General features: G+C 39.7%; 44 protein-coding genes, 3 pseudogenes and 1 other annotated feature (1 of these 48 running past the window's edge). Of the genes and pseudogenes, 4 read left to right on the top strand and 43 right to left on the bottom strand.

The genetic code is table 11. From position 1 onward, the window contains the following. Positions 1 to 333, bottom strand: partial view of a glucosamine-6-phosphate deaminase gene (gene nagB / locus SCRDD08_RS03955; RefSeq protein ID WP_048764476.1) — the 5' portion only. The gene continues 375 nt to the left of window position 1, outside the view; the window shows 333 of its 708 coding nt (coding positions 1–333); its start codon is at positions 331 to 333; the stop codon falls past the left edge of the window. Between the two features lie 317 nt (positions 334 to 650). Between nagB and queA the strand changes: the two genes are divergently transcribed. After that, positions 651 to 1,679, top strand: a complete 1,029-nt coding sequence (gene queA / locus SCRDD08_RS03950; RefSeq protein WP_061422530.1) for a tRNA preQ1(34) S-adenosylmethionine ribosyltransferase-isomerase QueA — start codon at positions 651 to 653, stop codon at positions 1,677 to 1,679. Positions 1,680 to 1,692: 13 nt separating this feature from the next. Beyond that, complete coding sequence (locus SCRDD08_RS03945; protein ID WP_005590761.1) at positions 1,693 to 2,163, top strand: arginine repressor; 471 nt, start codon at positions 1,693 to 1,695, stop codon at positions 2,161 to 2,163. Positions 2,164 to 2,255: 92 nt separating this feature from the next. Here the strand turns inward: SCRDD08_RS03945 and SCRDD08_RS03940 are convergent, their stop codons facing one another. From SCRDD08_RS03940 to SCRDD08_RS03875, 14 genes are all read right to left on the bottom strand, one after another. After that, positions 2,256 to 3,590 carry a dipeptidase gene (locus SCRDD08_RS03940; RefSeq protein WP_061422529.1) on the bottom strand — a complete coding sequence of 445 codons (1,335 nt, stop codon included), beginning with the start codon at positions 3,588 to 3,590 and terminating at the stop codon, positions 2,256 to 2,258. 20 nt (positions 3,591 to 3,610) lie between these two features. Further along, positions 3,611 to 5,125 (bottom strand): YfcC family protein, encoded by a 1,515-nt coding sequence (locus tag SCRDD08_RS03935; protein ID WP_045499182.1) that lies wholly within the window; start codon positions 5,123 to 5,125, stop codon positions 3,611 to 3,613. 212 nt (positions 5,126 to 5,337) lie between these two features. Further along, complete coding sequence (arcC, locus tag SCRDD08_RS03930; protein WP_061422528.1) at positions 5,338 to 6,285, bottom strand: carbamate kinase; 948 nt, start codon at positions 6,283 to 6,285, stop codon at positions 5,338 to 5,340. 158 nt (positions 6,286 to 6,443) lie between these two features. Continuing rightward, a complete protein-coding gene (gene argF, locus SCRDD08_RS03925; protein ID WP_061422527.1) occupies positions 6,444 to 7,460 on the bottom strand; it encodes an ornithine carbamoyltransferase in 1,017 nt (338 codons plus the stop codon). Positions 7,461 to 7,517: 57 nt separating this feature from the next. Continuing rightward, positions 7,518 to 8,747 carry an arginine deiminase gene (gene arcA / locus SCRDD08_RS03920; RefSeq protein ID WP_005590767.1) on the bottom strand — a complete coding sequence of 410 codons (1,230 nt, stop codon included), beginning with the start codon at positions 8,745 to 8,747 and terminating at the stop codon, positions 7,518 to 7,520. Between the two features lie 304 nt (positions 8,748 to 9,051). Continuing rightward, positions 9,052 to 9,738, bottom strand: a complete 687-nt coding sequence (locus SCRDD08_RS03915; protein ID WP_061422526.1) for a Crp/Fnr family transcriptional regulator — start codon at positions 9,736 to 9,738, stop codon at positions 9,052 to 9,054. Positions 9,739 to 10,025: 287 nt separating this feature from the next. Beyond that, entirely contained in the window at positions 10,026 to 10,805 is a 780-nt protein-coding gene (locus SCRDD08_RS03910) for a YhfC family intramembrane metalloprotease (protein ID WP_061422525.1), read from the bottom strand. Between the two features lie 196 nt (positions 10,806 to 11,001). Then, on the bottom strand, positions 11,002 to 12,054 hold the full coding sequence (locus SCRDD08_RS03905; RefSeq protein ID WP_061422524.1) for a serine hydrolase: 1,053 nt from the start codon (positions 12,052 to 12,054) through the stop codon (positions 11,002 to 11,004). 113 nt (positions 12,055 to 12,167) lie between these two features. Further along, positions 12,168 to 12,773, bottom strand: a complete 606-nt coding sequence (gene sodA, locus SCRDD08_RS03900) for a superoxide dismutase SodA (RefSeq protein ID WP_061422523.1) — start codon at positions 12,771 to 12,773, stop codon at positions 12,168 to 12,170. Between the two features lie 91 nt (positions 12,774 to 12,864). After that, on the bottom strand, positions 12,865 to 13,902 hold the full coding sequence (gene holA, locus SCRDD08_RS03895) for a DNA polymerase III subunit delta (RefSeq protein ID WP_061422522.1): 1,038 nt from the start codon (positions 13,900 to 13,902) through the stop codon (positions 12,865 to 12,867). Between the two features lie 106 nt (positions 13,903 to 14,008). Continuing rightward, the gene (locus tag SCRDD08_RS03890; protein ID WP_061422521.1) at positions 14,009 to 14,185 is read right to left on the bottom strand and encodes a hypothetical protein; all 177 of its coding nucleotides are present in this window, start codon (positions 14,183 to 14,185) and stop codon (positions 14,009 to 14,011) included. Between the two features lie 70 nt (positions 14,186 to 14,255). After that, positions 14,256 to 15,584 (bottom strand): accessory Sec system glycosylation chaperone GtfB, encoded by a 1,329-nt coding sequence (gene gtfB / locus SCRDD08_RS03885; RefSeq protein ID WP_061422520.1) that lies wholly within the window; start codon positions 15,582 to 15,584, stop codon positions 14,256 to 14,258. Positions 15,585 to 15,614: 30 nt separating this feature from the next. Beyond that, positions 15,615 to 17,144 (bottom strand): accessory Sec system glycosyltransferase GtfA, encoded by a 1,530-nt coding sequence (gtfA, locus tag SCRDD08_RS03880; RefSeq protein WP_061422519.1) that lies wholly within the window; start codon positions 17,142 to 17,144, stop codon positions 15,615 to 15,617. A 14-nt stretch (positions 17,145 to 17,158) separates the two neighbouring features. After that, positions 17,159 to 18,007 carry a hypothetical protein gene (locus SCRDD08_RS03875; protein WP_061422518.1) on the bottom strand — a complete coding sequence of 283 codons (849 nt, stop codon included), beginning with the start codon at positions 18,005 to 18,007 and terminating at the stop codon, positions 17,159 to 17,161. A 256-nt stretch (positions 18,008 to 18,263) separates the two neighbouring features. On the opposite strand from SCRDD08_RS03875, the gene SCRDD08_RS03870 reads away from it, so the two are divergent. Then, the gene (locus SCRDD08_RS03870) at positions 18,264 to 19,862 is read left to right on the top strand and encodes an IS1/IS1595 family N-terminal zinc-binding domain-containing protein (protein ID WP_061422517.1); all 1,599 of its coding nucleotides are present in this window, start codon (positions 18,264 to 18,266) and stop codon (positions 19,860 to 19,862) included. Here the strand turns inward: SCRDD08_RS03870 and SCRDD08_RS03865 are convergent. From SCRDD08_RS03865 to SCRDD08_RS03805, 13 genes and pseudogenes are all read right to left on the bottom strand, one after another. After that, entirely contained in the window at positions 19,857 to 21,284 is a 1,428-nt protein-coding gene (locus SCRDD08_RS03865; RefSeq protein WP_061422516.1) for a restriction endonuclease subunit S domain-containing protein, read from the bottom strand. The genes SCRDD08_RS03870 and SCRDD08_RS03865 overlap by 6 nt on opposite strands. Further along, positions 21,281 to 23,737, bottom strand: coding sequence for a type I restriction-modification system subunit M (locus SCRDD08_RS03860; protein WP_061422515.1), 2,457 nt, complete (start codon positions 23,735 to 23,737; stop codon positions 21,281 to 21,283). The genes SCRDD08_RS03865 and SCRDD08_RS03860 overlap by 4 nt, the downstream gene beginning before the upstream one ends. A 237-nt stretch (positions 23,738 to 23,974) precedes the next feature. Beyond that, positions 23,975 to 24,253, bottom strand: coding sequence for a helix-turn-helix domain-containing protein (locus SCRDD08_RS03855; RefSeq protein WP_061422514.1), 279 nt, complete (start codon positions 24,251 to 24,253; stop codon positions 23,975 to 23,977). Between the two features lie 397 nt (positions 24,254 to 24,650). Then, positions 24,651 to 25,826: a family 1 glycosylhydrolase gene (locus SCRDD08_RS03850; RefSeq protein WP_061422513.1), complete on the bottom strand. Its 1,176-nt coding sequence runs from the start codon at positions 25,824 to 25,826 to the stop codon at positions 24,651 to 24,653. A gap of 63 nt (positions 25,827 to 25,889) precedes the next feature. Continuing rightward, positions 25,890 to 28,790 carry a hypothetical protein gene (locus SCRDD08_RS03845; RefSeq protein ID WP_061422512.1) on the bottom strand — a complete coding sequence of 967 codons (2,901 nt, stop codon included), beginning with the start codon at positions 28,788 to 28,790 and terminating at the stop codon, positions 25,890 to 25,892. Between the two features lie 69 nt (positions 28,791 to 28,859). Next, entirely contained in the window at positions 28,860 to 31,247 is a 2,388-nt protein-coding gene (gene secA2 / locus SCRDD08_RS03840; RefSeq protein WP_061422511.1) for an accessory Sec system translocase SecA2, read from the bottom strand. Continuing rightward, positions 31,237 to 32,271: an accessory Sec system protein Asp3 gene (gene asp3, locus SCRDD08_RS03835; RefSeq protein ID WP_061422510.1), complete on the bottom strand. Its 1,035-nt coding sequence runs from the start codon at positions 32,269 to 32,271 to the stop codon at positions 31,237 to 31,239. Before asp3 ends, secA2 begins: the two co-directional genes overlap by 11 nt. Continuing rightward, complete coding sequence (asp2, locus tag SCRDD08_RS03830) at positions 32,268 to 33,827, bottom strand: accessory Sec system protein Asp2 (protein WP_061422509.1); 1,560 nt, start codon at positions 33,825 to 33,827, stop codon at positions 32,268 to 32,270. The genes asp3 and asp2 overlap by 4 nt, the downstream gene beginning before the upstream one ends. Further along, positions 33,814 to 35,415 (bottom strand): accessory Sec system protein Asp1, encoded by a 1,602-nt coding sequence (gene asp1, locus SCRDD08_RS03825; RefSeq protein ID WP_061422508.1) that lies wholly within the window; start codon positions 35,413 to 35,415, stop codon positions 33,814 to 33,816. The genes asp2 and asp1 overlap by 14 nt, the downstream gene beginning before the upstream one ends. Before the next feature lie 6 nt (positions 35,416 to 35,421). Then, a complete protein-coding gene (gene secY2, locus SCRDD08_RS03820) occupies positions 35,422 to 36,681 on the bottom strand; it encodes an accessory Sec system protein translocase subunit SecY2 (RefSeq protein ID WP_061422507.1) in 1,260 nt (419 codons plus the stop codon). A gap of 167 nt (positions 36,682 to 36,848) precedes the next feature. Continuing rightward, positions 36,849 to 38,072: a glycosyltransferase gene (locus SCRDD08_RS03815; protein ID WP_061422506.1), complete on the bottom strand. Its 1,224-nt coding sequence runs from the start codon at positions 38,070 to 38,072 to the stop codon at positions 36,849 to 36,851. Positions 38,073 to 38,429: 357 nt separating this feature from the next. Then, positions 38,430 to 39,227, bottom strand: a complete 798-nt coding sequence (gene pflA, locus SCRDD08_RS03810; RefSeq protein WP_061422505.1) for a pyruvate formate-lyase-activating protein — start codon at positions 39,225 to 39,227, stop codon at positions 38,430 to 38,432. Between the two features lie 378 nt (positions 39,228 to 39,605). Next, a pseudogene (locus SCRDD08_RS03805) lies at positions 39,606 to 40,280 on the bottom strand (alpha-amylase family glycosyl hydrolase); the annotation flags it as partial. On the opposite strand from SCRDD08_RS03805, the pseudogene treR reads away from it, so the two are divergent. After that, positions 40,275 to 40,826: pseudogene (gene treR, locus SCRDD08_RS03800) on the top strand (trehalose operon repressor); the annotation flags it as partial. The pseudogenes SCRDD08_RS03805 and treR overlap by 6 nt on opposite strands. Positions 40,827 to 41,180: 354 nt before the next feature. Here treR and SCRDD08_RS03795 read toward each other — a convergent pair. From SCRDD08_RS03795 to SCRDD08_RS03725, 15 genes and pseudogenes are all read right to left on the bottom strand, one after another. Then, on the bottom strand, positions 41,181 to 42,521 hold the full coding sequence (locus SCRDD08_RS03795; protein WP_061422504.1) for a hemolysin family protein: 1,341 nt from the start codon (positions 42,519 to 42,521) through the stop codon (positions 41,181 to 41,183). A gap of 90 nt (positions 42,522 to 42,611) precedes the next feature. Beyond that, positions 42,612 to 44,258: a phosphoenolpyruvate carboxykinase (ATP) gene (locus SCRDD08_RS03790; RefSeq protein WP_061422503.1), complete on the bottom strand. Its 1,647-nt coding sequence runs from the start codon at positions 44,256 to 44,258 to the stop codon at positions 42,612 to 42,614. A gap of 96 nt (positions 44,259 to 44,354) precedes the next feature. Then, positions 44,355 to 45,479, bottom strand: a complete 1,125-nt coding sequence (locus tag SCRDD08_RS03785) for an AI-2E family transporter (protein ID WP_061422502.1) — start codon at positions 45,477 to 45,479, stop codon at positions 44,355 to 44,357. A gap of 272 nt (positions 45,480 to 45,751) precedes the next feature. Further along, the gene (locus SCRDD08_RS03780) at positions 45,752 to 46,054 is read right to left on the bottom strand and encodes a DUF1827 family protein (RefSeq protein ID WP_061422501.1); all 303 of its coding nucleotides are present in this window, start codon (positions 46,052 to 46,054) and stop codon (positions 45,752 to 45,754) included. A gap of 98 nt (positions 46,055 to 46,152) precedes the next feature. Continuing rightward, positions 46,153 to 46,605 (bottom strand): NUDIX domain-containing protein, encoded by a 453-nt coding sequence (locus SCRDD08_RS03775; RefSeq protein ID WP_061422500.1) that lies wholly within the window; start codon positions 46,603 to 46,605, stop codon positions 46,153 to 46,155. Positions 46,606 to 46,798: 193 nt separating this feature from the next. Further along, complete coding sequence (gene ileS / locus SCRDD08_RS03770) at positions 46,799 to 49,591, bottom strand: isoleucine--tRNA ligase (protein WP_061422499.1); 2,793 nt, start codon at positions 49,589 to 49,591, stop codon at positions 46,799 to 46,801. 52 nt (positions 49,592 to 49,643) lie between these two features. Next, positions 49,644 to 49,847, bottom strand: a binding site (T-box leader). Then, positions 49,844 to 50,629 carry a DivIVA domain-containing protein gene (locus SCRDD08_RS03765; RefSeq protein WP_061422498.1) on the bottom strand — a complete coding sequence of 262 codons (786 nt, stop codon included), beginning with the start codon at positions 50,627 to 50,629 and terminating at the stop codon, positions 49,844 to 49,846. Its footprint overlaps the feature before it by 4 nt. Positions 50,630 to 50,638: 9 nt before the next feature. Beyond that, positions 50,639 to 51,424 carry a YlmH family RNA-binding protein gene (locus tag SCRDD08_RS03760; RefSeq protein ID WP_061422497.1) on the bottom strand — a complete coding sequence of 262 codons (786 nt, stop codon included), beginning with the start codon at positions 51,422 to 51,424 and terminating at the stop codon, positions 50,639 to 50,641. Next, positions 51,418 to 51,693 (bottom strand): YggT family protein, encoded by a 276-nt coding sequence (locus tag SCRDD08_RS03755; RefSeq protein WP_061422496.1) that lies wholly within the window; start codon positions 51,691 to 51,693, stop codon positions 51,418 to 51,420. The genes SCRDD08_RS03760 and SCRDD08_RS03755 overlap by 7 nt, the downstream gene beginning before the upstream one ends. A gap of 3 nt (positions 51,694 to 51,696) precedes the next feature. Further along, a pseudogene (locus SCRDD08_RS03750) lies at positions 51,697 to 52,065 on the bottom strand (cell division protein SepF); the annotation flags it as partial. A gap of 207 nt (positions 52,066 to 52,272) precedes the next feature. After that, the gene (locus SCRDD08_RS03745) at positions 52,273 to 52,944 is read right to left on the bottom strand and encodes a YggS family pyridoxal phosphate-dependent enzyme (RefSeq protein ID WP_061422494.1); all 672 of its coding nucleotides are present in this window, start codon (positions 52,942 to 52,944) and stop codon (positions 52,273 to 52,275) included. A gap of 4 nt (positions 52,945 to 52,948) precedes the next feature. After that, on the bottom strand, positions 52,949 to 54,214 hold the full coding sequence (ftsZ, locus tag SCRDD08_RS03740) for a cell division protein FtsZ (RefSeq protein ID WP_061422493.1): 1,266 nt from the start codon (positions 54,212 to 54,214) through the stop codon (positions 52,949 to 52,951). A gap of 16 nt (positions 54,215 to 54,230) precedes the next feature. After that, positions 54,231 to 55,595 carry a cell division protein FtsA gene (gene ftsA, locus SCRDD08_RS03735; protein ID WP_061422492.1) on the bottom strand — a complete coding sequence of 455 codons (1,365 nt, stop codon included), beginning with the start codon at positions 55,593 to 55,595 and terminating at the stop codon, positions 54,231 to 54,233. A 123-nt stretch (positions 55,596 to 55,718) separates the two neighbouring features. After that, a complete protein-coding gene (locus tag SCRDD08_RS03730) occupies positions 55,719 to 56,870 on the bottom strand; it encodes a cell division protein FtsQ/DivIB (protein ID WP_061422491.1) in 1,152 nt (383 codons plus the stop codon). Beyond that, a partial coding sequence (locus SCRDD08_RS03725) for a glycosyltransferase (protein ID WP_061423259.1) occupies positions 56,867 to 57,671 on the bottom strand: 805 nt, incomplete at its 5' end. The genes SCRDD08_RS03730 and SCRDD08_RS03725, both read right to left, overlap by 4 nt.

Here is a 57,671-nt window from a genome sequence, read left to right as displayed (position 1 = left end):
TTGATTGTAGCGTTTCACTTCTGCTTCCACATCTTCTGCTGCACCGTTTGGCAAAAAGCTTTCTTTGAAAGGCTTTTTATTAAATAGCTGCTCATTCATAAAGTAACGGTAAGACTGGGGATTGTCTTCTGAAAGTCCCACATACTCATCTAGGTTTACACTGGTCAGCTCTGATAAATCTAGGTCACTGGCAATGATTTGCTTGTAAAACTCAATCGGGCTACTTCCTGTTGCCAACCCCAATGTTTTGGCCCCCTGAGCCAACTTTTCTTTCAAGATTTCTAAAGCTACCTTTGCGCCTTCTACTTGATTCTCAACACGAATAACTTTCATTCTATTCTCCTATTTTTCTTGATGTATTCCTTATTTTATTATATGGTATAGACCAATTTTTGTCAAGTAGATTCTACTTAATTTTTTCAAATTTTACTGAGAGACTTAGCGTCAAATCATGGTATAATAAAAGCATGCTATTACCAATGATTATAATTTTTTTACTCGGAATTGCCCTTTTTACCACTGGGCTTTTCTTGAAAAAATATCTCGGTTGGCAACTAATTTTTTTATGCCTGGGAATTTTCTTTATCAGTATTCCCTTTTTACTTGCTGCCTACTATATTTGGATCATGAGAACTATTTAAGGAGATAGAATGAATACTGCTGATTTTGATTTTCACTTACCGGAAGAACTGATTGCTCAAACTCCTCTGGAAAAGCGAGACTCTTCTCGCCTACTCATTGTAGATCGGGAAACTGGCCAGTTTATTGACCAACATTTTGACAATATTATTGACCAACTTGAACCAGGTGATGCTTTGGTTATGAATAATACCCGCGTCCTGCCAGCTCGCCTTTATGGAACCAAGCCTGAAACCGGCGGCCATGTCGAGCTCCTGCTCTTGAAAAATACCCAAGGAGACTTCTGGGAAGTCCTAGCTAAGCCTGCCAAACGTCTAAGAGTCGGAACACGTGTTTCTTTCGGTGATGGCCGTTTGACCGCCACCGTTACAGAGGAGCTGGAACACGGTGGACGGATCGTTCGCTTTGATTATCAGGGCATTTTCTTAGAAGTCCTAGAAAGTTTGGGTGAAATGCCCCTGCCGCCTTATATCCACGAGAAGCTAGAAGACCGTGAACGCTACCAGACAGTCTATGCTAAAGAAAACGGCTCCGCCGCTGCTCCAACCGCTGGCCTCCATTTCACGGAGGAATTGCTGGATAAAATTGCGGCAAAAGGCGTTAAACTCGTCTACCTGACCCTGCATGTGGGGCTTGGAACCTTCCGTCCTGTATCAGTTGACAACTTGGAAGAGCATGAAATGCATTCCGAATTTTATAGCTTGTCTGAAGAAGCAGCTGAGACCCTGCGTCAAGTCAAGGCAAGCGGCCACCGCATCGTTGCTGTCGGCACTACTTCTATCCGGACACTGGAAACAATCGGCAGCAAATTTGAGGGTCAAATCCAAGCAGACTCCGGCTGGACCAATATCTTTATCAAACCAGGCTATCAGTGGAAGATTGTCGATGCTTTTTCAACCAACTTCCACTTGCCAAAATCAACCCTTGTCATGCTGGTATCAGCTTTTGCTGGACGCCAACTGACACTTGAAGCCTATGAGCATGCTATCGCTGAGCGCTACCGCTTCTTCAGCTTTGGCGACGCTATGTTTATCAAATAATACAGGTGAATCTATGAATAAAATCGAAAGTAGGCATCGCCTCATTCGCTCCCTCATCATGGAAAAAAGAGTCCATACCCAGCAGGAACTCCAAGAACTACTGGAAGCAAACGGCGTCATTGTCACCCAGTCTACTCTCTCTCGTGACATGAAAACTCTCAATCTAGTCAAGGTGACCGAAAACGACAAATCCTATTATGTCATTAACAGTATCGCCCCTTCTCGTTGGGAGAAAAGACTACGCTTCTATATGGAAGATGCCCTCGTCATGCTCCGCCCCGTTCAGCATCAAGTCGTCATGAAAACTTTGCCCGGACTAGCCCAATCTTTTGGTGCCATTTTAGACGCTCTGGAATTACCCCAGATTGTTGCTACAGTCTGCGGAGACGATGTCTGCCTGATCATCTGCGAAGATAATCAAGCTGCTATCGAATGCTTTGATAAACTCAAAGAATTTGCCCCCCCATTTTTCTTTAGTAAATGACAAAAAAGAGTTGGAAAATCCAACTCTTTTATCATTTTTAACAAGATATTTTGCCAAGAAAATTACTAAAACTAATATCTATCGTAGAAATTTTACTCTCCTGCCAAGCGGAAAATAGTCTCAGCATAGATATCCATCGCACGATAGAGATCTTCCAAAGACGCTCGTTCATTGGCCTGATGTTCCGTCTGCTCTACTCCTGGGAAAAGAGCGCCAAAGGCCACACAATTTGGCATAGTCCGAGCAAAAGTTGCCCCACCAGAGGACATAGCTGGACTAGTATCGCCAGTCTTTTCTTGGTAGATAGTCATCAGGGTACTGACCAGTTCGCTGTCCTTAGGTACATAAAGCGGAGCCAGATAGTCAAACTCTTCATAGTCCAACTGGTAGCTCCCAGCAATCTCTGCTAGTTTTGCCACTAGCTGATCTTTATCCGCCAAGACAGGAATCCGAATATCAATACGGATTTCAGACTTTTCTGAGTTCAGTGTCAGACCTGCAATGTTAAAGGATAGTCTGCCAGACGGTTCATCTGAAATGTCGCCAAATAAACGGCCGCCAGTCGCATCTTCTCCCACTGCTTCTGCAATAAAAGCCAGAGCAGGATGAGCTTGTAAAGGCTGTAAAACTGTCGCTAGCCGAACAATAGCATTGATACCTTCAGCTGCATCCTTGGCATGCTTAGGTAGACCGAGAACAGTGACTCGTTGGTCATTTTGCTCGTATTCAAAAGCAGCTGCCTGCAAACCTGCCACGACCGGCTCCAAAAGTTCTCCTTGATAGCTGGCCTTGCCAGGCACGACATTAAAGGCTGCTCCTGCTTCTAAATCTAGCTGATCTGAACCAGGACCATGCAGCTTGACCTGTAAGAGGCCTTTCTCAGCATAGGTCAGAGGGAAGGAAGAATCTGGTGCAAAGCCAAGCGTTGCTGTTTCTTCTAGTTCATTGTACCGCCCCATACAGCGCCAAAGTGTCTCTTCGTCCGTACCAAAGATAAACCGAACCCGCTTTTTAAATTTTACTCCGCTATCTAGCAGAGCCTTGACTGCGTAAAGAGCAGCCATTGATGGTCCCTTATCATCTTGGACACCACGTCCGAAGATCCAGCCGTCTTTGATAGTTGCCTCAAATGGCGGTGTCCGCCAATCCGCTTCATCACCTGATGGAACAACATCCAAATGACAGAGAACGGCCAGGAGCTCTGCTCCCTGACCGATTTCTGCATATCCGTAATAACCTTTAGGATCAAGATAGGTAGTGAAACCTAAACCTCGACAAATCTCTAAAGTTTTTTCTAGGACATTTTGGATTGCTTGTCCAAAAGGTGTTCCACTTTCTCCTTCATTGAGTACAGAAGGGTAGGAAATCAAAGTCTTTAATGATGTAAGAAATTCATCTTTAACTTGATTTGTTATATATGTTTTCATGGAATCACCTCACTCACTCTTTATAGGAATGGAATGAATGTTCCAAGAAGAAGGAGAGCAATGGTCACTACAATGATAGCAACTACAAGTTTGCCCATGAATTTCCACCAAGTACCGATGTTGATACGTCCAAGTGCAAGAGCTCCCATCACAATACCAGATGTTGGTGCGATCAAGTTCAAGACACCTGAAGCAGATTGGTAAGCAGTGATAATCAAGCTAGGACGCACATTGACAAATTCTCCGAGCGGAGCCATGATACCCATAGTCGCGCTGGCAAGACCAGATGAGGATGGGATCAAGAATGACATAGGCAGATAGAAGATATAAGTCAAAACGATAAAGACTTGTGAAGACAGACCGCTCAGGCCTTCTTTACCCCAGTTGAGGATAGTATCTGTAATCATACCATCGTTCATGATAACTTGGATACCACGGGCAATTGCCACGATCAAGGCTACACTGAGCAAGTCAGCAGCACCATTCATAAAGGCAGAGATAATCTTGTCTTCTTTAAGACCATAAACAACACCGATAAGGATACCCATGAAGGCGAAGAGCATTGCGCCTTCTGGGAAGTACCAAGTACCCAAAGCAGCTGTAGATGAACCAACAATCTTGCCAATAACTGGAAGACCAGTCAACCAAGTATTTAAGTCTCCAAAGAGAGTAATACCTAAGTCACTCCATGGAATGAAACTCAAGACCATCAAGACGAAGGTAAGTACAAAGAGAACAAAGACATGTTTTTGTTTCTTAGTAAGAGTTGAGTTGACATTTTCTTCGTCTTCACCAACATTGAAGAATTTCATGTCTTCATCACGTGTTGCATAAGTGAGAGACTTAGTTGGATCTTTTTGGATCTTATCAGCATACTTGTAAACGAACCAAGTGCTAAGACCAGTTAAAGCAAACCAGAAAATCAAACGAAGGATAATCCCTTCACCAAGACCTACACCTGCAGTTGATGAAGCAATACCTGTCGCAAATGGGTTCAAGGTAGATGCCAAACATCCAATCTGTGAACCGAGCAAGATAATGGCAACCCCAGTCAAGCTATCAAATCCAACAGCCATCATAACTGGCACAAGAAGAGGATAGAAGGCCATGGTTTCTTCACCCATACCATAAGTTGTACCACCAAGGGCAAACAAAGGCATGAGAACCAAAATCAACATCTTTTCGCGGCCCTTGTACTTCTTCACAATAGAAGCAATACCAGTGTCTAGCATACCAGTTTCATTGACAACACCAAGGAAACCACCAACCATGAGAATGAAGAAGGCTACATCGATCGCTGCACTTGTTTCCTTAATCAGCGAGCCTTCCTCTGGGTGAGTACCTAGCATAGCCCGAATCGGTGCCATGAGAACATCCCAAATCCCTTGCGGATTTTGAGGTTGGGCTTTGTAAACACCATCCACAAAGGCACCTGCAGGGATGATCCAAGTCAACACTGCCATAATAGCAATGATTATCAACAAGACGGTATAAGATGAGGGCATCTTAAACCCTTTTTTAGCTTTTTCACTCATTTGTTTTTCCTCCTAATGTCTAACAAAGTGCAAAAAACCAACCACTTTCTTAAATAAATATTTAAGAAAAACGCTTTCTATTTATATTTATTTTACCACATTAAGGTCTAAAAAACTAGTATTTTTTGAAAATATCGCACTTATTTTCAAGAAATATTCCTAACTTGATATAAAGACGTTAGAAATACTATATATTTTACTAGTAAAATAGCTTATTCTTTTTCAATAATTGTGCCGCTTTCAGATTCGATCAAAGCGCCAAGATTTTCAAGGGAAGTAATAACTGCTTTTCCTTCTGGACGACCGTTGACAAAAGCGATAGCTGCTTCTACTTTTGGAAGCATGCTGCCTGGGGCAAATTGGTCTTGTTTGATATATTCTTCCAGCTGAGCAACATTCACATGTTCCAACTTTTCTTGGTCTGGTTTGTTGTAGTTGACAAAGACGTAATCTACACCAGTTAAGACGATGAAGAGGTCAGCTTCGACTAATTCCGCCAAGCGTTGAGAAGCAAAGTCCTTATCAATAACAGCTTCAACACCAGACAAATGACCGTTGTCTTCCTTGATGACTGGAATTCCGCCACCACCAGCAGCAACGACCACTTGACCAGCATTCAAGAGGGTACGAATTGTTTCGATTTCCTTAATATCAACAGGTTTTGGTGAAGCAACGACCTTGCGCCAGCCACGACCAGCATCTTCTTTGAAAGTTGCTCCGCTCTTTTCAGCTTCTGCTTTTGCTTCTTCTTCTGAATAGAAAGGACCAATTGGTTTGCTCAAGTTAACAAAAGCTGGGTCATTTTTATCGACAACAACTTGTGTCACAACTGAAGCAACATCTTTTTCGATGCCTTCATCCAAAAGAGCATTTTGCAAGGCATTTTGCAGCCAGAAACCGATGCTCCCTTCTGTCATAGCAACAAGTGAATCGAGTGGGAAAGCAGGGTTCTTTTCAGAATCAGCCGCCAAGTGTTGGAGCAAAAGATTTCCAACTTGAGGACCATTACCATGAGTGATAATCAAATCATCCCCATTTTTAATCAGTTTTACAAGGTGCTTAGCTGTTTCCACCAAAGCTTCCTGTTGAGCTTTTGCTGATGGATCAGAAGAAAGAATCGCATTTCCTCCCAAAGCCACTACTATTTTACGATTTGCCATAAATTCTCCTTTATCACATTCAATTGAATGCCTTTAGATTTCTGTTTAATATTTTTTCAAATTTTTATAAGAAATAACAGATTTCCATCATATAAAAGAGGACTGGACTAAAGCTATTAGTCGCAGCCCTCATAGCTGTTGGTATTACGGTTTATAAATTATACTTTTGGAATGTAAAGGTTGCCGAGTGTAGCAGCCATAACAGCTTTGATTGTGTGCATACGGTTTTCTGCTTGGTCAAAGTGGCGAGCGTATTTGCTGCGGAAGACTTCGTCTGTTACTTCCATTTCTTCTACGCCAAATTTTTCAGCGACATCTTTACCGTAAACAGTATTTGTATCGTGGAATGCTGGCAAGCAGTGCAAGAAGATCAAGTCTTCATTGTCAGCTTTCTTCACCAATTCCATGTTAACTTGGTAAGGTTTCAAAAGTGCAACGCGTTCTGCGAATTTATCTTCTTCACCCATAGATACCCAAACGTCTGTGTAAAGTACATCTGCACCTTTAACAGCTTCGTCTGCATCTTCAGTGATGAGGATGTGTGCGCCGCTTTCTTTAGCAAAGCCTTCTGCCAATTCAACAATTTCTTTTTCTGGGAAGAGTTCTTTTGGTGAGAAGATGTGAACGTTAACGCCAAGGATAGCTCCTGTTACGAGCAAGCTATTAGCAACGTTGTTACGTCCATCACCACAATAAACCAATGTCAAGCCTTCCAAACGGCCAAAGTTTTCTTGAACTGTCAAATAGTCAGCAAGCATTTGAGTTGGATGCCATTCGTCGGTCAAACCATTCCATACTGGAACACCTGAGAATTCTGCCAATTCTTCTACCATGTGTTGGCTGAAGCCGCGGAATTCAATCCCGTCAAACATACGTCCCAATACTTTAGCAGTATCTTCTGTAGATTCTTTCTTACCAAGCTGAATATCATTAGCACCAAGGTATTCTGGATGTGCACCAAGGTCAATAGCTGCTGTAGTAAAGGCTGCACGCGTACGAGTAGATGTTTTTTCAAACAAGAGGGCGATATTCTTACCAGCAAGATAGTGGTGCTGAATATTGCGTTTCTTCAAGTCTTTCAAATGAGCTGAAAGTCCGATTAGGTATTCTAATTCTGCACGAGTAAAGTCTTTTTCTGCAAGGAAGCTACGTCCTTGGAATACTGAATGTGTCATTCTGTTATTTCCTCTTTCTAGTTATTAAATTTCTATTGATAAATTGTCGAACACGAATTAAACTTCTTCACGTTCAAATGGCATAGACATACAACGAGGTCCACCACGGCCCCGAACCAATTCACTTCCGCGAATCTTGATCAAGCGAAGCCCGTATTCTTCCAAAATCTTGTTGGTTACGGTATTGCGGTCATACACTACTACCACACCAGGAGCGATAGTCAAGGTGTTAGAACCGTCATTCCATTGTTCACGTCCAGCTGCTACGATATTGCCGCCACCGCAACGAATCAAATGAACTTTTTCTACGCCAAGGTTTTGAGCCAGAAGCTCAGCCAAGTCACCTTTTTCTTCAACAATCTTCAGTTTTTCGTTTTCATAAGTAACTGAGTAAACACGAAGGTCGCCTTCGATTTCTGGGTGAATGGTGAACTTGTCATAGTCAACCATAGTGAAGACAGTATCTAAGTGCATGAATTTACGGTTGTTAGCAAATTCAAAGGCCAATACTTTCTTGAAGCCAACATTCTTCTTGAAGATATTCACCAAAAGTTTTTCGATAGATGCTGCGTCTGTACGTTGAGAAATACCAACTGCTAATACATCTTTAGAAAGAACCAGTTCGTCCCCACCTTCGATACGAGTATCTTCTTCACGGTTGTAAACCAATTCCACTTTTCCAGCGTATTCTGGGTGATATTTGAAGATGTATTTACCGTAAAGTGTTTCACGGTTACGAGTATCTGCAAACATGTGGTTGAGCGATACAGCATTACCAATTGTAGCAAATGGATCGCGTGTGAAGTAAAGGTTTGGCATTGGATCAATCGCAAATGGATAATCTGATTCTACCAAGTCAGTCAGACCTTTCGCTTCGTCAGGGATTTCTGGCAATTCAGCTTTTTGAACCCCTGCCATTGTTTTTTCAACCAATTCTTGGTTGTCCTTGATACCATGCAGCAATTCACGAATAGCTTTCTTCGTTTCGCGTCCACGAATATTTGCTTCTTCCAAATATTCTTCGATGAATTGTTCACGAATTTCTGGAGAAATCAAGGATTCAGCAGCCAATTTTTCGAGATAAAGAACTTCAATTCCTTCATCACGAAGAGCTTGAGCAAATGCATCGTGTTCTTTTTGAGCATCTTCCAAGAAAGGAATGTCATCAAAAAGAAGACGTTCTAGGTAGTCCGGTAGCAAGTTTTCCAGCTCTTTGCCCGGACGGTGCAACATAACTTTTTTCAGTTTTCCAATTTCTGAGAAAACATGAATTGGATGTGTAGACATCTATTGTCCTCCTTTTCGTTGAGGTTTGGTTTCCCAATCCCTTTTATGCTACTATTCTATCATGGATTGGAAAGGCTTACACCTAAAATCTTACATTACAAATGCTAAATCCTTTGCGTTTTTTATAAAACATTATGATATTTATTTATTTTAAAGCGTTTTCTTTGCATATTTTGATTGTTCTATTATTTTTAGGAATATATATTTTTTTGTAAAAAATATATGTTCAATTAATATTAGAATATGATCAGAAAAAACTTTTAAATGTGTAAAAATGTTTGAAAAAAGCCAATCAAATGATTGATTAGCTTCCTTCAAAATATTTCATAAAGTAATCCTTATTCTTAAATGTCAATTTTTTATGCTCGTAGTCAATCACTTCTTCTTCTCTTAGTTTTTTCAGAACCTGATTGACTGTTTCACGTGTGGTGGCTCCTAACTTGGCCAACTCTTTCATACTCATTGGAAATGGAAGTGTATCCTGCTCTTTGCACAGATCCATGCATAAAATAGATAAAGACTGGGTCACGCGATCCGTAGCACTGGCTGAGACGACATTCCGTAAGCGTAATTCCTGAAACTCTAAAATCTGTGATAAATGCTTGGTGATAAACAACAGCTGATCGACATTCTTTTTTGAATAGTCTTCAAACAAGTCCATAGGAATGCTGAAATACTCGACATTAGTGACCGCGCTAGCTGTATAATGATAACGCTCATCGAAAAACATACCTCCATACGGAAACACACTATTCATTTTAATATAATCCATATAAGAAAAAGTATCAGTTGAATCATACTGTTCGATACGAACATAACCTCGATGCAGGAGGAAAAGCCGATCCCTACGGTCCCCTGAAAAGAAGATAATCTGTCCCTTGGGAATCTTGCGGAATTGAATCTCAATAGCAATTTTATCAAAAAATTCCACAGGAAAATGTGCAAATGCTGGATGCTGCCTAATAATCTGATAATGTTCCTTATTGATCATAATAACCCTTCTTGCTTGCTAATAGTATTATAGCACAAATCCGCTTCCAAAAACAAACATTATTAGCCTAGTTTATTTTATAATATGAAAGTAAATCAGTAGCAATTTAGCTTTACTCGCTTGCTTTGAGAATTCATTTTAAACATTCTCTCAGAACTTTTAAAATACTCCTGCTAAATACATTAAGAATCCTTTTCTAACAAAAAGAGAGGCTAGGATTCTTTTGTCCTAACCTCTCCTTACTATCCAATCTCGTTTAGGCTCTTACCTACTTTACTTGAGCTTGATTAAGCATTTTTTCCCTTAGTATCAAAAATGTTCACCAATAGAAACTTCTTAGTCAGAAATACCAGAGCAAGAAATTCTACCAAAATAATCACTTCAACCAGAATCGGCTGAGTCAGCCATCCAACTTGAACCAGAGCAGGAGCCAAATCAATCAAAGCATGAAAGCCCAGAGCCGCAAGAAAATAGAGTATTTTTTTGTCTTTGACAGCCGCCCAAACCCAGAAAGTCAGAAATACCTGAATCGCAAGTGCTAAAATCCGTTCGAAAGCCAGTAAGTAAATTTGACCCGCCTGTAGTTTTTGCACATAAGAAATCGTCGCTTGGGGTAATTGCGCTAGCAAGGTGCTGTCCCCTTGGCTGACTAGATGAGCGAGGACAAACAGACTCAAGAGACCAGAAATACCGATGAAAAGAGCTTCGAGCCCACCGTGTCCTAAACCATAGGCCAGACTATCACCAATGGTCAGTGGACGCTTCTTTTGTAAATATCGAAAAATCACATAGCGCGCCGTCTCCTCAAAGATAGCTGCCGTTGCAATGCCATACAAAACATAAAGCAAGGGAGCATTTTTCATTAGAGCAATCGTTCCATCAGCCTGAGGCTGTAGAACCAATCGATGTAGGAGATTTTCGAAAATCTGACTAGACAGATAAAATCCACCCCCTCCCAAGAGGAAAACAAGCAGGGAAATCTGCTTAGTCTTTTTAAAATAAATTACCGGAATGACTACAGCGGCTAAAATCAGCACCATAGCAATCAAAATATGCGTTTGAAGCATGAAATCGTCTCCTCAACTATTAAAAGTTTTACTAGAATTATACCTTTTTCCTCCCAGATGTCAATCCTCTAAAAAAGCTGGTCAGAAAACTCACATTCAGAATAAAATGCGAGGATCGACTCGCATTCTATAACTATTTTCTATAAAGCAGCCTCATTCAGCAGGTTCATTTCAGAGCCTAGTTGCTGGGCCGATTTTAATTCATGTTGACCCGGTGCCACTCATTGATGATATAGGCAATTTGACCGACCTGATCAATACCAACTCCGCTGATCTCCTCACTGGCTTCTGTGCTGCCACCTAGATAGGCTGTATAAAGTGCCACAATATAGGGCTTCTCCTCCATGACAATAGCATCAACATTAAGAGCCTCTCTAACATACCCAGGCTTTTGGTAGATTGTCAAATCGTATAAATAACGTTTGTAATATTCACCGGGGAAGGAAACACCGATAAAATAAAGAATGTCCTTGTATTTTTCTTGATTATTCCACAGATACTCCAGAACTTGAATATAGTAGTCCGTTGTTGTTTTGTTTTCTCTGCTGATCGTCTTGACTTTAGCTTTTGACCGGCCATACCTTCCAAACATGCTGTAGGCCTTATCCATACCTCCTAGTCGCTCTGCTAGCGCATAAGCAGGCGTATTTTCAGAGTAGACCAAGGAATACTCCTGCATATCAGGAATAGACATGGCGCCATTGAAGGCCGCTACATAGTTATCATGCTCTCCCTTGTATTCATAGCTGGTGTTGGTAATATCAAACCGCTCTTCCAGCGATAATTTTCCTGCTGCTACCTCATCAACAACCAACATATTAAGGGGAAGTTTATAGGTAGATCCTGCTGTCATAGGCTGGGTATCATTCATGGCATAAGTTTGCCCACTTGTCAGATCTTTATAAGAAAAAGCAATCTGCGAAGAGTCAATTCCCATGTCATCCATGTAAGCCTGAACAACTTGTGGCAAGGTCATATTCGCATAATCGTAAGATAAGCCCAAGGCTTCCATGGTCGGAAGGTCTTGCTCTATCACCTCTTGCTTCTCTTCCATCGTCTTGCTAGCACGCGCAGTCGCCTCAGACTTCGTTTCCTCTCCTTCTGTAGCCTGTGAAGAAGCAATTGATTGACCTGCTTCTGCTATCTTTTTATCAGCTCGCTGTGGCTCCACCAAAAGACCCAAAAAACAAATAAATAAGAAAACACCACCGAACCAGCAAGCCAGTTTCTTAATGTCATTTTTAATCAAAGTTTTTCTCCTAATATTTTAGTATTATAAAAGATTCTCATTAAAATAACAAGTAGAAAGGTCAATTTAAGGGCATTTAAAAACGAATCATTGCGATCCGTTTTATAATTCTATTATTTAGCTGCTGCGTAGAGCTCATCCACTTTATTCCAGTTGATCACTGAGAAGAAAGCCTTGATGTAGTCAGGACGCACGTTGCGATATTTCACATAGTAAGCATGTTCCCAAACGTCCAAGCCGAGGATTGGTGTCTTACCTTCTGAGATTGGTGTATCTTGGTTCGCTGTTGAAGTTACTTCAAGTTTCCCTTCTTTGTTGACAACCAACCATGCCCAACCTGAGCCGAAACGAGTTGTTGCTGCTGCAGTGAAGGCTGCTTGGAATTCTTCGAATGAACCGAATGTCGCATCGATTGCTGCTGCAAGTTCTGCTGAAGGAGCTATCTTTTCAGGAGTCATCAATTCCCAGAAAAGAGCGTGGTTCAAGTGTCCACCACCGTTGTTGATCACTGCTTGACGAATATCAGCCGGAATAGACTCAACATCTGCCAACAGTTTTTCTAAATCTTCACCAATTTCAGGGTGTTTTTCAAGCGCCGCATTTACGTTATTCACGTAAGTTTGATGGTGCTTGTCATGGTGAAGGTGCATTGTTTCCTCATCAATGTAAGGTTCCAAAGCGTCGTATGCATAAGGTAGATCTGGTAAAATAATTGCCATTTACTTGTCCTCATTTTCTTTATTATTATACAAATCATAACGTAAAAACGCACATTTTTCAACTATTTTGCTTATAAATTTTGCTAAGCTTTTAGAAGTTTCCTGTTGCGATTTTCAGTAAGGCGAGGTCGAAAAGGTAGTCCTTGTCATAAAGACCAGACTTGATTTGATAGTCCGTTTCAATCAAGCAGGTCAGGGTTCTTTTCAGAAAGTTGAGGCTAAGCCCACGCGCATCCTTGAGTGCAAACTTGACTTGGAAGGGATTCATCTTGCGGCCTAGATAGTCTGATAAGTCCGACACGATTTGGCTCTCAGATCGGCCATTATCCGCCAAAATCTTAACCTGAGTAAACATTCGAAACTGGCCTAACATGATGGCAATCAGCTTGATTTCATCTTCACCCTGCAAGGTTAGATCGCGCACCAAACTCCGTGCGGCATCAATTTGTTTCTGTAAAATCAGCTGGGTCAAATCAAAAATGTTGTCCTGCAAGGTTTTGGGAATGGCCTCAGCAATGTCTTCTAGACTAATTTGCCCCGACTCTTTATAGGACTTCAGAAAAGCCAAGTTTTTACTGATTTCGCTAAAATGAAAGCCTGATTTGATCAGCAAGTGGTCAAAAGCCTTCGGAGCAAAGTCCAGACCTTCAAGCTGGGCTTGTTTGGTAAAATACTGACGCAAGTCTGCTTCCTTAATCTCAGCTGCTTCAAAGATCTGTCCGTCGCGCTTGAGCATTTTGACTAGTCTGCGTTTGCTGTCCAGCTTACCTTCTGCAAAAATGACCAATTTGGTCGTGCTACTAGGATCTTCCAAATACTGCTCAAAGGACTTGAGCTCTTCATCCGATAAATAGCGCTTTTTTGCTGTCGTTAGATCCGCAAAATGATCTAAAATAATAATCTTTTCATCTGCAAAAAAAGGCAGACTGACTAAATCTAGCTCCACATCTGCATAAGACGTTTCTTTCATATCAAGCAACGTGACATTCAAATCCGCTGGATCGTAGTTGATCTGCTTCATAAACTCGTCTTTTAACAGCTCAAATTGCCCCAAGTCGTCTCCCGTCAAAATCGTTAAAGGTGGAAGGTTTTCGGGAGTGATTTTCCTAATTTTTTCAATTGCTAACACAGTAGCACTCCCTTCTATTTTCTTGATTCTTAGTCATGTATAAATTGTAACAAAAAACAGCAGGAAAGTCTGCTGTTTTTCATCATTCTAACTAGAATATCAAGTGCTAAAAGAATTGCCCCAACTGCATGATGATTGTGACCAAAAGGGTGATAAGAAAAAGAATACCGCCTAACACTGCAATCATACTAAACTCTTGCTTCTCTCTTTTCAACGGTCTTCTACGATTATCTAGTTGCTCGTTGATATGTTCCTGCAGAATTCCCTTTTTCTTCTCTGGCATGATTGTCCTCCCTTACTAAATCTGCATAAAGGAACTTGCCCTCATCGAAAGCAAGTTCTCATGTATCTGGTTAAAGAATGGCCTTATATTGCTCCAAACTAGCCTGATTAGCAGCCTGTTTCTGTCTAGCAAGTGCCGCTTCCATCTCTGATGAATGAGCAAGGACAGCTTGGATTTTTTCCACCATGGTTGAGACATTTTCTGGCGCATAAATGTGATCATCCGCAATAAATCGACGGCTATGACAAGTGTTTGTAAAACTGAGAATCAGCATATTATTCTCAAAGGCTGTGCGACAAGCATTAAGGATTTCATCGCTGATATTGATATCTAGATACAAGTCACATCTCTCAAAAAGCTCTGCAACCTTTGCCGGACGAATATTTGGATAAAGCGAAACATTCGGATAACGATTGAGCCCCATTAAATGGCCAGACATTTCTGTGATGGCTCCAATATGGAAATGTACATTTGGTAGCTGAGTCAAGAGTTGCTCTATTTGCTCAAGTTGATCACTATTGGTCAAAATTAAGGCTTCTGGATTCATATTATTAAGACGCTGGTAATCATAAATATAACCAATATTGTGGAAATAGACTTTTTCTTCCGATGTTGCCAAACTTTGAATTTTCTCATATACCTGCCTGTCCTGAACAGCGATGCGGATATTGCGATGAGGCATTTTCATAGCTACTTTCATATTACCAGGTAAGGCTTCTCCGATAGGCTCTTGCCAGAAAAGGACATCTTCTGCACGACCATTTTTAGGACGAAGAGCGTAGGCCACCAAGAAAGGGGTTGCTAGAGAATTATAAATAATACGATCTGTATCATATTCACGATATTGTAGATAAAAGACGACAAATTCTTGTTTAGATTTAAAAATATGACGCTTTCCTTCAAGTGTCAAGATGATATCACCAGTCAGATGATTTTCCATAATCACCACGACATTGTTCTGATCAAAATAACGTGTGTGGGTCGGGCGTTGTGTCTGATCGTAGGTTATTTGTGCGAAAAGGCGTCCTTTGCGATTATAGATATCTGCTGCTCGAACCTGCCCCTCTGTATCCAGCCATTCGACAGCCCGCACACGTCTTTCATGTGTCGGTTGGCGATAGAAAATATTGGCACGCTTCTTGCCCATATCCAAGATTTCACCATTTACATTGCTGGAGCGAATCTCCCATAGATGCGGTTTGGGGACAAGATTAAAATAAATTGGACGGCCCTCTGGTGTGTCCAAATCTCCTGTAAAATAACTGTAAGGAGACTCGACATCTGGTGAAAGATAGCCATCGTCTTGTACAACAACAACAGGACAATCAAGTCCTGTTGCTTTTAATGAACGTAACAAATCAAAACTTGCTTGATCATAGCGGTCAAACAAACAAATCATAGTGTTTATGCCTTTCTTTCTGAATCCTACTTAGTTAGCCTGAGCCGATCGGACAAGATCAGACCAGCGCTGGGCAATATGCTCATCAAGGTAAGGCTCAGCTACCTCATAGGACACACGGGACAAATCTTCTTGAGAATGTTGAGTTAATAGCTGAACAATCTTTTCTGCGTACTCTGTCGTCATGGCATCTAAATCATCTGGACGAGCCTTGGGAATCAGGTAGCCATTTTCTCCATCGCGGATAAAGGTCGGATTGCCATAACGAACATCAAAGCCAATGATGGGCAGGCCAGAACCTACTGCTTCCAACAGAGTCAGACCAAAGCCTTCACTTGTTGATGCTGCTAGATAAGCGGAATAATTCTTGTAAATATCCGCCATATGATGATGTCCCATCAGACGAATATACTCTTCTGCCTTCAGATCCGCAATCAGCTTCCGCAGCATAGCTTCCTCACCACCTGTACCATAGATATCAAAGGTGATTTCCGGTAGCTGCTCGTGCGCCTTCACTACAGAATGAATCAGCCAATCAATATGCTTTTCACTGGCCAAACGAGAAGCTGTCATCAGACCAAAAGGTTTCCGCTGACCTTCTGGTCGGCGCAGCTGATCCAAGCTGCCCACAGGAATAGTTAAAATATTCTTCGGCTTGATGTCGGTATATTGAGCAAACTGTTCCTTCAGTAGCTCTGTTTGAGCATCCGTCGAGTTGATGATGTAGTCCACTTCTTCTGCGTATTCAAATTGATACTCGTAGTAATTATTCCACAAGATATACTCTTTTTCTGCGGGATTTTCACTAAAGTGGTCTGCGTGAACGATGACAGCTAGTTTGGCAGCCCCCTTATTGGCGAAGATTGGCTGGCCAATATCTGTCTCTCGGTCTAGAATCAGTAAATCCTTATCTGTCAACTTCAAGCTTCTCACGAAATGAGCAACAAACTCCTGCTTGGAGTAGAAGACCTGATCTGGAAAACGATAAACTTGCGTTTCTGGCTTACCGTCTACTTCATCGATAATCTCTTCGTAAGCCACACTACCGTCTTCATTGAGCCAAGTCCGTTGATAGAGACGAGCCCGACCATCTACAGGACTATAGTATTCAATAAAGTTTTTAGTATAAGTATAATATTCTTTCTGAATGAGACAACCACGCGAAACAATCTCTGCCCGCTCAATCAGCTCATTATCCATATCGCAAGAATAGCACGTTACAAAATCATTATCTCCAAACAGGATCCGAAAGGTCTTGTTCTCAGGATTGCGGACGATTTCTAGAGGTTCCCTATCAAAACTAGCTAAGACTTGTGCTAGAGTGTAGGTCGTTGGAGCAATCTTAACATCTGTAAAATACTGATAGAGCCAAATGACCTCAGAGTCTTCAAAGCCGATATTCTTCGTCAAATGTTCAATATTATCGGCTGAAATAAAATCCATAAAGATGAATTTTGCCTCTAAGCCCACACTGCGAAGCAATTTTGCACGATAAATTTGTGCGTACTCAACCCCGCTGCTTGCCCAACCAATTCCTAGGTTGATGTTATAAATTGTCATAAACCATGTTCCTCTTACAAAAGATTATCTTTTTTAATTCTTGAAAGGCGTTTGATGATTTTTCCTTTCTTCTTTTTCTCTTTTTCTTTATCTTCGTCTTTAGACTTTTTGACAGGAGAAGTGAAGTAAGTAACGGGAACAGAGCTATCTGTACCTGTCTTAGCAAATGTTTGCTCAATATTGACAACTTCTTTTTGTGGGGCAGAGATTTCTACTGGGACTTCTTCCTCACCAAAAATATCTGATTCGTTTACTTCTTCTTCGTGCGCTTCAAAAGAAGCTTCATCGAATAGACTTTCAGCTTCAACTTGCTCATTTGGAGCCTCGTCTTCTTCCAAAGGTGTATCAAACAAACGCGTAGCTTCATCTTCCTCTAAAGGAGTATCAAATATGCTTGCAAATTCGTCGTCTTCCGAAGCTTCCTCGATTAGACTTGCGATGTCAATTTGACCCTCTAAAGTTTCTTCGTCTAGAATCTGACCAATTTGACTAAGAAGCTCTTTGATTTTTTCCTTTTGCGCCTTATAGAGTTGTTCCGTTTCAAGACGTTTTTTCGTCAATTCATCGATCTCTTCAAGGATAGACGATCTTACTTGTAAGAAGTCTTTCTGAGCTTTCTCGAGAACCTCTTGAGCCTCTTTTTCTGCCTTTTCATGTGCTTCAATAATCAGCGATTTAGCATAAACAACGGCTTCACCGATTTCTCTTTCTTGGTTCTTTAAAGCATCAATTTTTTTACGTAAAGATTCAATTTTCTCATTCTTTTTACGAATTTCACTATCAAATCCTTCTTCTAACGATTCAATGTATTCTTCAACTTCCTTGGCACGATAGTTACCAAATAGGGTCTTTTTAAGTCTCATTCTGCTCCCTCTATTCTTCATTTATTCTAATTATATACTATCTTATCAATTGTAGCATAAAATGACGCTTATTACCATTGTTTTATAAGTCTCTTATATTATCCAATAATGGTGTGACAGTTCAAATCGCCATTATAACAACATTTCTAAACTCAATAACTCTATTTCAAGGCTGTTTCTTACTGTGAATCCAGATTGTTTTATGTTATAATTATAGTGTAGATAATTAAACCATATGTTGTTAGAGAGGTGTTTTATGGCTAAGAAAAACTTGAATTTAGATGAAGTTATGGCTTATATTGAGAAATTGCCGTTTACTCAATTCAAAAGCGTTGTAGATCATTACTCAAATACCCAAGACAGCGACTTCTCCGATACCCTTAACAAACTGACCGTTTCAAACTTTGAGCAACGGTTAGAGAGTTTAGAAGTAAATTCTTCATGTCCTACTTGCTCCTCTCACGATATAGTTAAAAACGGTCGTAAGAATAATATCCAACAATTCAAGTGTAAAGAGTGCAATAGGAGGTTCACTCGTTTTACAGATACTATCCTAGAAAAAACACGTTGGCATTGGGATATTTGGATTAAAGTCCTAGAAATGACAATTAACAGCTATTCCATACACGATATGATAAATGTTTTGACTAAAGACTATGGTTGCGAAGGTATCAACTACAAGACGGTATGGCTTTGGAGAATGAAACTAATACATACTCTAGCTGAAATGCCCATGCCAAAACTAACAGGCGTTGTGCAAGTTGATGAAACTTTTATCCGAGAAAGTCAAAAAGGAAGTCGGAAGCTAAAATCCACCATCGGAAATAGTGTCGAGCGTAAAGCTAGATATGGTCGCCAACCCTCTCAATATGGTGTTATGGGAGCGGAGTTTGCGACTGTTGTAACTGCTATTGATAATCGTGGTTATTGTGTTTGTAAGGTTGCTAGTCTTGGAAAACTGTCTCCTGAACTATTCTTTGATTTATTTGACCAACACTTTGATAACATCGCTTATTTATGTAGCGATGCCAATAGCGTGTATGAAGATTATTGTCAGTTGAGAAACACTCCACACTATGTTAGACCTTCAAATTTCTTAAAAATCATAGGTAACTACGGCTATATCATTCAAGCAACAGAAGAATTTGAAAAGAAAACCAACAAAAAGGTATTAGAACACCTCTACTATGAAGGGATAACAGACAAAATAACCAACCGTGGCGAAATCCTATTTGATATTTTTAACGATATAAAATACCAAAATGGACTTTCTCTTGCTCGTGTCAATGAACTGCATAATGAGATTAAGCAATATATCTACCGTGATATGACAAATGTATCAACAAAACACCTTCAAGATTATATTGGATTTTTCACTTATATCAGAAATTGGCGAACTACTAACGGTCATTACCCAACCTCACAGAATGATGCAGAAAATATCTTTATCGAGATTTTGAAAACAAAGAAAAGCCTCACTTCAACCGAAGTAAGGCAAAAAGAATTATCATTACCAAAACCAAGTTCTCGCTATATGGAAGTATTGAAAGAAGAAACGGAAAAGGCTAGAAATGCCATTGATAACCCCTATTTCAAGTTTAACGAGGAAGATGGAGTATTATCATTCAATAAGCGTGAGTACCTCTTAGACTTGCCAAAAACACGCCTATACGCTATCGCTAAGGAATGTCGGATTCCTCGTTACAAGAAACTAGCTCATTGGTCGTTGGTATCAGTTATCTTGAAGCAGGATAATATTCAAGATATACTCTACCAACAACTCGCAAAAGACCGAAATCAACTCATAGATGAAGAAGATTTGGAAGTGATGCGGTCTAGTGGGTATGTGTTATAAAGCAGATAACAATTTTATGATTTCACTATATACTACATGAGCTTTCTCTTTCTTTTGTTCTTCCTTCTTCATAGAATACTCTATGTCTCTAACTATTTCTTTTTGTTCTTCTAAAACTATCATTGGTATAGGGAAATCTCCTAAATTTTTTGGGTAAATATTTTTGTTTTGAAGACCGCTATAATCAGTCATTATTAAACTTCTAAAAAAATCAGTTAATGTAAAATAATAAAAGTATTCAGGGAGAATCTTATTTTTGTCAACTCTCACTCTAGTTGTAAAATCGGCATAAATACCTTCTACATTTTTGGGAATTAACGATGTTTTACCGATTGCTTCTCCAGAACGTGCAATTATTACATCTCCCATTGCTACACTCTTATTTTCATAATTAGACAGATAATATTCACTGGTAACTAATTTAGCTTCATCAGCATTGAAATCCCAAGTTTTTATGGTGTTCATTGATACATAGTAATAATTTGAAAACATACCATCTGAAACATATTCTTCAGGTTTTATTGATTGTCCGAGAGTAATTCGTTCTGTTGTCAAATTTTTCAGTAGTTCAAAATTTTGATTTTGTAAAGTGCTAATTATATAACTTCTAATCGGATGATTGAAATGAAAACTCATTCTAAGGTCATTCGAGTTTACAAATATAGAACTATCTCGATAAAAAACTCTATTCTCTTTTATTTTCTGAAATTCACTTAAATCCCAAAAAAATTTCTTGGAAAAAATTTCGTTACAAAAGTCAAATCTTGTGATAGATTCTTGCAATAACTTCTGTATTTCTTGATATTTTGCAGAAATTATAGAAAAGTTGTCTTCTCCATTAGAATAGATTTTATCTATTGTTGTTTTATCAAAATTTATATATCGTAAGTCTGAAAATTTGATAGTGGGATAACCTTTACCTACTCTAGCTACTGAAATTATATCATTCAGGAAAAAATCTCTCAATATGAAATAGTTTATCAAACTATATCTAAGGTCAACCGAACGTAGATGAATAAATGCGTTTGTAAAAAAAATGTCCTCTTTTGTCTCATCAATGTAGATAATCTTTTTAAGATTTGGTCGAATAGAAGAAATTAAAATATCCCCTTTTTTTACTTTGATAATATCGTTGTTTCTTATTTTTTTATAATAGTCAACATTCTCAAAATCTCTATCTTCATTTTCAAAATCGAGAGAAACGGGATTGACTGTTCCATTGGAATCTACATCTCCAATTTGGCAGTATCTAAACTTTCCGCTTGGAATATCCTTAACAGTATTAGAAGTAACTTCTTGAAAAATATCAGTAAAAGAATAGCTTTCTTGATAATTTCTGTTTGACAGACTAATAAATGAATAATCAATTCGCAAACTATCCTCTATAAATAAATCTTTAAAAGTATAACTGGTTATTTTCATATTTTATCCCATTCTATTTCTCTAATTAAGCTAAGTATATTTGCTTTTTCTGTATCAACAGTTAATATTTCTCCGTTTTCATCCTCTAGGTAGAGTTCGTTTTTGGATTTTTGCAAAATAACCTTACCTTTTCGTTTTTTAACTTTGAATCCAATATGCTCAGTTTCTGCCATAAAAACATTGTTTTGTAATTCTGTTTTGTTGGCTATATATCTAAGAACCCAGTTTACATTTACTTTATATCCTTCAGTTAATTCTTCCAAATCTTTGTCAGGAATTAACAATCCTTGTTTTCTATTCCCCTCTGTATCTAATAATTCAGATTTATACTTTTCTAATAAGATTTCCCAAGATTCGCTAGAATCAATTTGCAAACCTATTCCAACTTGCAGAAATTCCGCAACCGCCAAAGAACGTTGTTCCCCAGAAAGCTCTTTGATATTTAATTTCTTCTCGTCTTTTTCTTCAAAAAATACTTTATATAGATTTCCTACAATGAGACTTAAACGATTATATTCTAAACACGCTTTGATGATGTTTTTGTTCCAATTTTTAATCTCATCATTTGTTTTTTTCTGTGCAAAGAGAATTGACGTTTTGGTAGGAGTATAAGCAAAAGTAGTTTGTGGTAAAGATACAAGAGCTTTTATCTTAAAATACTTAAACAGAAACACTCGTATATATTTGTTTTGAGCGGTATCAAAGATACTTTCAGGCAATACAACAGCTAACCTCCCATTAGGTTTCAATAGCTGATAGTATCTTTCAATAAACAAATTTTCTGAACTCTTATTTGAGAAGATAAAATTACTTGCAACTTCTTTTTGTGTATCCCCATCTAATTTTACGGAGAATGGTGGGTTACTCATTATAATGTCAAAATGTTCGTTGACAGGTTTAGAGTACACATCACTAAGTATATTTTTCTCTAGTTCGTTATTATCACGTTTATTGCCATCTGCATCTAACTTAAGATACTTTGTGAATTTTGATAACCCATCTCCTAATTCTGTTCCGGAAAATACGTTTGCAGAGCCATCTCCATGTAAAATCATATTTACCTTGACGGCAGTTCCTAAATCATGATTTAATTCAATGCCATATACATATTGCTGTGCCCATGTATTTTCAGCCCAACTTGGGAACCATTGATTTCTTTTTTGAGTAATTTGAGGATTTCGTTTTAATTTAGTAGTTCTTGAAATCTCGTATGTTAATAACCTCATAAATTCAACCATAAATGTACCACTTCCAGCAGATGGGTCTATAAAATATGGTAAACTAGGTGTCCCATTATTGATGAGTTCGATTGCTTGTTCATCAGCTTTTACTGCATAGAACATAAACTTTACAATGTTTTGAGGGGTAAAAAATTGACCTTTACTTTGTTTATAATCACTCTGAATAATTCCTTCAAAAAATTTTCCTAACAAGTCTTGGTTTGCTATAACACCATTTTCAGCTCTAAAAGCATATTTTTCTAAAGTTTGTACTGTGTGTTTTAGTTTTGAAAGAGAAAATTTTCCACGTTGAACTACTGGCGGAATGTCTGCTTCATTCGTAATAGACATTCTTTCTTTAACTGCATCAATATACAATCCATTTATTCTATCATATAAATCTTCCAAACTTTCAAATTCTTCATTTGAATCAATAAAAGTGTTAGATTGAAATTTATATGCTTCATCATCAGAAGTGGTGTCCTCATCATGTATTTTAGCTAGAATTAGATTAGTCAATGCTGAAAAAATATCATTATCAGAAGTTGCTCCACCACCCCAAAGGACATCATGCAACTTAACACTTAATTGATTGATAGTAGATTCGCTATAATCTAACTCTAAATCTTTGTCACTTCCTCGAACATAAGGTTTTTTGATTGCTAAACCGTAATTTGAAGGTATAGTATCTGTATATTCACGATTTTCTTTCCATAGTTCATAGGAATTATTTCTACTATAATCTAATAATATCGAAATATCTTGGACAGAATTATTGGTAAAATTGATACTAGAATAGACCAAGTATTTTACATTATGTCCCTCAGCTATTTCTTGACTGGCTACTTTTATCAACTGATTTTCAATCGCAGTTTCCATTTCAATTTCATACTGACTTGGAGACTTTATTTCAAAGAACAAAAAGGCGTCTCCGTTAGCATCTGATAATCTGACATCAACATAAACCTCTTTAGCTCCTCTTCCTAGATTGAATCGCTTTTCTAGTTTTATTCTTTCGACTGGATAGCCTAATTCATTTACTAATTTTGTGATAATAAATGCTCTCGTCCATTCCTCATCACCACAATTTTTCATTTTAATTTTTTTATCCATTGATAAACTTTTATCATAGATTATAGAATCTTGTTCTACATCCACCTTCACAATTTGTTTATCAAAGGATTTTATATACTGTTCGATTAGGTATTTTTCTTCTTTTGTTATTTTCCCCATGATTGCTCCCTCCCTCTAAACACAAAAAACAGAACTTACACGCTTAGTAGTAAATTCTGTCTTTCTTTTTGTAGCATAAAAAGAGGTTAAAGAAATAACCTTAATTACTTGTCTTGTCTTGTCTTGTCTTGTCTTGTCTTGTCTTGTCTTGTCTTGTCTTGTCTTGTCTTGTCTTGTCTTGTCTTGTCTTGTCTTGTCTTGTCTTGTCTAATGATTGTACCATCATTCTCTCCTTCGTCAAGCATTTTTCTTCTGAATTAGGCGTAAAACTTTTTGACCTTTTTCAGTAATTACATACTTACCACGCTTATTTTGATAAGGGCAAACATAATCTCCCTCAATCAAATCACGCAATAGTCTATTTGTTTTTAATTTTGACATGTGGTTGATGTCAGCTATCTCTTGTTGAGATAGGGGGATATAATAATCGCCTTTCACTTCGACTTGATTTTCCTTCAGCGACTTTAGCAGGCGGAAAGTATCATTTGCGAAAGGTTCAAGAGTAAATTCAACCATAAGTAACCCTCCTAACTTAATTATTATATCACAAAACAAAACCACATAAAAGGTCATATACATACACCGTAAAATATTTTGAAGTAAATTCTCAACGAGAAAACAACAAAAACTAGCTGTTTTTGGCATTTTCAGCTATCAATGGTTAGTTTTCTTGTTGTTATAAAGCCGTTTTAAGGCATCAGTTAGTTATCACTCTCTAATTGGATAATATAATAAGTCTCCGAGCAAAAAAATCCGGATACTACAGGAGCAAATAAAATTCTATTTACCTGCTAATTCTATGGTTCTCTTAGTTTTGTAACCTTATTCTTTTATAAACAAAAATACCTGAATAGATGACATATAATCCATTCAGGTATTTCATAAAAGGTAACTAAATGTAAAAGCGTCTATTTTAGAAATTGAGATCTACCCAGCTAAGAGGTGTATAGCCAAGAAGCTCAACGCCATCATATTCTACTGTTTTAACGATCTCTTGAATATTCGTTTTTAGCTCTTCTATTGATCGGCTGTCTGACTCATCTAATACTAGATCATCTTCCACAATAAATAGTGGCCTTTGATAGCGGTCATAGAGGTTGTTCATCGCCAGACGGAGACCGACAGGGTCGATTGGATTCTTATTGGTATTATTATAGCCATATTTATTGATAAAGACTTCTTGAGAATTACTAGATGCATGGTAACTAAAGCTAACAAAATCAACCTTTCCGACTCGTAAGTCAAAGAAGTCATCATTTTCAATATCTAAAGCAATCTGCTCACGTTCTAAACGGCGCAAGAAATGGTTTGGATAAGAACCACGAACTTGTACATCTGTAAAGACATAGTTTTCACGGTTCTTAACTTCTGCTTCCATCGCATCAATCGCACTATCCAGATTTTGACTATAGTTACGACTAACTACCAACATGCCGCCAAATTGAAATTCTGGATTGATTGATTTTCCAAGCTTAACAGCACGTGCCGAAGCGACCAATTGATAGTGAGCCGCCTGCCAGATTCGTTGGTTTCGATTTTCTCCATCTTCAAAAGACAGACCGCCACCAAGATATGGTAAATGGTGTAAAATATTAAATTCATTAAAGGTAATCCAATATCTTACCTTGTCTTTAAAATGTCTGAAAACAGCTTCTGTATAATGCTCATAAAGTTCAATCATCTTGCGGCTCTTCCACGCACCGTATTTTTCATACAGATGAAGAGGAAGATCGAAATGACTTAAAGTTACAATCGGTTCAATGTCCTTTTGCAACACTTGATCAATGATAGCTTCATAATATTTCAAACCTTCTTCACTTGGCTGCGCTTCTTCTCCAGTTGGGAAAATGCGTGCCCAAGAGATAGAAATTCTATAAACATTGAAGCCCATCGATTGAATCATATTCAAATCACTAACATAATCCGGTTGACTCGCTAAAGTAAATTGTCCCAGAAGATCATAGGCACCTATTGGTACTTTTTTGTAGTTGATTTCCCCTGTCAGTACTCCTATACGTGGTTCACTAATTGGTAATACATCCGTCGTTCCCAAACCTTTATTGCTGTTGGGCATCGTATTTCTAATCATAATGACTCCTTTTGATTTTGTGAATATATATGGATACTATTGCATTCTCTAGTATCTTTAAAATTATCGCTGGTCTTTCTTATTCTGAGCGATAGAAGCCAATCCAGATAATGTACTAGCGACATTTTTTAAGTCAGGAGAAATTGGCTGTAAACCTAGTCTTACCATCTGATATGCCTCTTGATCTGTCACGCTCAAGTTTGGACTTGTAGACACTTGAACAGACAAGCTTTCTTGAGATAGTGCAACTGCCTCTGAAAGTTCCTGAGATGCAAGGTTCATACCATCAAGCGATTCTTGTTGATAGGCAAGAAGCATTGACTCTGTTCGAGACAAGCTAAGTGACAGAGATTCTGAGACTTGTAAACTATGTGATACTGACTTAGACTCTGAAGCACTCTGTCTGTAAGAAAGCAACTCTGAGACTGAAATACTATAAAACTCAGATAAGGAAACTCTCACAATACTTTGACTGATTTGCTCTGATTCACTCAGGGAAATCGACTCACTCAAACTAAAGGAAGTTGAGATGCTGACACTATGACTAAGAGATTCGGAAAGACTGATAGAGGTTGAGGTGCTCTTACTAACCGACTCTGAAACTGAAATTAATTTGCTCTCATATGCAGATTGGGCAACAGAAGCACTAACTGAGAGTGAAGAACTGAGCCAATTGTACTCTGAAATTGATTGACTCAAACTTAAAGAAGTTGAAAGGCTCGCACTTTCACTTAATGATTCAGAGATACTGAGGCTCTGACTAAGGCTTTCAGACTCACTCAAACTCAAGGAGCTTGAAACACTCAGGCTTTGACTCAAGGATTCTGAAACACTGAGGCTCTGACTAAGGCTCTCAGACTCACTCAAGGAAACTGATTCACTTAAACTAAAGGCAGTTGAAAGGCTTGCACTCTGACTGAGAGATTCTGAAACACTCAGAGAGAGTGAAGCACTCTGACTAATAGAGTCGGAAAGCGATGTTAACTTGCTTTCCAATTCAGATTGGGCAACAGAAGCGCTAACTGAGAGTGACGAACTGAGCCAAGTATATTCGGAAAGCGATTCGCTCAAACTAAAGGAAGTCGAAAGGCTCGCACTCTGACTCAAGGATCCAGACACACTAAGGCTCTGGCTTTCTTGTTCAGATTGACTGACTGAAATTGACTCACTGAGGCTCAAAGAGTGTGAAGCGCTGACACTTTGGCTCAAGGATTCTGAAAGGCTGAGACTCTGACTAAGGCTTTCAGATTCACTCAAAGAAGCGGACTCACTCAAACTGAAGGAGCTTGACGCACTGAGACTTTCGGATTCACTCAAGGAAATTGACTCACTCAAGCTGAAAGAAGTGAAGATGCTCACACTCTGACTGAGAGATTCTGAGACACTAATAGACTCGGAAATTGATGTCAATTGGCTTTCCAATTCGGATTGAGCAACAGAGGCGCTAACCGACAATGAAGAACTTAACCAAGTATACTCGGCAATGGACTCACTCAGGGAGATTGACTCGCTCAAAGAGACTGACTCGCTGAGACTGAGAGAAGTTACTGTCCATTCACTCAAAGATTCTGACAGAGAAAGGGACTGGCTATAGCTAAGTGATTCTGATAGCTGCTGACTCTCCTTGGCTGATTCAGATTCGAAAAGAAGTTGAGAAAATGCTTCACTCAAGGATAGAGACTGACTGATGCTCAAAGATTCAGATGCCGAAAGGCTAAGTGAAGTAAACTCAGACTGAGCCAACCATTCAGAAGTAGAGAGGCTCAGGCTAGTACTAAGAGAAATCAAGAAAGTATCTGGCTTATTCTCGTTTACTGAAGGTGAATCAGCTTCCTCCTCATAAACTGAATCTGAAAGACTCATAGAAGCCTCTTCTAAGGCACTGAGAGACTCAGATTCTGAAAGGCTCAGACTAGCACTAATGGATTCTGACAGAGAGGCTGACTGACTATCCGCTACCGAAGTTGAAACGAATTCACTAAGAAGGATAGAAGCCGACTCGGAAAGACTCTCGCTTGCACTGATAGAAGCGGATAACCACTCACTCTCATAAAGTGAATCTGATTCTGATATGCTGAGAGATTCAGATTCGAAAATACTCCAGTATTCAGACTCGGAAAGACTCTCACTGGCACTAATAGAAGCGGACAACCATTCACTCTCATAGAGTGAATCTGACTCTGATATGCTGAGGGACTCAGATTCGAAAATACTCCAGTATTCAGACTCGGAAAGACTCTCACTGGCACTAATAGAAGCGGATAACCATTCACTCTCATAGAGTGAATCTGATTCTGATATGCTGAGAGATTCAGATTCAAAGATACTCCAGTACTCAGACTCGGAAAGACTCTCACTGGCGCTAATAGAAGCAGATAACCACTCACTCTCATAGAGTGAATCTGACTCTGATATGCTGAGGGACTCAGATTCGAAAACACTCCAGTATTCAGACTCGGAAAGACTCTCACTGGCACTAATAGAAGCGGATAGAGATTCATCCTCAAGAACCAGCTCAGATTCTGAATCTGACTGATCGATAATGTGAGAAGAAGAGTCTAAAGAATAAGTCTCTAATGAATCATTTTCCCACAGCGAATCTTGAAGAGAACTCTCGCTTGTTGAAACAGAGTCACTATCGAAATATTCAGCAGACAAACTCATTGAGGTCGAAACGCTCATTGATAAACTTTGACTGACATTTTTTATCAGATCATCTACTACCAAGCTATTGTTGGCTTGAAAATCTTCAAAGTCTTCCATAATAGAAATTGGCTCTGTCTGTGGTTTTAATTCTTCATTAACACCTAACACAACCTGATTCTGCTCTTGGGGCTTTCGGCTAATCGGTTTTAAGATGGCTGCATCCGGATCATAATAATTATCATCCTCCGTCACCAATCGTTTAAACTTCGATATAACGCGCTTAAACCCCTTTGCTTTTGCTTTATTATTCTTACCCATAAATATACATTTTCTCCCGAATGCAGTTATATCCTTATTATAAAGTCTATAGCACAATCTGTCAAAACTTTAGCCAAAGAAAACCTCTAATTTCCCTGTAGGCTGAACATTGACATAACTAAGCGCCATATTTTTTATAATTTTAAGATTCATGTCTGCATTCATTCTCTTATATGACTCAAAAGCCTCTTTATGAAACTCATATACAGGATTCTTTTGCGCATAACCTTGACTAACCACTAAAGTTTGAAATTGTTGGAGATAGTCAACTTGCTCCACCCAACAATCATCCACTGCTCTTAACACTGCGATGCGTTGAAGCTGCCCAAATAGTTCTGAATCCTCAATTCTATCGCGTTTTCGCTGATATTCTTCAATGAAAAGCTTAGATAGAAACTTCTTAACTTGACGAATGTTTGTCACATCTAAATCTCTCGGAATGCCTTGACAATAGTAGCTAATGTTATCCAAAACAAATCGATACAAATCGGCCTGCTCTTTAAATGGATGCTTCTTCATATAGGCGTCCATAGCATCTGATAAAACAGATAAAAAATATTCTAGTTTAAAGTCAGAATGAGCAATAATGTCATTGCGCTTGTTATAAATGATTTGCCGTTGAATTCGGATACTTTCGTCATACTGCTCCGTTGATCGTCTTGAAGCAGCTGCCGCATTATCGCTGTTTCTCTGAGCTTCTGTCACCTCATATTTAATACGAACCGATTTTAGATGAACCTTCTGTTTTTCCTCTGGCTTGGCGACTTCTTTCTGATAAAAATCATTGATCCACTTACTGCCAGTCTTTGTAATAATATCATCTTCGAGTGAAACAAAAAATTTACTTAGTCCAGGCGCGCCTTGACGGCCTGCACGACCACGAAGCTGCAAATCCACTCGTTCGCTGGACATTCTCTCTGTTCCAATAACCGCCAGTCCGCCTAATTTAGCAACGCCTTCTTCTAAAATAATATCCGTTCCCCGACCAGCCATAGAGGTTGCGACGGTTACCGCAGAACGCCGGCCAGCCTGTGCAATCATCTCTGCTTCTTTTGCTGCATTATAGGCATTTAGCACATTATGAGCAATTCCTTCCTGCAGCAGGAGCATGGAGTAAATTTCTGACATTCTTACCGATCCTGTCGCAATCAGAACTGGCTGCCCCTTTTTGTGTAGTTTTTTAATATAATCCAAAGAAGCATAAAGTTTTTGAGGGATAGTTAGATAGATTTCATCTGGATAATCAATCCGTTGATTGGGCTTTCTAGTAGGTACAACGACCACTCCCAAGTCATACACTTCACGAAATTCATCTTCACATACCTTCCCTGTACCCGTCATCCCCGCCAATTTAGGAAACATCTTGAACAAATTTTGATAGGTAATAGAGGCCATGGAACGTGTTTCTAAGGAAATCTTTACGCGTTCTCTCGCTTCCAAGGCTTGGTGCAAACCAGATTGAAGTTTATTCCCTTCTAAAACTCGCCCTGTTGCCTCATCCATCAACTTGACTTCGCCATTTTCTACAGTATACTGACGATCTTTTTCAAATAAATGATTGGCCCTTAAGGCCAAATTGATTTGACGGATCAGTTGGTAGTTATTTGGATCGTAAGCATTTTGTACACGGAAGTATACTTCTGCTTCCTTGACACCTTTTCTCGTCAACCAGACCGAAGTCCGAGTCGAATCTAGCTTAAAATCTTCCCCTTCTTTCAAAGTCTTAACAAATTCATCGCAGGAAAGGAACAGATTAGACTGAACCCGAGGAGAGCCCGATATAATCAGAGGCATCTGTGCACTATCCAAGAGAGCTGCATCAACCTCATCCACTAAACAGAAATAGAACCTAGGCAAGAATTTCTTTGCTTGAGAGGTCGCTAAATTTTCTTCAAGGTAATCAAATCCCAGCGCACTATGTGTTGTATACACGATATCACTTTGATAAATCCGCTGCTTTTGCGCAACCTTCAATTTTTTAGCTGGATTTTCTGAAACACCAATCCCAACTGTCATTCCTAAGTAATGAAAAACAGGAGCCATTTGTTTAGCGTCACGTATCGCCAAATACTCATTGGCCGTAACTAAGATGGTGCTGTTTCCAGTCAAAGCATTTAAGTATAAGGGCAGAATTGCTGTTAGTGTTTTGCCCTCTCCCGTCCTCATCTCGGCAATCTGATTGTCTTGCATGACTAAGGCACCTAAGATTTGTACATCGTAAGGATAGAGGCCCAAGACACGCTTAGCCGCTTCACGAATGGTGGCATAGGCTTCTGGTAAAATTTCCTGCAGCCTTTCTCCCTCAGCAAGACGGCCCTTAAACCATTGAGTTTTAGCCTGCAATTCTTTATCTGACATGGCTGCATAATTATCAGAAAGCTGATTAATCTTTTCTAAGATTTTTTTATATCGCCTTAGTTTAAAGGAATTAGCTAAATGTAATTTTTTAGGCTTCATTCTTTCTCATCCACTCTTCCGTTTTCTCCAAGTCTATTTTTTGAAGCAAAAAGGACTGATCCAACAAATAATCAATTTTGGTTAGTACCCGTGGCCTATTTTTCAAATGGGCATATTCTTTTACTCTAGCCGAGTTGAAGCGTTCCAGTAGCAAATCTCTAAACAAAGGATAATTCACCCTATTTCGATAGCGATCAAGAACATGCTGATAATCTAATTCTGGCATGAAATCATCAGTCACTAAAGCATAGGCATTTTCAAATTGCTGTGAGTAAAGCAAAGCTGCGATATTTGAAATCGGTCCATAGCCAGCAAAAGCGACCTTCTCAAAAGAATATTCTCGAGACAGCTTTTCAATTGTTCCAAGCAAGATTTCGAAAAACTCTTTTTCCATATACAAAAGAGCGTCTTTATAGGAAGAATTGACTACCAGCAAATTTGGAAAATGTTCCCGAACAATTTCTGGAATGTAACCCGTCCGATTGAAATCAGGCTCCGTAAAGCAAACGTAAATCGTCTCTTGATTAACGTCCTTATGCAACAATTTCGAAATCCAATAGCGATCGACTGTATAATCTGCCACACCTTCTTCGGCAATATAGATGCTTTCAAACAAGAAACGATGGCAACCTGAACTCACTAATTGAATTTTATAATGGTGGGTATTGTTCGGAACACGAACGCTCATTGTCTCACCCTGCTTAATAATTTGATTAAAAATCTCCTCATCACGCGCATTCATAAATTCAATCTTCAAGTAGGTCGAATTTTCAGGAAGAGTCTTCAGATGGCTGCCAAAGATATATTTTTCTCCTCGCTTCAATTCAGGAAGCTGGCTTGTATTTCGTAAAGCCTGATAGTTTGCTTGCGAATGCCATTCATGAATGACTGTACCAGACGGCATGAACTGATTCTCATATAAGACATGCCCATCTGCTAGCAGCTTCACAGACGATCCATATAGATACTGTGATACACTTCGCATATCCCAATAAGCAAAATAGATTTCTTCCTTGTATCTCACGAATCAAACTTCCTTTCAAAACTATTCACTAATAAAGTTTTATATTGATTAAAGAACCATTCGACAATTCCTTGCGTATCATCATTGTGTCGTCCTGTCAATCCTTTACTAATGACATTAACGCGGTAAGCTCGCTTTCCTAGCTCTTCTAGCATATCAGGGTAGGCCGTACCATCGTAGTCATCATGATACATATAAGACACAATAAATTTCGTCCTCGAAAAATCAGCCTCTTTGAATGCTGACCAGAAGTGCTCATTAAGTTGAGCTGTTCCTTCCTCTGATAATTCTCCTGTTGTACGAAGCACCAAATCTAAAGAAGTAGGAAAACCTCCAGGACGAATCGTGGATTCATTCTCTGCAATATCGCCTAAATTTACTAAGGGCTTACCGACAATCACTGCATGAGGCTCTAACTTGGAAGCATAATACAGGGCTCCAAAGGTCCCCATTGATAGTCCGGATAAGGTCAACTGGTTTCTTGTAAAGCCTAATTCATCTAAACAGTGATGAATGACCTGAACAAGCTTTTGCTCCAGCTCTTCTGAGCCGAGATAGAAAGCACCACCCTCAGAACGCGGATCTCCAATCAACAAGAAAGGCGCTCCCAAATTGTTCATCATCCAGTATCCCTCAAATCCTTCAGCTGGACGATAACCAGAAAAATAAATATTGAGAGGTGGCTTCAAATCACCAGGATGGAAGTAGTAAATCAATTCCTCCCGATTTTTATCCACAACACGACTTCCACCAATCAACAAGTCCCCATAACCCAAATGAGATTGGCGATGATGGAATGGTCCAATTTTCACAATTCCTTGCCCCTTTACTTGAGCACTGACGCTTAGGTAATAAGAATCGCTGGTATCCAAAACGAGAGGCTTCTCAAAAGATTCTTCATCATAAATCCATTCTTGCATGGGAGAATTGCCAACTGGATAACCCTTGATGACATAACGAATTGCGCAATCTTCAGAATTTCTGAACTCTGGCCATAAATCCAAAGGGGCGTCTGCACTCAGAAAGATATTGTACTGATAGGTTGCTACAGTTTGGTAATCCTCACCATATTGGCCACACAGACGGAGATAGTTAGTTCCTTCATAGTTAATCTGACCTGAGAAGGAGGGATTGACAACTAGGTGATTAACACTGAGCTTGGTACCACTTTGCTTGGAAGAAAAGCCCCTTGAAAATAGATACAGCATCTGAGCTGGATCTTCAAAAGTAGACTGAACGGCCCTTTTGCGTAAAAGGAATCTCTCCAAGGTTTTTGTAGTAATTTGACAGCGCTCATGATAAAACAAGCGATAAACCTGAATTAAGCTGTCCAATACTGTAATGTACTCAAAATGCTCAACAGTATCGACCAATACAACATCATAGGGCTTAGCAGCCTTCGGTTTCTTCCCATCCTTTTTTAAAATACCAATATCTTCAGGCAAGAGAGACATGATATCTTCTGGTTTAACAAATGTCCATGCGATATTACTAGGAATCTCATATTGGTGCTGCCAATTCTCATTGGCAATCTGTAGGACACTAATTCTGTTCATTTAGCTTTAATTCCTTTATCGTATTTTTCCACATTTCGACAATTTCTCCCCTTGTATACAGCTCAATCCTCTTAACCGAATGTACCAAAGACTGATTCCAGTGTTCCAAATCTGTGAGGTAATACAAGAGTGCCTCTCTCAGGTTAGAAATATCATTCATGATCCAACCATTTTCGCCATGCTTCACATAGGAAGAATTATACAAATTCACTTGAGGAATCCCCCCGCTGATACCTGCAATTTGGGTTCGGATATCGGCTGGACTTCCCAAATCCAAGATGACGCGAACATACTTCAGAGCCTTCGCCAAATCGGTATCACTATGAATCACCACAGTATCAATTCGCTCTCTGAGGCTATCATCATCTTCTAAGCGTGGATCACCACTCTTAGCGGCCTTATCTTTGTCAACAAGGAGCAATTTTTCTGCATACTTTGTTGATGATAAAGATTCCTCAAGAAACTGTCGAATAGAAGCTTCTCGACCAAAATCCTGACTCTGCGTCCCAACCAATAAGTCAATCCACTCATGTTGCAACATCATATCAAATAAGGAAGTAAAGACATATTGAAGATGATGTTCTGGTAAAGTATCGAAATTGACATAGATAATCAACTCTTTTTTCCGCTGACTATGCCCAAGATTCAACTGTGTGTCATAAGGTGGAATCTCATAATAAGCAGGAAGTTGCTCTTCTTCTACTTCCCCTACTTGTTCTGCAATCTTCACGATTTTATCCAAGCTATCTACCACAAAAAATGGGGTATCTTTTAAATCAGAAAAGAGCTGTTCTGTATTCGTAATCGGATAGCGATTGCCAAAGAAGGACAGAACAACAAGATGATCCTTCTTAATCTGTTGGAAAAAATGATTATGCTGCACATCTGCTGAAACAATAATCGAATCATCCTTGGTTAAAACAGAAGCCAAATGCTGCTCTAGTTTTTCTTTAACAAGCTCCTCAATATTCTGATAGACATCCTTAGCAAATGTGCCTTGTGCCTCAGGACTGATAATGACCTGCTGGTTATCGGCTGTCAAAAATTCTCTGAATTGCCATATCCCTTGTGCATTCAGATAGTCCTGATAATAAGGCTGATTATGCTCAAAATAGATAATACTGGAGACAAAGCCACGGTCATCAAAAACAAGCTGATAATCTATCTGATTATTTTCAAAATAGGTAATATCAAAAATATTACCTATTTGTGAAAAATTAATCTGAGCATGAGGTAGATGATCGACGTAAACATCTACAATAAAAGGAGTATAAAAGATTTCTGCTCCCTGCGGCCATTTCAAATCATCCAAACGAATTTTTCGTGCAGGCACATCTGTCAGACCTTGTATGCTATCAAATAGATTCCAAATTTCATCTGATGAAAGTCTTTGTTGATAAAAGAAAGTCCGAATATGAGGTGAATAATTCAAAATCAGGACAGAGTTGGCTTCTCCTGATTGTTGAAACATCCGCAATAAATTTACGGCATCATCAAACATCATATTTTTCGGTTGCAGATAGAAAGGTAGGGCAGTAGAATACCATTTTCGATCTTGTTTATACCAAGAAGGTACAAAGTAAAACATATCCCTCTATTCTCCTTTTACTTCTAGTTCTTTATGATAATAAGTCCCGATTCTTAAGATTCGTATTTCTTCACGCAAGGGCAAGAGCATGCTGATCAAAATGACTAGTGTGCTTGGCAAGGTCAAAAAGAAACTTGGCAAAGGCAAGAAGAAATTAATAAAATAGGGCAGGCCGACATACAAGATGAGATAGATAGCTCCTATATTTGATTGCAAAGAAATATAGTGTTTTAACACTTTTAAAGTTTCTTTCCCCGGCTGAATATAGTCAAAATATTCTCCCTGACGCTGCAAGCGTTTCGCTGTCTCTTCCGGTTCCAAATTGATATAGGCAAACAAAATACCCAACAAGTAAATCGCAACTAGATAAACAAGGAGACCCAAGGGCTTTGTAAAGTCAAACAAATTCCCAAATTTTAGTGAAAATCCTTTCCCCGTCCAGTCTAGTAATAATTGGAACAACATCAAGACGCTTGTTGCATACATAATGGGCATTCCACCAGAAGGAATGAACTTAATTGGCAAATAAGATTTATCATAGTAGCGATTGCTTAACATGATCCGATTAAGAGGCAGACGTATCTCGGCTTTCTCACATACGACAGCTACAAAGGTCAAAAGAAGATAGGCCAATAGAGCCACAACTAAAATCATTCCTCCTCGGACAGAAGACAAGGATTTCCCAAGCAAGACTATTAATTGGTCAGCAAACTGGAGTAAAATCCCTGAAATGATGATAATGATTGACCCTCCCACTCCCTTACGAGTATTAAGACTTGACAACCAAATAATGATAAAACTGCCTGTCACAACTGTGAGTAAAACTGCTAGATTATAGAGCCAATCATCCACCAGAAGTAGAAAGCGACCGTTTCCTCTATAAGCGGTGTACATAATGGCTAGTCCCTGCACAATCGCAAAGAACAAGGTTAAGATCTTTTGAAAGAAATCCGTTTTTTTAAGAGACCAAGATTGTATATTCCAGCTTTTCTTTAGGTTCATGACTTGCCATACAATCATCGTCGTAATCCAAGGTCCTAAGCCCAAAGAAAATACTGAAATCTGAGAAACATCAATTCCTGCCAGTAAATACAAAGCGGCCAAGGGATTGTCTTCCTTTATCCGAAAAGCTTCCATACTGCCATTGTAACCCGGAAGCAAGATATGTCTTCCTAATATATAAATAGCAATGATGAACAGTGTAAAGAGGATTCTCTTTCTAAAAATATTCTGACGCTTCTTTTTCTTAAGACCAAAGTGCTCCATTTATTATCCTTTATTTGTATTTTGGACTTGCCCAGAGCCCTCTTTTCATACATAAACTTGTCTTTTAAGTCAAAGACTTAAGAAAGCAAGCCCATTCCATAGAATTATAGATAAGGAATCAACTTGCTTTCTCTATTTTGATTACAAAATGTGGGGCAGTTCGTCATTTAATTAAAATCTGATCGAATTTTTTCCACCATTTCTTGATAATTCTCATGTGAGAATACTTGCTCTGAAACCCCTTCTGTTTGTACATTATCAAAGGCATAAACAGGCTTACCAGACTCTTGAAACTCCCTAATTACAGTATCGAATTTCTGATCATGATTGATATCAAGATAAATGTCGCTGCTCGCCAGTAAATCTCTCAAAGGATATGGCAAAATTGCAGGGTGCAAGCGAACATTTTCATAAGCCATCAGTTTGAGTAACTTATCAGACATCTGTGTGTAGGCAGCAATATGAAATAGACAGTTTGGTAATGCACTCGCCAAATCTTCAATTCCCTCTAGCCTATCTGAGTTTGTCAAGGTTACACAGTGGAGAGCAAAGCCTTCATCCCTCTGTTTAATAGCTTTCTCGACATCAAATTCATCTGTCTCAATAATTGTAGACCAATCAAGAGAATTGTAAAACCACCATACTTCACGCAGACGCATGTTGGAAACAGTGTTCCATGGTTTTTGACCAGAAATATAATGCAAAACAGCAGGCAGTGGAGAGAGTGGGATTTCGAAAATCCAGTCATGCTTATCTAGCGCAGCTCCCAAATCAAAGCCGATTTGAAAATTGTAAGTATCTTCCAAATCAAGTTTTTTGCTCTCAAACATCAAATTCAAGATAGACTGATCACCTTCAGTAACATTGGCTAACTCTCGATCTGTCAACTCGACCAATTGCTGAGCCATGTTTTCTTCACGCCAACGCTTATTATTGATGAGCATCATTCCAGAATTAAAGCCCAAGCCTACTCCATATGTCGCGCGAGTCGTTGCTACATAATAATCCTCCAGATCTATCTCAAAAAGATGGTCCAGATTTCGTGTTACAACAATATCACAATCTAAATATAAAACTTTATCTGCCGCAACGTAATTCGGTATAAAATAGCGCCCGTAAGCCATGTAGTTGATGTGAGCATAAGTTCCAGCTTCCCATTTTGATTTCACCTGATCATCAATCTGATCATTGAATAATTTCACATCGTTCAACTGACTGCCAGCTGCTTGTACCTTACGACGCGTATAGTAAAACCATTCTTGAGGAATATCCTGATTGAAAACATAAATATCTAGATTTTTATGATGACAGCAAAGAGATTTTATTGTTGTTTCAATCTGTCTGATATACCCATAATCTCCCGAAACCACAACTGCTTTTTTCTTTTCCAAAACACTACTCCCACTACGCTTATTCTATTCTCTAAAAAAATCGCTATTAAGCCTTATTATACCATAAATTCCCCCTTTATTCAAACACCTTCTTGAAAGCTAGACCTAACTTTTCTAGCCTTACAATAGAGATAAAAACTAGGCACAAAAAGAAGAAAACTTGATATAAGACTTCTAATATATCTATCCTTTTAAAATCAGACAGCCACTACCTGCAATGTACTAAAATGTGTACTTTCATGCTATCAAATCTTATAAAAACAAGATCAGATTCGGCCATACCGGAGGATTAGCAGGTATTTTATTAAGAAAAATGGACTGGTTTCTCTCCAGTCCATTTCCCCCTACTTACATCACTTAGTTATTATGCACCCGATTCATGTACTCGGTATAGGACTCAGTCTGCATCAGTTCCTTGGCATTTTTAACCCGGTCCGCTGTTGGCGGCTTGACCCCTTCAAGAGAATAAGGTATGCCCAGCTCCCGCCACTTAAATTCTCCCATGGTATGGTAAGGCAGAATTTCAAATTTATCAACGTTTTTCAGTGTTTTGACGAACTTGCCCAATTCTATCAAATCATCATCCCGGTCCGTCAGCCCCGGTACCAGAACGTGCCGAATCCACACTGGCTTTCCAATATCTGAGAGATATTTTGCACAGGCCAAGATGTTTTTATTGGTCTGGGTAGTCACGATCCTATGCTGCGCCTCATTAATTTCCTTGATATCCAGCAAGACCAAATCCGTCACCGCCATCAGTTTATTAAACTTTTCTAGATAACGAGGCGTATTTCTAAAAGGCAGGGCGCAAGTATCCAGCGTACAATGAATCCCCAGCTCTTTAGCCTTGGTAAAGAAAGCAATCAAAAAGTCAATCTGTAGAAGTGCTTCTCCCCCGCTGACGGTAATACCCCCTTTATTACCCCAGAAACCTTTGTAACGAAGGGCTTCTTGTAGGATATCATCCACAGTCCGCAGTTGAGACTTGTTGGTCTCCATCTCCCAAGTATCTGGATTGTGGCAATATTGACAACGCATATGACAGCCCTGCAAAAAGACTATGAAGCGGATACCTGGTCCATCCACTGCTCCAAAACTCTCCGTAGAGTGCACCATTCCTGTTACTTTCCCATAATCAATCGCTTCTTCAACCATAATAATCCTCTTGTACCTGAAAACGTTTTACTATAACTACATTATACCACGATTCGAGTGAAAATAGATAGATTCTGCCTATTTTTTAGAAAATAAACTGTTTTTCAGTTTCATTTTCATTGTGTTACAACAGATAAAGTCTTCCATTTTTCTTAAAATTGCCTCTCTCCGTTTCCAGCTTTCTCCATAAAAAAAGCCGCCCTAGAGGGCGACCTTTTCGGAGATTGTTATGAAAAAAAGGTGCGGAACTATAGCTATAACAGCTGCTCATCTGTTAAACTAAAGGACTCCTTCTATCAAATAAAGTTAAGAGGTCTTCATTTGATGCTTCTAGTATACTGCACCATACTTAAAAGAAGCTTAAGCTGATTTTAATCATTATTTTACTAGAATAGCTAACGTTTCATAGGGTTTCAAGGTCATGGTCGCAGCTACTGCTGTCTCCTCGTAATTTGAAATCAGCACCTGGCCATTTTGATAGTCTGGTAGGATGTCCAAGGTAATAGGATCAGCATAAAAGTTGTTAAGGACTAAAAGCTTTTGTCCTTGCCACTCCCGCTCAAAGGCATAGACCTGAGGACTGTCCTCATAGGCTGGCTGATAGCTGCCCTCTGCGATGATAGGTAGTTCCTTACGCAGGGCAATCAATTTCTGATAAAAGGTAAAAATCGGACCCTTGATTTCATTTTCCACATTGATGAGAGGATAGGATTTGCCCGCCTTCAGCCATGGAGTTCCTGTTGTAAAACCTGCATTGACTGAATCATCCCACTGCATAGGCGTCCGAGAATTATCACGAGATTTAGCCTTGATAATCCTGAAGGCTGATTCTGGCGATTGACCTTCAGCAAGCAGGCTCTGGTAAGCATTGAGAGACTCGACATCCACATAGTCTTCCATGGAGTCGTAGTTAGGATCCACCATGCCAATCTCCTCACCCATGTAGATATAAGGCGTCCCGCGCGACAGATGAATACTGGCTGCCAGCATGGTCGCTCCTTCGTTGCGGAAATTCTCTACATCGACGAAGCGGTTGAGAGCTCGCGTTTGATCGAAAAAGTGCGGGGGCAGGGCTCCAAAGTCGTCAAACAAGAACAACTAGACCTCCCTGTTTCCAACTTAACCAGTTATCAAGAATTAGTGGCACAGCATCAGCTTCAGTCCAAGACCAATGTCATCAGCCTTGATAAAATCACAGTAGATAAAAAGCTCTCAAAAACAACCGGATTTCCAGAGTACCGCTTGGTTTGGCGTATTGTCCGGCAGCGAGTGGTCGACAACATTGCTTCTGTCTTGGATATTGACTATCTAGATAAAAGCTTGGTGCCAGATCTGACCAGAGAAATCGGGGAACATTCTATCTATGCCTACTTAGAAGAAACCTTAAAGCTTAACATTGCCTATGCCAGAAAAGAAATTACCATCGATCATGTTAGTGACCAAGACCAGATCCTTCTGGACATCGGCCGAGACCAACATGTCGTTTCCATTAAATCTCAGGTCTATCTAGCTGATGGCCGCCAGTTTCAATACACGGAGAGCCGGCACAAACTAGATAAATTTCGCTTTGTGGACTTTGCTACTCGGCAGAAAGAATGAAGTCGATGATTCAGCGAGCATAAAAAATCTCCTCTGCCAGCTAAAATCTAGCGAGCAGAGGAGTTTTCCTGTTCTTTGGTTTGTTGTTTAGTTTTATACGTTTTTTATATTTAGGAGATGATATGAAAAATTTATGAAATGTTGATACGAGAATCTATTTCTTGCTTCTATTGCTAGTACTGGTTAGGCTGCTTCGTTTAACTTGGAGCGAATGAATGATTTCTGATAGGTTACTTTTACTTTATATGTCATTGGACTGTCCTCATTTCTTATTTGTTGAGACTAGTATAAGACTTTCAGCTTAAGCATTCCTTATAAAAATCTTGCGGAAAACTTAAAACAAAAGAAGCTGAATTATTTTTCAGCTTCTTCATCTTCTTCAATCATTTCAGATATTTCCACTTTCACCTTAGTGACACGGCCATTTTTAACCTTGTCATTGGTCAAAATCAGTTTTTTATTCTGGCTTTCCACTTCATAGCTGAGCCGCTCTGTTGGATTCGGAATGGTTCCAACACCAGTCAGATAATAACCAGCAATAGTATCCACATCATCACTATCGATTTCAACTTCAAAATATTCATTAAAGTCATTGAGGGTCATCGTTCCTAAAACAATGTAGGTGTTCTCACCGATTTCATGAACCTCGATAGCAACCTTGTCTGTTTCATCTTCGATTTCGCCGACGATTTCTTCCAACAAGTCTTCGAGCGTCACGAGACCTGCCATACCACCATACTCATCCAGCAGAATCGCCATTTGATTTTGGGTATTCCGGAGAGATTTGAGCAAATCATCCACAAAAATCGTTTCAGGGACAAAGAGTGGCTCTTGCAGAATCTTGCGGAGGTTTAGATTGTCGAATCCATTAGCGAAGGCTTCATTTAGCAAGCGCTTGGTATGAATCAAACCGATCACATTGTCCTTGTCTCCATCATAGACAGGAATTCGTGAGAAATTTTGCTTGAGGATACTTTCAATGATTTCCTTGGTGTCATCCTGAATATCAACCATAAAGGCATCTGTCCGCGGCACCATTAGTTCACGCGCCATCATTTCATCCAGCGAGAAAATCCCCTGTAGCATTTCGATTTCATCTGCATCCAGCGTCTCCTCACTATTAGTCAGCATGTACTCAATCTCATCTCGAGTCATTTTTTCATCTGCATCATCAAACTTCATCGGCGTCATCTGACTGAGAAGGTTGGTAGAGGCTGAAAGCAACCAGACAAACGGACTGACAATTTTCCCGAGGAAGATAATCACTGGCGCTGTCCGAATAGCCAAACTATCCTTAAGATTCATAGCGATTCTCTTAGGATAAAGCTCCCCCAAAACAATGGAAATATAAGTCAAGAGAGCAAGGGCCAAGAAACTAGCAACTGCATGTGCCGTCTTGGAATCACCCATCCAAGAAGCAAAGATTTTCCCTAGATTATCCGCGAAGCTTGCCCCCGACAGGATATTGATGACGGTGATACCGACCTGAATCGTTGACAGAAAGTTATTGGGACTTTCAAGAACTTTTAATAAACGAACGTATTTGGCATCGCCTTCCTCGGCTTTTTGCTCGACGCGAGCTCGATTGAGTGATACCATCGCCATCTCAGAAGCTGAGAAAAAGGCATTTAGTAAGGTTAAAACAAATAGCAGTATTGCTTGCAATAAAATACTCTGACTGCCAGGGTCTTCCATGGATTCTTCTCCTAAAAATTATAATCAACTTTGATTATAACATATTTTGGGGATTCGTGCACAAGGATTTATTAGAAAGCGTTTTGCAGACTAATCTTCTAAGTCCTGCAAGACTTTTTCTAGCCGAGAAATAGCTCCAACAGGCAGGGCTGTCTTGGGATATTTCTGATTAAAGGCCAATAGGAAGTTTAAACGAACCTGCATTCTTTCACGAATGAGCTGTCTGTACTTTTCGTCAAAGTTTGGAACAGCATAACCCTTATAATCCAGATATTCAAAACCTTCCAAAGGACCAAAAGGCTTAAATTGAGCCCTTCCTTCTACAATCTGCTCAATAATATCTAAAGATACTTCCTTTGAGATACCTTTACCCATATAAAAGCCAGTATTGATAATGTAGCAAGCGACCCCTGACTCAAATAAATGACGGAATTTCCGATAATCTTCCACCAGTGGATAAACGCGGAAAGGATTGGCATAAGGCTCAATAACCAAGTCTTCATGCAAGCCAGTGACATTCTCAGCATTGGAACGCTTGGTCATCAGAGTGCAGCCCATTGTTGAAGCCATCAGCGGATCATTGATCTTAACCAGAGGCGGCAGAGAGTCATCTTTCATAATCCAGAAGATAGCATTGATAGGCTCATCAATTCTGTCTACGCGATTTGGAGTCGCAAAACGCGATTTGACAGTCCGTCCATTCCCGTTACGGATGTCCTCCGTTACTAGCTTTTTCCGCCCGTTTTCATCTAGCGTCACTCCACAGTTCTGCACGGTGACAAAGAAATCCTGCTCACTATGGCCTGTAGGATAGTCATTGGTCTTGTCAAAATAAGACGGCTCGAGGGCAATAGAGGAGCCATCCTTGACCGAGATAATAAAAGCATCATCATGAAGAACCTTGATGTCATATTTATGGTCATGTTTGGCATGCGTCAATGTGGATTTCCCTGAACCGGATAGCCCAAAGAAAGATGCAACATAGTCTTCTTTATCCGTATTCTGCTTGAAAATTTTCAGACCTCCGTGGCAAGCAACATAGCCATTTCTAGCAGCCGTTCCCCACGCCAAAGTCAAGGTCGCTTTTTTCAGTTCTCCGAAATAGTTTAAGCCCAGAATAACGACGCAATTATGATTGGTATCAAAATAAACCAAACCTTCAGGATAGTCTGGATGCGTCCACTTGGGATCAAAAAAGACAAAGATATCATTTTCCTCGTACTTTTTAGAAGCTCGTAGGCGATTCTTAAATTCCTCATCCAAAATCTGGAAATTCAAGAGCCAAGAATAGAGATTATTGATTTCTTCCTGAGGAACCATTAGATGGGCGCAAACCATGAAGTCCTCATCCAGCCCCACGACTGCATCTGCCTTATAAAAGTTCCTCTGATGTGCCTGATAAACAGCACTACGAACCAGAAACAGCAAGTGCTCATCTTCCTGACTATCTCTGCCATAAATTCGTCTAGCCTTAGCAGTTCGGCCGACAACAGCCCCCGAGTTAGTTAATAAAACGCGGGCATAAGAAGGAAGTCCCAGCTCTTTAGTATGAATCACGGGCATGTCCAGCACAACCGTTCCAGCAGCTACCGAGGCCAGTTGATAGGCCTCTTCTACAGTCTTGATTGCCTGAACCTGATTCTCATAAAAGGCTGTCTCTACAATGGTCTTCAAGGGCGAAAAATAAGAAGAATCTTTTCTTATTTCTTGCGGAGAAAATTTACGACGTGTTACCATAACGATACCTCCTTTATGCTATTACTATTATTTTAGCATAAATATCCAATGATGGACCATAAAAATGCAGTAAAAAAGAGAAAGGCGAGCTTTCTCCTATTTTTTTATAATACCAAATTCTTCATTCTTCTTTTGTTGCTGAGCTTCTTTGTGGTTATCATAAAGATTAGCGAGGAATTTCACAATTTCCTTGAGGATAGAGTAGGTCGGAATCGCTACAATCATGCCCATAATACCATAGATATTACTAGACAGAAGCAAGAGAACCATAATCGTAATGGGATGCACTTTCATAACACTCCCAACAATACGAGGATAGAGGATATTCCCATCAATCTGCTGGATAATCAACATATAGATTAAGGCTGCCAGCATTTTATGAGGATCGGTAAAAAAGTAGGTAATCAGCATGGGAATCAAGCCGATACTAGGGCCCACATAAGGGATCAAGTTAGCTAAAGCCGAGAAAATAGCAAATACTAAGGCATACTTGAGTCCAATGACACTGTAACCAATATAAGCTAAGGTGCCAATCAGCAAGGCATCTATCGAAATACCACTGATATAACGAGCAACGGTCGCATTGAGATTGGTCAAAAGACTAGATATATTGAGCTTATCGCGCTTGAGAACGGTCCGCTCCAACATTGGTAGGAGCTTGTGCCCATCCATCAGGAAGTAGACCAAAAAAATCGGCGTCATGATGAGAATCATGAGGGTATTGATGACAGCAGACACTACGCTACCCAGACTATTGGTAACACTATTTAGAATATTTTGCAGAATATCTACATAGGACAGGTTGAGTTGCTGGATAGTAGACTGAATATTTAAACTCTTAAATAAAGGATTTTTGGATAATTGATTGACAAAACTCTGAATTTCCCAATAGAGATTTTGCGTCGAATTGATCAAGCTGGACAGCTGGTTAATCAAAATTGGCAAAAGGTAGATTACTCCGACTGTCACTAGGCCAAAGAGTAGGAAAAGAGTGATTAAAATCCCGAAAATTCGATTGATTTTCAACCTTTTTTCGAGCAGTGTCACCAGAGGATTTGTAATATAGTAGAGAAATCCTCCCATAACAAAAGGAATTAAAATCGTATTGATAACGCTCACCACTGGCGTAATCATATCTCCCATCTGGCGCCAGATGAAAAAGATAATCGTCAGCAGCAAGACTTCACTGGTCCAAAACATTAACTTACTTTTATGAAACATCTTTACTCTCCTCCAAGTTATTTTACCATAATTTATCCTAAAATAAAGGTGATTTTATAAAATCAAGTAGAAAAACGAAAACATTATTAGGTTCGAAGAATCTGGCTAGTCAGAAAAGATCTCGCCATCAAAATCTAAATCAGACAAATAAAAAATCACCTGAAAGCAAGAGCTGAAAAGCACAGTTTTTCAAGTGATTTTTGATATCACTTCCATCAGGAAGCAGATGATCAATTGATAATGCTATAAAAGTTTAAAATCTTAAGCAAATATTAGCCCTTAATCGGGATTGAAATCTCAATCAAACTATTAGCATAGATCGTCCGAATGGCAGAGGCGTCAATATTCTTTTGGTCAATTTTTCGTTTCAAAAAGAATTCTCTAATTTTTTCAATTTCTTGCTCTCTGATTGCGCGATGCTTATTTGAAATGAGAATTTCGTAATGGCTAGGGGACTCTGTGAAAACAACATCACTATTGCCTGCAGAATAGATTTCTACAAGCGTTGCATCTGTATTTTCCAATTGATTTTTCACCAATTCTGCATGGCTATTTGTCGTATTTATAAGCTTCATTCATTTGCCTCCTACCTTAAATCTCGCTATTATTATAACACGTTTTTCGGGAATTGTGAACGATTGCCTGTAATTTATATCATTTTAAATATAGCAGGTTAGTTATTCTGGTATTTGCGCTTCCACTGCTCAATTCCCCATTTATGGCTGCCACGTTTCAATTTTTCTATTGCAAGTTCGACAGGAAACCATGCTAGATTATTAAAGTCTTCCAGTGGCTTCTCCACTTCTTGATAAGAAAGGGCTTCGTAAATATAGGCAGGATTATAGAAATGCGTGTCCCGATGGCGAGAATAAAAATACTCGTCCGCCTGACCAAAGTAATCTCCTACTTGTATGCTAAAGCCAAGCTCTTCCAGCAATTCCCGCTCAAGAGTAGCCAGCTGGTTCTCTCCTTCTTCCATTTGTCCTCCAGGAAGAAACCACGCACCATTAGGTGCCTGTACCAAAATAATATTTTCTTTCTTTTCATCCGGAATCACTGCGTAAACTCCATAGCGCGTCACATACTCAACATTTTCCTCATGAACTCCAAAAACTGGATGGGTCATTATCTTTCCTCATTCCTTCTAATCTTTACTACTATCATAAATAACTTATACTAGCCTGTCAAGAGTTTGAACTTATTTTTTCAGCTTTCACAAGGAAGCTGAATTCCTTTGTTCTCAAGTAAAAAAGCCCGCCTCAGTTGAGACAGGACTTCTTCTACTAACCATCAGTCAAACCTATTCATGTTAGACTGGATTATTTTTCTTCAAATCCTTCTGCGACTGCGTCTACAAAGTTTTCTTCTACGATGCTTGCACAGTGGTCACAGATGACTGCATGGTAGCTACGTTCAGCAGTAGTTGGGTCGATACGACGGCAACGGTCACATACTTCACCTGCAGCGCGTTCAACTGTAAAGGCAACATCCTCAAAGCTAACTGCGCCTTCTGGAGCTGCACCTTCTTCGATGGTCAATTCTGACACGATCAAAAGTTGAGCTACATTGCTATCCACTGCTCCAAGGAGAGTTTTCACTACTTCATTTGGATAAACTGTCAAGTGTGCTTCAAGTGATTTACCGATCACTTTGGCATTACGGACTTCTTCCAAGGCTTTTTGAGCCTGTCCACGGAAGTCCATAAAGGCTGCCCAGGTATCCAAGATTTCTTCTTGGTTAGCAAATGTTTGAGCTTCTGGTAGTTCTGATAATTGAACGAAGTCTTCTGCTTCATGCTCTAGATAAGACCAGATTTCTTCCGCTGTGTGAGGCAGAATTGGTGTCAAGAGTTTCGTGATTTTGACAAGAATGTCATAGAAGACAGTCTGCATTTGACGGCGCTCAAGTGATTTGGCACCTTCGATGTAGACAACGTCTTTAGCGAAGTCAAGGTAGAAGGCTGACAAGTCAACGTTGATAAAGTTCACCAAGGCCTTGTAGATTGTCAAGAATTCAAAGTTTGCATAAGCATCACGAATAGTCTTGACAAGCTGGTTAAAGCGGATGGTCATGTACTTATCAACGGAACGAAGCTCATCGTAAACGACTGCATCCTGCGCTGGGTTAAAGTCAGAAGTGTTAGCAATCAAGAAACGAAGAGTGTTACGGATCTTACGGTAGGTTTCAGAGACTTGGCTCAAGATATCCATAGAGATACGCACGTCGTTGCTTGAATCAACACTTGTTACCCAGAGACGCAAGATTTCCGCACCAAATTGTTTTTCAACATCGCTTGGAGCAATGGTATTTCCAAGAGATTTAGACATCTTCTCACCTTTACCATCAAGGGCAAATCCTTGTGATAAGATTTGTTTGTAAGGAGCAACGCCATGGTTGGCAACAGATGTGATAAGTGATGAGTTGAACCAACCGCGGTACTGGTCAGAACCTTCAAGATAAAGGTCTGCTGGGTATTTGAGTTCTGGACGGTTGACCACCACTCCATTCCATGATGAACCTGAGTCAAACCAAACGTCCATGATGTCTGTTTCTTTCTTGAACTCGCCATTTGGTGAACCTGGATGCGTAAATCCTTCTGGCAAGAGATCTTTGGCATCACGTTCCCACCAGACAATAGAGCCGTGCTCTTCAAAGAGTTGAGCCACATGTTCGATGGTATCAGCTGTCATGATTGGTGTGCCGTCTTCTGCGTAGAAGATAGGAAGCGGAACTCCCCAGGCACGTTGACGAGAGATAACCCAGTCGCCACGGTCACGAATCATGTTGTAAAGACGCACTTTCCCCCATTCTGAGTGAAATTTCACTTTTTCAATTTCATCCAAGATTTCTTGGCGGAATTTAGATACAGAGGCGAACCACTGTGGCACTGCACGCCAGATGATTGGTTTTTTCGTACGCCAGTCAAATGGATATGAGTGAGAGATTTCTTCTTGGGCAAGAAGGAGGTTACCAAGTTTTTCGATAACAGTTGGAACCACCTTGTCATAAAATTGACCTGCAAAGTCAGGACCAGCATTTTCCATCATAATCCCGCGTTCGTTTACAGTTACAGCAACTTCTAGTCCATTAGCAACACCGACATTGTAGTCATCCTCACCAAAACCAGGCGCTGTATGGACGATACCTGTACCAGAGTCAGTCGTAACGTGGTCGCCAAGGATCACCAGCTCATCTACAGCCGTATCCCAAGGGTGGACTGTCACGATGTGGTTCAATTCTTGACCACGGTAAGTCGCTAAGACTTGAACATCAGCCCAACCAAATTTCTCAGACAAACTAGTCAACAACTCTGCAGCAACCACAAACTTACGAGCTTCACCAGAAGGTTGGACCAAAACGTAATCAATATCTGCTCCAACTGTCAATCCACGAGAAGCTGTGATGGTAAATGGCGTGGTTGTCCATACAACGATATAGGTATCCGTATCTAGCACACCTTTTCCGTCTTTGACGCGGTTAGCATAGTAAAGGGAAGTTGAAAGCAAATCATGGTACTCAATTTCCGCTTCAGCCAGGGCTGACTCAGAAGACCATGACCAGTAGACTGGCTTGGCACCACGGTAGATATAGCCTTTCTTAGCCATTTCACCGAAGACGCGGATTTGAGCTGCTTCATAGTCTGGAGTCAAGGTCACATAAGGATTTTCCCAGTCACCAGAAACACCCAAACGTTTAAAGTCTTCACGTTGTTTATCAACTTGAGAAAGAGCGTACTCACGGCAAAGTTTCAAGTACTCAACCAAATCCATTTCTTTGCGTTTAACACCTTGTTTTGCCAAGACTTGCTCGATTGGGAGACCATGAGTATCCCAACCTGGGATGTAAGGCGCATAAAATCCTGACATCGATTTTGAACGAACAATAATATCTTTAGAAATCTTGTTCATCGCGTGTCCAACGTGGATATTTCCGTTTGCATATGGAGGTCCATCATGCAAGGTGAAATGCGGTTTTCCTTGGTTCAATTCTTGACGACGTTGGTAAAGTTTAGCTTCATCCCATTCTTTTTGCCAGATTGGTTCTTTAGTAGGAAGTCCAGCACGCATTGGAAATGCAGTTTTCCCAAGATTCAGGGTTTCTTTGAGTTTCATTTAGTCTCCTTATTCCATCATAATTTTCAAAATAAAAAACCACAAACTTCTCCGAAAGGACGAAAATTCGTGGTACCACCTTTGTTTAGACAGGAAAAAGCCTGTCCCTCTTAGCCCGTAACGTAGGCGGACGTCGTTTCTTACTCGATTCAGAAACGATGAAGCAGAATGATAAGTCAAACAAAAGGGATTACAGGTCTTTCACCACCACCTGCTCGCTGAAAATATTTTATTTGCCTTGTGTTTCTGCACTTATAAAAGATCCACTTGAACTTTAGAATCTTCATCTAAATCTGAAAGTTCTCCAGATTCTAAAATTTCTTTCTGTTGTGCTTGGATCAGCTCTTCATCTATAGTCTGAAGAGTCTGTGTTTCTGCCAAATCTCGATTTGCTTGCTCAATTCGTTCTTGCAATTCAGCTAATTCTTCAGGTGAGAATTGGCGCGTAACATCTACTTCTTCCTCTAGCTCGACTTTTTCTCCAAGCGCTTCTTCAACCACTTCTTTAAAAGCTTCATCACTGGTTTGGAGATAGGCAGCAGTTGGGCGAAGGATATCTTCCCAATCTGGAGAGTCAACAATACTTAGTTGACTTTCAATTGTCGATTTGAGACGCTGATGGAAGACACGCGTTTTATTTTTCAATTCTTCTGTCTCAACAGCTACTCTTTTGGCGTTATCTGTAGCCTGACGAAGAATATCATTTGCCTTATACTTGGCCCTATCTAATAAACGTTGCGCATCTTGCTCTGCTTGCTGCACAATATTTCCTGAACGTTCTTGTGCTGCCTGTTTGACCCGCTCTGCTGTATCTTGTGCAATCAAAACAGATTGGCTGAGCGAGTCTTTCATTTCATCAAAATAAATTAAGCGTTCTTCAAGATTACGGATTTTTGCTTCTTTCTCACGATTCTCACGGATTAATTCCTCATAATCATTGACAATGATATCAAGAAATTCTTCAACTTCATCAATATCGTACCCTCTAAATCTGGTTGAAAAACCTTTATCTCTAATATCTAATGATGTTAGTGCCATGTTTCCTCCTTATTTACTAGGTAATAATTCAACTGTTAGTTTATGCTTCCCGTTTTTGGAAAAACCATTTTCTGTTAATATCTTAAATCTTCCATATTTCCTAACGCTAATCAAATCCCCCAGAGAGAGCTGTTGGCTAGGATTATCAATGGCTCTGTAGTTCTGCTTTACCTGCTTCCCCATGATTAGTTCCACAGCTTGACTACGTGATAACTTAAAGACTGTGGCTACCAGCTTATCCAATCTGAGACTAGAGACCAAAACATCTGTTGTTTTAGTCACCAGTGCGTCTTGTAACTGATCTTTGAAATCAACTCTTCTTAGCCGAACTGGAACTTTAGCTATTTTAGAAACATTCGTAATGAAATATTCTTCTAATCTTCTATCCACAAATACTTGTGCACGGTCATCCACAACGATAATATCGCCAAACGTCCGCCTCTCAATCCCTAGCTGATGCAAAAGAGTTCCCATAATTTGTGAATGAGTTACCTTGTAGAACTTACTTGCATAGGTAATCTCTAGCAAGACCACATCAAAATCTTCGAGTTCTAATTGATAATAGCTAGGTGCAATCAACACTTTAGCAAACTCACTTGGAAAATAATCTGAACTAGCAAATACCTGCACATCATATTGCTTACTCAAATTTTTGAGAATATTGACCTGATGAGGATTCAAAAAAGCAGTCGTCTCATAGCTATATTGATTTTCTACTCTTTGAAGCAATTCCATGCTTTTATCCAGAAAATCTTGATCATCCTGAGAAAAATGCTGATAGATATTGTTTACCATAGCAATAACAAGGAAGCGAGGAAGTGTAGAAATAAAGTATCAAGCACTCTCAAGGCAAAAAGTGCTGCCAGAACAGTAAAGTCTAATCTACCAAACTGCAAAGGCAACCTGCGGAACAAACGCAAAAATGGTTCAACCAGAGAACCGACAAGCCTTCCTAGGGCTGTTTGGTAAGCTCCAGGGAACCAAGACAAGAGTGCATAGACGAAGACGAGAAGGGAGTAAAGATCAATTAGATTAGAAACTAACTTTAAAATAAAGTAAATCATTAATTATCTGCTGCGTTTCATATCAAAATCGTATTCACTCAGATCCACATCGTTTGGAAGGCGAATATCTTCTACATTGACGACAACATTGATTGGAGTGAGCAAGTACATGGTACTAGCAACTTTTCTCAAGTTCCCAGCCAAAACATAGCGTGCCCCATCAAGATAATCCAAGCAACGTCTTGCTTGTACCTCTGTCATATATTGAAAATCAATTAAGATACTCTCATTCGCCACAAGTAAATCAACAACCTCTGTCGCTTCCTCATATTTTTTCGGATAGCGAACATCAATCGTAACCTTCTCACTAGATTTCACTCGATGCTGAGCCAGTTCTTGTTGGCGAGCATGCAATCTAGTAATATTTTCCGTTGTAGGCTTTTGTTGGACTTGTGAAGAAGCTGAACGAGTACGTGCGTTTTCCTTTGCCGATGCAGCCGGAACTGGCTCGATCTCTGCAGGCTTCAAAACAGAATCAGATTCATCTGAAGGCTGTACTGGTAAGTCAGACTTCTCCCCATCTTCTGTAAAGTATTCTATAAATTTATCAAATTTATCTTTAAATGACATAGTTCTTTCCTATTTAAAAAATGCTGTTCCGATTCTGACATAGGTTGAGCCGTTGGCAATCGCTTCTGGATAATCACGGCTCATTCCCATACTCAAATCAGAAAAGGGCATGTTTTTTAACTGTTTGCTTTGTAAGTTTTGTTGAAGCTGATGTGCCTCTGAAAAAATCTGATTCAGTTCTTGATGATCAGCTTCGAGTGGAGCCATGGTCATCAGGCCAACAATGCAAATGTTTTCTAAGGCTGCAAGCTCTGGTAAAACACTATCTAGTTCTTCAACTAAAAAACCGTGCTTGCTTTCTTCTTTTGAAATATTCACTTGCAAGAAACAATTAATCACATGATCTGCTCGCTTGTTGATTTCTTGAGCCAATTTGACAGAGTCTAAAGCATGGAAATAATCAACATGGTTAATCACATCTTTCACTTTTCTTCTCTGCAAACTACCAATCAAATGCCAGGTAAGGTTTTCTTCCTTTAAAACATGATATTTTTCAAGAAACTTATCTACTCGATTTTCTCCAATATGTTTGATTCCTGTATCCACGAGTTTTTTCGCTGTCCCACAGTCAACATATTTGGTAACCGCAATAATGTTTACGGAGTCCTTCAATCGATTTTCTTTTTCAACTATTTGAGCAACATTTTGAAAAATTAAATCTTTATTTGCTTGAAAATCCATTTAATTAGCGATTTCTAAAGAATGGCGGTGTTTCAAGTTCGTCATCTTCTTCCTTAATATCTGTAAAGCGCTCTACACGGCTAGAAGGCACTGGTTCTGCTTGACGAACGATTGATTCACGACGTAAATCCCAATCTCCAAAGGCTGAAGCTCTAGAAGTTTCTACAGTTGAGCGATGGGAAGGAGCTGGCATTTCTCTTGTTTCTGCCATATCGAAGTTTCGATCATAATGAGCAGATGATTGTGTTGAGCGTACTTGATTAGCTCGGTTCGCAGGTTTAACGCCTTGCAATCCACTTACCTTATCAACCTTATCTTCTTTAACACCTGTTGCAACAACAGTCACACGGATTTCATCCTTCATAGACTCATCAATAGAAGTACCAAGCCAGATGTTGACACCATGACCAGCTGCCTGATTAACGATTTCAGAAGCTTCTTCTGCTTCGATCAAGGTCATATCTAGGCCACCAGTAACGTTGACGATCACGTCTTCTGCACCGTCAATAGTTGTCTCAAGAAGTGGAGAGTAGATAGCTTTGCGAGCTGCTTCGATAACACGTTCTTCACCGCTTCCGATACCGATACCCATCAAAGCATTACCTTTGTTTTCCATAACAGTCTTCACGTCTGCAAAGTCAAGGTTGATCAAGCCAGGGCTAGTAATCAAATCAGTAATACCCTGAACCCCTTGGCGCAATACGTTATCAGCTTCACTCAAGGCTTCGAGAAGCGGAGTTTTCTTGTCAACAATTTCCAAAAGGTTGTTGTTTGAAATGATCAAAAGAGTATCTACATGTTCACGCAGTTCATTGATTCCTTCAACGGCAAAATTACCACGTTTGCTTCCTTCAAAGCCAAATGGACGTGTCACAACTGCTACAGTTAAGGCGCCTACTGATTTAGCAATGCGAGCAATAACTGGTGCAGCACCTGTACCAGAGCCACCACCCATACCAGCAGTGATAAAGACCATGTCTGCTCCTTGAAGGGCTTCTGTCAAAACTTCTTCGCTTTCTTCAGCTGCTTTACGACCAACCTCAGGTTGACCTCCAGCACCCAGACCACGAGTCAACTTAGGACCAAGCTGGATAACTGTTTCTGCTTTTGCACTGCTAAGTGCTTGCACATCTGTATTTGCTGCGATAAATTCTACGCCAGCAAGACCTTCATCGATCATTCGGTTAATAGCGTTTCCGCCGCCACCGCCGACACCAATTACTTTAATGACTGCGCCTTGTGCAGCAGCCGCATCAAATGAAAATGTCATAATCTATTTATTCTCCTTACTCAAACATATTACCAATTAAATTGCGCATCTTATCTGTAAGACTAGCTTTTGGTTCCTCTTGTGGTACTTCATTTCTAATAGGTGCAATTTCTGGTTCCACCTCTTGAACTGGTTGAACCGGTTCAACCGGCTGATGATCAAAGCGAGGTACTCTATGACTTGGACGTTCAAAGCTAGTTGCTTGATGACGCAACTGCTCGTCTCCACGAACAGCAGCTTGTGCAATTCGATCCACTTCGGTCAGATTGCCAGCATACTCTGAAAGACTAATCACGTGAGCAAAAGCTGGATTACGGATACCGATTTGATTTGGTACATATAATTTAGCGTGAACGCCAAATACTTCCTGAGCTAATTCTACAACGCCAGGCAAGATCGCTCCACCACCAACGATGACGATACCCCCAGGAAGATCTAACACGTGTCTTCTATCTAAGTCTTGCTTGATTTGTTCAAAAACATGTTTGATACGAGCAGAGATGATTTCAGCTAGATAGGTTTCTGTTATTTCAACCGGATTAACTTCCCCGATGACTTCAACTGGGAAAGATTCTGTGCCTGCAAATGGTACATAAGCTACACCATAGTTAAATTTCAAGCTTTCCGCTAATTTCTGAGAAGTTTTCAAGACTTTTGAAATGTCTTTTGTGACATAGTCGCCGCCTTCTTGATAGATATTGGTAAATTGTAATTCTTGATTTTTTACAGAAGCAACTGTAGTTTGTCCGCCCCCCATATCAATGACTGTCGCACCAAACTCCCGTTCTCCTTCGTTCAAGATGGATTTTGTCATCGCTAAAGGAGAAATGATAATATTCTCCAATTTCACTCCTGCACGCTCTACTGTTTTACGGAGATTATGCAGGATTGTACGAGGACCAGTGTAGAGTAGGCCGCGCATTTCTAGGCGAATCCCCATCATACCACGAGGATCACGGATCCCTTGGAAGCCATCAACAACAAACTCTTCTGGGATGAAGGTAATTACTTCACGGTCAGGAGTCATGCTCTTGGTCAAGGCAGATCTTACCACGCTCTCGACATCTTCATCGGTAATTTCTTTGGAGTCACTAGTCACAGGAATCATTCCTTGAGTTGGCTCAATTTGCAGTAAATTTGCAGGCAAGCCAACATTCACTAGTCCAATTGAAATCCCCGCTTTTTCCTCTGCTTGAGAAATTGCTGACTTAATAGCCGCTGCTGCTGCTTCAATATCGACAATAATCCCATCTTTAACGCCAGCACTCTTTGCATTGCTGACTCCAATAACATTCATTTCACCATTGATGTGCTCTGCCACCAACACTTTAATTGTGCTACTTCCTATATCTAATCCAGTAAAAAAGCCATCTCTAGCCATTACATCAGTCCTCTCTGTCTTCCACGTTTCCATTCTAATACAAATAACTCTAGAAAATAGGGTTATCCAAACTTTATTATATCATAAAAATATGAAATTGGCGCAGTTTTTTATCTATAATAATTAGTTATTTTCAGAAATCTCTGGCTTTTCTGCCTGAGATTGAGCAGAATGCTCGGTAGATTGCTCTGCATGTTGAGTTGAAGATTCTGTATCTTGCGCATCGTTGCTAGCTTCATGGATAGCTTCATTTTCTGTGCCTTGCGCGTAGCTAAAAATACCGGCCTCCATATCAACCACACTTGGCACTTCCAACTGAGGATGAATTCCTTCATAGTAAGGAAGTTTCTTAGCAATATGAGAAATAGGAACTAAAATTTGGTGTTCATCAGACATGGTAATAGTCACTAAATCCTCTGTCACCTTGCTAGGAGTTAAATCAACTTTTCTAATGCTCTTTTTGACTGAATCGGGAACATTCTTCAGTTGTTGAACGAATTCCTTGATCAAGCCTGCATCCGAAAAGGTCACATCCATCCGCTCTTCCGGCAAAGCATCAGCCGCAACCTCATTTTTTACGTATTCTCCACTGGTTAAAATAGGATAATACTTAGAATCTTTCTGCAAATAACCTAAAATGCCATATTCCTGAACATCGATTTTGAAAGTCAGCGGAAATTGATAGGTCATCTCTACATTTTCAATCCATGGGCTAGAAGCTTTCAGATTTTGCTCGTAATGATGGCGATTTTTGTAAACAGTAACAGTATAATCGCGCTGATCGATTTTGCTACTGCTTCTTAGCTCCTCCTGACTCACAACCTTGTTTCCAGTAAATTCAATGGTCTTCATAGTTGCAAGTGGCGTGAGGAAATAAAGAGAAGCTAAAAAGATTAGAGAACTTGTCACTAAAACTGGCAAAGCTCGATACCAGTGAATTTTCTCAATTGGAACTTTTGGAAGCTCAACCTGCTCTACTTCTTCTTCATCTTGCTCTTGATCCTGAGCTTCGGCTTCATCTTCTTCCTCACTTGTAGGAGAATCTGTGTCAATTTCTTCGGAGACTGCATCTTCTTCGTTAGAAGGCTCCTGATTTTCCAGTTCCACCTTCATTTCTTCTTTTTTCTGCTCTAGTTCAGCTCTTTTTTTCTCTAACTCAGCTTGCTTTTTTGCCTTTTCTTGAGCTTTTTTCTCAAGATACTCTTTGTTTCTGACTTGCCATTCAGAAAGAGAAAGTTGAGCCGTTTCTTGCTTGTCTTCCTTACTTTTTTTCATTTTTTCCCTTTGTTAATATCTTGCTTTAAAATTTCATAAAATTCATCTACTGATGTTAATTCAGGCGCTTCTTCCATTCGTTGATAGTAAGCATCCTTTTCTCTTAATAAATCGTCCACTGCTACTTGGAGATTGACCCGATTCAAGTTTTCTTCATTGATTTTAAGAGCATAGCCTTTTTCCAAGAAGTAATTGGCATTTTCAATCTGATCTCCTCGACTTGCCCCAAGCCCCAAAGGTACAATCACTTGCAACTTCTTCATAGCAAGTAATTCAAAGATGGTATTGGAACCACCTCTTGTCACGACGACATCTGCCATAGCCATTAGTGGCTGATACAGTTCTGTCACATAGGACACCCGGTAGATACGGTGAGAAAGCTCATCCAAACTAGCATCGCCTGTCAGATTGATAATATTATACTTTTCAATCAAGCGATCCTTATTTTTTGTAATAAAATCATTGAAAATTTTAGCGCCTCCTGAGCCACCGACAAAGAGCAAGGTAGGTTTTCCTTCTGTGAAATGAGCCTTTATTTTTTCAATCTCAGCTGGTTCTGTTTGAGGAAGGGCAGCAATCTTGGTCACCGCTCCAACATGTTCAGCTTTGCTCAGACCTTCAGCTTGCTCAAAAGTCGTGAACATCTTTGTCGCGCATTTATAACCGATTTTATTGGCCAAACCAAGCGACAAATCAGACTCATGGATAAAGACTGGAACGCCTGTCACCTTCGCCGCAATCACTGGCGGAACAGACACAAAGCCTCCTTTTGAAAATAGGGCTTTGGGACGGACTTTTAAC

Origin of the sequence: Streptococcus cristatus (assembly GCF_001578775.1) — a bacterium.
GTDB classification, from domain to species: Bacteria; Bacillota; Bacilli; order Lactobacillales; family Streptococcaceae; genus Streptococcus; species Streptococcus cristatus_A.
This window is presented reverse-complemented; position numbering and strand designations above follow the sequence as displayed.

What these genes read in the sequence shown, in the direction of transcription:
- queA (WP_061422530.1), top strand. Translation starts at nt 651, where the DNA reads ATGAATACTGCTGATTTTGATTTTCACTTACCGGAAGAACTGATTGCT.
- SCRDD08_RS03945 (WP_005590761.1), top strand. Translation starts at nt 1,693, where the DNA reads ATGAATAAAATCGAAAGTAGGCATCGCCTCATTCGCTCCCTCATCATG.
- SCRDD08_RS03940 (WP_061422529.1), bottom strand. Translation starts at nt 3,590, where the DNA reads ATGAAAACATATATAACAAATCAAGTTAAAGATGAATTTCTTACATCA.
- SCRDD08_RS03935 (WP_045499182.1), bottom strand. Translation starts at nt 5,125, where the DNA reads ATGAGTGAAAAAGCTAAAAAAGGGTTTAAGATGCCCTCATCTTATACC.
- arcC (WP_061422528.1), bottom strand. Translation starts at nt 6,285, where the DNA reads ATGGCAAATCGTAAAATAGTAGTGGCTTTGGGAGGAAATGCGATTCTT.
- argF (WP_061422527.1), bottom strand. Translation starts at nt 7,460, where the DNA reads ATGACACATTCAGTATTCCAAGGACGTAGCTTCCTTGCAGAAAAAGAC.
- arcA (WP_005590767.1), bottom strand. Translation starts at nt 8,747, where the DNA reads ATGTCTACACATCCAATTCATGTTTTCTCAGAAATTGGAAAACTGAAA.
- SCRDD08_RS03915 (WP_061422526.1), bottom strand. Translation starts at nt 9,738, where the DNA reads ATGATCAATAAGGAACATTATCAGATTATTAGGCAGCATCCAGCATTT.
- SCRDD08_RS03910 (WP_061422525.1), bottom strand. Translation starts at nt 10,805, where the DNA reads ATGCTTCAAACGCATATTTTGATTGCTATGGTGCTGATTTTAGCCGCT.
- sodA (WP_061422523.1), bottom strand. Translation starts at nt 12,773, where the DNA reads ATGGCAATTATTTTACCAGATCTACCTTATGCATACGACGCTTTGGAA.
- SCRDD08_RS03890 (WP_061422521.1), bottom strand. Translation starts at nt 14,185, where the DNA reads ATGCCAGAGAAGAAAAAGGGAATTCTGCAGGAACATATCAACGAGCAA.
- gtfB (WP_061422520.1), bottom strand. Translation starts at nt 15,584, where the DNA reads ATGATTTGTTTGTTTGACCGCTATGATCAAGCAAGTTTTGATTTGTTA.
- gtfA (WP_061422519.1), bottom strand. Translation starts at nt 17,144, where the DNA reads ATGACAATTTATAACATCAACCTAGGAATTGGTTGGGCAAGCAGCGGG.
- SCRDD08_RS03875 (WP_061422518.1), bottom strand. Translation starts at nt 18,007, where the DNA reads ATGAGACTTAAAAAGACCCTATTTGGTAACTATCGTGCCAAGGAAGTT.
- SCRDD08_RS03870 (WP_061422517.1), top strand. Translation starts at nt 18,264, where the DNA reads ATGGCTAAGAAAAACTTGAATTTAGATGAAGTTATGGCTTATATTGAG.
- SCRDD08_RS03865 (WP_061422516.1), bottom strand. Translation starts at nt 21,284, where the DNA reads ATGAAAATAACCAGTTATACTTTTAAAGATTTATTTATAGAGGATAGT.
- SCRDD08_RS03860 (WP_061422515.1), bottom strand. Translation starts at nt 23,737, where the DNA reads ATGGGGAAAATAACAAAAGAAGAAAAATACCTAATCGAACAGTATATA.
- SCRDD08_RS03855 (WP_061422514.1), bottom strand. Translation starts at nt 24,253, where the DNA reads ATGGTTGAATTTACTCTTGAACCTTTCGCAAATGATACTTTCCGCCTG.
- SCRDD08_RS03850 (WP_061422513.1), bottom strand. Translation starts at nt 25,826, where the DNA reads ATGATTAGAAATACGATGCCCAACAGCAATAAAGGTTTGGGAACGACG.
- SCRDD08_RS03845 (WP_061422512.1), bottom strand. Translation starts at nt 28,790, where the DNA reads ATGGGTAAGAATAATAAAGCAAAAGCAAAGGGGTTTAAGCGCGTTATA.
- secA2 (WP_061422511.1), bottom strand. Translation starts at nt 31,247, where the DNA reads ATGAAGCCTAAAAAATTACATTTAGCTAATTCCTTTAAACTAAGGCGA.
- asp2 (WP_061422509.1), bottom strand. Translation starts at nt 33,827, where the DNA reads ATGAACAGAATTAGTGTCCTACAGATTGCCAATGAGAATTGGCAGCAC.
- asp1 (WP_061422508.1), bottom strand. Translation starts at nt 35,415, where the DNA reads ATGTTTTACTTTGTACCTTCTTGGTATAAACAAGATCGAAAATGGTAT.
- secY2 (WP_061422507.1), bottom strand. Translation starts at nt 36,681, where the DNA reads ATGGAGCACTTTGGTCTTAAGAAAAAGAAGCGTCAGAATATTTTTAGA.
- pflA (WP_061422505.1), bottom strand. Translation starts at nt 39,227, where the DNA reads ATGGTTGAAGAAGCGATTGATTATGGGAAAGTAACAGGAATGGTGCAC.
- SCRDD08_RS03795 (WP_061422504.1), bottom strand. Translation starts at nt 42,521, where the DNA reads ATGGAAGACCCTGGCAGTCAGAGTATTTTATTGCAAGCAATACTGCTA.
- SCRDD08_RS03790 (WP_061422503.1), bottom strand. Translation starts at nt 44,258, where the DNA reads ATGGTAACACGTCGTAAATTTTCTCCGCAAGAAATAAGAAAAGATTCT.
- SCRDD08_RS03785 (WP_061422502.1), bottom strand. Translation starts at nt 45,479, where the DNA reads ATGTTTCATAAAAGTAAGTTAATGTTTTGGACCAGTGAAGTCTTGCTG.
- SCRDD08_RS03780 (WP_061422501.1), bottom strand. Translation starts at nt 46,054, where the DNA reads ATGAAGCTTATAAATACGACAAATAGCCATGCAGAATTGGTGAAAAAT.
- SCRDD08_RS03775 (WP_061422500.1), bottom strand. Translation starts at nt 46,605, where the DNA reads ATGACCCATCCAGTTTTTGGAGTTCATGAGGAAAATGTTGAGTATGTG.
- ileS (WP_061422499.1), bottom strand. Translation starts at nt 49,591, where the DNA reads ATGAAACTCAAAGAAACCCTGAATCTTGGGAAAACTGCATTTCCAATG.
- SCRDD08_RS03765 (WP_061422498.1), bottom strand. Translation starts at nt 50,629, where the DNA reads ATGGCACTAACATCATTAGATATTAGAGATAAAGGTTTTTCAACCAGA.
- SCRDD08_RS03760 (WP_061422497.1), bottom strand. Translation starts at nt 51,424, where the DNA reads ATGGTAAACAATATCTATCAGCATTTTTCTCAGGATGATCAAGATTTT.
- SCRDD08_RS03755 (WP_061422496.1), bottom strand. Translation starts at nt 51,693, where the DNA reads ATGATTTACTTTATTTTAAAGTTAGTTTCTAATCTAATTGATCTTTAC.
- SCRDD08_RS03745 (WP_061422494.1), bottom strand. Translation starts at nt 52,944, where the DNA reads ATGGATTTTCAAGCAAATAAAGATTTAATTTTTCAAAATGTTGCTCAA.
- ftsZ (WP_061422493.1), bottom strand. Translation starts at nt 54,214, where the DNA reads ATGACATTTTCATTTGATGCGGCTGCTGCACAAGGCGCAGTCATTAAA.
- ftsA (WP_061422492.1), bottom strand. Translation starts at nt 55,595, where the DNA reads ATGGCTAGAGATGGCTTTTTTACTGGATTAGATATAGGAAGTAGCACA.
- SCRDD08_RS03730 (WP_061422491.1), bottom strand. Translation starts at nt 56,870, where the DNA reads ATGAAAAAAAGTAAGGAAGACAAGCAAGAAACGGCTCAACTTTCTCTT.